General features: G+C 37.4%; 59 protein-coding genes (1 of these 59 running past the window's edge). 43 read left to right on the top strand and 16 right to left on the bottom strand.

Features of this window, described 5'->3' with window-relative positions; all coding sequences use genetic code 11:
* Positions 1-477: 477 nt before the first annotated feature.
* Positions 478-2,829, bottom strand: a complete 2,352-nt coding sequence (locus F598_RS0102060) for a S9 family peptidase (protein ID WP_019037355.1) — start codon at positions 2,827-2,829, stop codon at positions 478-480.
* A gap of 96 nt (positions 2,830-2,925) precedes the next feature.
* Between F598_RS0102060 and F598_RS0102055 the strand changes: the two genes are divergently transcribed.
* Complete coding sequence (locus tag F598_RS0102055) at positions 2,926-3,795, top strand: ChaN family lipoprotein (RefSeq protein ID WP_019037354.1); 870 nt, start codon at positions 2,926-2,928, stop codon at positions 3,793-3,795.
* A gap of 4 nt (positions 3,796-3,799) precedes the next feature.
* Entirely contained in the window at positions 3,800-4,576 is a 777-nt protein-coding gene (locus F598_RS0102050) for an amidohydrolase (protein ID WP_019037353.1), read from the top strand.
* Here F598_RS0102050 and F598_RS0102045 read toward each other — a convergent pair.
* A complete protein-coding gene (locus F598_RS0102045) occupies positions 4,563-6,173 on the bottom strand; it encodes an Ig-like domain-containing domain (RefSeq protein ID WP_026302460.1) in 1,611 nt (536 codons plus the stop codon). The two genes, F598_RS0102050 and F598_RS0102045, sit on opposite strands and share 14 nt — an antisense overlap.
* A 46-nt stretch (positions 6,174-6,219) precedes the next feature.
* Complete coding sequence (locus F598_RS0102040; protein ID WP_019037351.1) at positions 6,220-6,900, bottom strand: ComF family protein; 681 nt, start codon at positions 6,898-6,900, stop codon at positions 6,220-6,222.
* A gap of 132 nt (positions 6,901-7,032) precedes the next feature.
* Here F598_RS0102040 and F598_RS0102035 point away from each other — a divergent pair, with 132 nt between their 5' ends.
* The 4 genes from F598_RS0102035 (at position 7,033) to F598_RS0102020 (ending at position 9,673) form a co-directional block, all read left to right on the top strand.
* Positions 7,033-8,571, top strand: coding sequence for a glycine--tRNA ligase (locus F598_RS0102035; protein ID WP_019037350.1), 1,539 nt, complete (start codon positions 7,033-7,035; stop codon positions 8,569-8,571).
* A 125-nt stretch (positions 8,572-8,696) separates the two neighbouring features.
* Entirely contained in the window at positions 8,697-9,041 is a 345-nt protein-coding gene (locus tag F598_RS0102030; protein WP_019037349.1) for a YtxH domain-containing protein, read from the top strand.
* Positions 9,042-9,056: 15 nt separating this feature from the next.
* On the top strand, positions 9,057-9,461 hold the full coding sequence (locus tag F598_RS0102025; protein WP_019037348.1) for a hypothetical protein: 405 nt from the start codon (positions 9,057-9,059) through the stop codon (positions 9,459-9,461).
* Positions 9,458-9,673, top strand: coding sequence for a DUF6327 family protein (locus F598_RS0102020; protein ID WP_019037347.1), 216 nt, complete (start codon positions 9,458-9,460; stop codon positions 9,671-9,673). The genes F598_RS0102025 and F598_RS0102020 overlap by 4 nt, the downstream gene beginning before the upstream one ends.
* Positions 9,674-9,747: 74 nt before the next feature.
* Here the strand turns inward: F598_RS0102020 and F598_RS0102015 are convergent, their stop codons facing one another.
* Both F598_RS0102015 and gltX read right to left on the bottom strand, forming a co-directional pair.
* Entirely contained in the window at positions 9,748-10,692 is a 945-nt protein-coding gene (locus tag F598_RS0102015) for an SPFH domain-containing protein (protein ID WP_019037346.1), read from the bottom strand.
* Positions 10,693-10,762: 70 nt separating this feature from the next.
* Entirely contained in the window at positions 10,763-12,280 is a 1,518-nt protein-coding gene (gene gltX / locus F598_RS0102010; RefSeq protein WP_019037345.1) for a glutamate--tRNA ligase, read from the bottom strand.
* Positions 12,281-12,545: 265 nt separating this feature from the next.
* Here gltX and F598_RS0102005 point away from each other — a divergent pair, with 265 nt between their 5' ends.
* The 4 genes from F598_RS0102005 to F598_RS0101990 all read left to right on the top strand — a co-directional run bounded on the left by F598_RS0102005 (position 12,546) and on the right by F598_RS0101990 (position 15,072).
* On the top strand, positions 12,546-12,812 hold the full coding sequence (locus F598_RS0102005) for a hypothetical protein (protein ID WP_019037344.1): 267 nt from the start codon (positions 12,546-12,548) through the stop codon (positions 12,810-12,812).
* An 88-nt stretch (positions 12,813-12,900) separates the two neighbouring features.
* A complete protein-coding gene (locus tag F598_RS0102000) occupies positions 12,901-13,758 on the top strand; it encodes a restriction endonuclease (protein ID WP_019037343.1) in 858 nt (285 codons plus the stop codon).
* A gap of 123 nt (positions 13,759-13,881) precedes the next feature.
* A complete protein-coding gene (locus F598_RS14270) occupies positions 13,882-14,340 on the top strand; it encodes an outer membrane beta-barrel protein (RefSeq protein ID WP_019037342.1) in 459 nt (152 codons plus the stop codon).
* 153 nt (positions 14,341-14,493) lie between these two features.
* Complete coding sequence (locus F598_RS0101990) at positions 14,494-15,072, top strand: hypothetical protein (RefSeq protein ID WP_019037341.1); 579 nt, start codon at positions 14,494-14,496, stop codon at positions 15,070-15,072.
* An 8-nt stretch (positions 15,073-15,080) separates the two neighbouring features.
* Here the strand turns inward: F598_RS0101990 and F598_RS15230 are convergent, their stop codons facing one another.
* Positions 15,081-15,248: a hypothetical protein gene (locus tag F598_RS15230; protein ID WP_019037340.1), complete on the bottom strand. Its 168-nt coding sequence runs from the start codon at positions 15,246-15,248 to the stop codon at positions 15,081-15,083.
* Between the two features lie 181 nt (positions 15,249-15,429).
* Between F598_RS15230 and F598_RS0101980 the strand changes: the two genes are divergently transcribed.
* From F598_RS0101980 to F598_RS0101950, 7 genes are all read left to right on the top strand, one after another.
* Positions 15,430-18,816: a DUF4175 family protein gene (locus F598_RS0101980; RefSeq protein ID WP_019037339.1), complete on the top strand. Its 3,387-nt coding sequence runs from the start codon at positions 15,430-15,432 to the stop codon at positions 18,814-18,816.
* Complete coding sequence (gene ybeY / locus F598_RS0101975; RefSeq protein ID WP_033408315.1) at positions 18,800-19,231, top strand: rRNA maturation RNase YbeY; 432 nt, start codon at positions 18,800-18,802, stop codon at positions 19,229-19,231. Before F598_RS0101980 ends, ybeY begins: the two co-directional genes overlap by 17 nt.
* A gap of 5 nt (positions 19,232-19,236) precedes the next feature.
* On the top strand, positions 19,237-21,108 hold the full coding sequence (gene mnmG, locus F598_RS0101970) for a tRNA uridine-5-carboxymethylaminomethyl(34) synthesis enzyme MnmG (protein WP_019037337.1): 1,872 nt from the start codon (positions 19,237-19,239) through the stop codon (positions 21,106-21,108).
* 22 nt (positions 21,109-21,130) lie between these two features.
* Positions 21,131-21,946 carry a class I SAM-dependent methyltransferase gene (locus tag F598_RS0101965; protein WP_245539736.1) on the top strand — a complete coding sequence of 272 codons (816 nt, stop codon included), beginning with the start codon at positions 21,131-21,133 and terminating at the stop codon, positions 21,944-21,946.
* Between the two features lie 176 nt (positions 21,947-22,122).
* Positions 22,123-23,076 carry a T9SS type A sorting domain-containing protein gene (locus F598_RS0101960; protein WP_019037335.1) on the top strand — a complete coding sequence of 318 codons (954 nt, stop codon included), beginning with the start codon at positions 22,123-22,125 and terminating at the stop codon, positions 23,074-23,076.
* A 370-nt stretch (positions 23,077-23,446) separates the two neighbouring features.
* Complete coding sequence (locus tag F598_RS0101955) at positions 23,447-24,079, top strand: T9SS type A sorting domain-containing protein (RefSeq protein WP_019037334.1); 633 nt, start codon at positions 23,447-23,449, stop codon at positions 24,077-24,079.
* A gap of 260 nt (positions 24,080-24,339) precedes the next feature.
* Positions 24,340-24,888, top strand: coding sequence for an OmpH/Skp family outer membrane protein (locus tag F598_RS0101950; protein ID WP_019037333.1), 549 nt, complete (start codon positions 24,340-24,342; stop codon positions 24,886-24,888).
* A gap of 49 nt (positions 24,889-24,937) precedes the next feature.
* On the opposite strand, the gene F598_RS0101945 is transcribed toward F598_RS0101950, so the two are convergent.
* Entirely contained in the window at positions 24,938-26,077 is a 1,140-nt protein-coding gene (locus F598_RS0101945) for a DNA polymerase III subunit (RefSeq protein ID WP_019037332.1), read from the bottom strand.
* An 80-nt stretch (positions 26,078-26,157) separates the two neighbouring features.
* Here F598_RS0101945 and F598_RS0101940 point away from each other — a divergent pair, with 80 nt between their 5' ends.
* The 3 genes from F598_RS0101940 (at position 26,158) to F598_RS0101930 (ending at position 29,379) form a co-directional block, all read left to right on the top strand.
* Positions 26,158-27,339: a phosphoglycerate kinase gene (locus F598_RS0101940; protein WP_019037331.1), complete on the top strand. Its 1,182-nt coding sequence runs from the start codon at positions 26,158-26,160 to the stop codon at positions 27,337-27,339.
* A 64-nt stretch (positions 27,340-27,403) separates the two neighbouring features.
* Positions 27,404-27,760, top strand: coding sequence for a ribonuclease P protein component (gene rnpA, locus F598_RS0101935; RefSeq protein ID WP_019037330.1), 357 nt, complete (start codon positions 27,404-27,406; stop codon positions 27,758-27,760).
* A complete protein-coding gene (locus tag F598_RS0101930; protein ID WP_019037329.1) occupies positions 27,757-29,379 on the top strand; it encodes a S41 family peptidase in 1,623 nt (540 codons plus the stop codon). Before rnpA ends, F598_RS0101930 begins: the two co-directional genes overlap by 4 nt.
* Here F598_RS0101930 and F598_RS0101925 read toward each other — a convergent pair.
* The 5 genes from F598_RS0101925 to F598_RS15225 form a co-directional block, all read right to left on the bottom strand.
* Entirely contained in the window at positions 29,376-29,825 is a 450-nt protein-coding gene (locus tag F598_RS0101925; protein ID WP_026302459.1) for a GNAT family N-acetyltransferase, read from the bottom strand. The genes F598_RS0101930 and F598_RS0101925 overlap by 4 nt on opposite strands.
* Positions 29,825-30,712, bottom strand: a complete 888-nt coding sequence (locus F598_RS0101920) for a cation diffusion facilitator family transporter (RefSeq protein WP_019037327.1) — start codon at positions 30,710-30,712, stop codon at positions 29,825-29,827. Before F598_RS0101920 ends, F598_RS0101925 begins: the two co-directional genes overlap by 1 nt.
* 15 nt (positions 30,713-30,727) lie before the next feature.
* A complete protein-coding gene (gene rpiB, locus F598_RS0101915; RefSeq protein WP_019037326.1) occupies positions 30,728-31,159 on the bottom strand; it encodes a ribose 5-phosphate isomerase B in 432 nt (143 codons plus the stop codon).
* A gap of 951 nt (positions 31,160-32,110) precedes the next feature.
* Positions 32,111-32,350: a hypothetical protein gene (locus F598_RS0101910; protein ID WP_019037325.1), complete on the bottom strand. Its 240-nt coding sequence runs from the start codon at positions 32,348-32,350 to the stop codon at positions 32,111-32,113.
* A 65-nt stretch (positions 32,351-32,415) separates the two neighbouring features.
* Positions 32,416-32,574 (bottom strand): hypothetical protein, encoded by a 159-nt coding sequence (locus F598_RS15225; RefSeq protein WP_019037324.1) that lies wholly within the window; start codon positions 32,572-32,574, stop codon positions 32,416-32,418.
* A gap of 186 nt (positions 32,575-32,760) precedes the next feature.
* On the opposite strand from F598_RS15225, the gene rnr reads away from it, so the two are divergent.
* The 13 genes from rnr to F598_RS0101835 all read left to right on the top strand — a co-directional run bounded on the left by rnr (position 32,761) and on the right by F598_RS0101835 (position 46,565).
* Positions 32,761-34,986 (top strand): ribonuclease R, encoded by a 2,226-nt coding sequence (gene rnr, locus F598_RS0101900; RefSeq protein ID WP_019037323.1) that lies wholly within the window; start codon positions 32,761-32,763, stop codon positions 34,984-34,986.
* 902 nt (positions 34,987-35,888) lie between these two features.
* Positions 35,889-37,235 carry a hypothetical protein gene (locus F598_RS0101890; protein WP_019037321.1) on the top strand — a complete coding sequence of 449 codons (1,347 nt, stop codon included), beginning with the start codon at positions 35,889-35,891 and terminating at the stop codon, positions 37,233-37,235.
* A gap of 159 nt (positions 37,236-37,394) precedes the next feature.
* The gene (locus tag F598_RS0101885; protein ID WP_019037320.1) at positions 37,395-38,144 is read left to right on the top strand and encodes a DUF1835 domain-containing protein; all 750 of its coding nucleotides are present in this window, start codon (positions 37,395-37,397) and stop codon (positions 38,142-38,144) included.
* Positions 38,145-38,254: 110 nt separating this feature from the next.
* Complete coding sequence (locus tag F598_RS0101880; RefSeq protein ID WP_019037319.1) at positions 38,255-38,866, top strand: GNAT family N-acetyltransferase; 612 nt, start codon at positions 38,255-38,257, stop codon at positions 38,864-38,866.
* Between the two features lie 73 nt (positions 38,867-38,939).
* Positions 38,940-39,296 (top strand): SdpI family protein, encoded by a 357-nt coding sequence (locus tag F598_RS15695; protein WP_083925432.1) that lies wholly within the window; start codon positions 38,940-38,942, stop codon positions 39,294-39,296.
* Between the two features lie 222 nt (positions 39,297-39,518).
* Entirely contained in the window at positions 39,519-40,565 is a 1,047-nt protein-coding gene (locus tag F598_RS0101870; protein ID WP_083925430.1) for a DUF4198 domain-containing protein, read from the top strand.
* Entirely contained in the window at positions 40,565-41,245 is a 681-nt protein-coding gene (locus tag F598_RS0101865; protein WP_019037316.1) for a HupE/UreJ family protein, read from the top strand. Before F598_RS0101870 ends, F598_RS0101865 begins: the two co-directional genes overlap by 1 nt.
* Positions 41,246-41,342: 97 nt before the next feature.
* The gene (locus F598_RS0101860; protein ID WP_019037315.1) at positions 41,343-41,756 is read left to right on the top strand and encodes a DUF2059 domain-containing protein; all 414 of its coding nucleotides are present in this window, start codon (positions 41,343-41,345) and stop codon (positions 41,754-41,756) included.
* A 98-nt stretch (positions 41,757-41,854) separates the two neighbouring features.
* Positions 41,855-42,337, top strand: a complete 483-nt coding sequence (locus tag F598_RS0101855; RefSeq protein ID WP_026302456.1) for a YciI family protein — start codon at positions 41,855-41,857, stop codon at positions 42,335-42,337.
* 216 nt (positions 42,338-42,553) lie between these two features.
* Positions 42,554-43,675 carry a DUF6920 family protein gene (locus tag F598_RS0101850; RefSeq protein ID WP_019037313.1) on the top strand — a complete coding sequence of 374 codons (1,122 nt, stop codon included), beginning with the start codon at positions 42,554-42,556 and terminating at the stop codon, positions 43,673-43,675.
* A 414-nt stretch (positions 43,676-44,089) separates the two neighbouring features.
* Positions 44,090-44,611 (top strand): hypothetical protein, encoded by a 522-nt coding sequence (locus F598_RS0101845; protein WP_019037312.1) that lies wholly within the window; start codon positions 44,090-44,092, stop codon positions 44,609-44,611.
* 145 nt (positions 44,612-44,756) lie between these two features.
* A complete protein-coding gene (locus tag F598_RS0101840) occupies positions 44,757-45,257 on the top strand; it encodes a GNAT family N-acetyltransferase (RefSeq protein WP_019037311.1) in 501 nt (166 codons plus the stop codon).
* Between the two features lie 168 nt (positions 45,258-45,425).
* Positions 45,426-46,565, top strand: coding sequence for a porin (locus F598_RS0101835; protein WP_033408308.1), 1,140 nt, complete (start codon positions 45,426-45,428; stop codon positions 46,563-46,565).
* Positions 46,566-46,610: 45 nt separating this feature from the next.
* On the opposite strand, the gene F598_RS0101830 is transcribed toward F598_RS0101835, so the two are convergent.
* The gene (locus F598_RS0101830) at positions 46,611-47,060 is read right to left on the bottom strand and encodes a hypothetical protein (protein ID WP_019037309.1); all 450 of its coding nucleotides are present in this window, start codon (positions 47,058-47,060) and stop codon (positions 46,611-46,613) included.
* Positions 47,061-47,215: 155 nt separating this feature from the next.
* Here F598_RS0101830 and F598_RS0101825 point away from each other — a divergent pair, with 155 nt between their 5' ends.
* The 5 genes from F598_RS0101825 (at position 47,216) to F598_RS15220 (ending at position 50,871) form a co-directional block, all read left to right on the top strand.
* Positions 47,216-48,388 (top strand): MFS transporter, encoded by a 1,173-nt coding sequence (locus F598_RS0101825; RefSeq protein ID WP_033408216.1) that lies wholly within the window; start codon positions 47,216-47,218, stop codon positions 48,386-48,388.
* A 345-nt stretch (positions 48,389-48,733) separates the two neighbouring features.
* On the top strand, positions 48,734-49,480 hold the full coding sequence (locus F598_RS0101820; protein WP_157594930.1) for a T9SS type A sorting domain-containing protein: 747 nt from the start codon (positions 48,734-48,736) through the stop codon (positions 49,478-49,480).
* Between the two features lie 27 nt (positions 49,481-49,507).
* A complete protein-coding gene (locus tag F598_RS0101815) occupies positions 49,508-50,071 on the top strand; it encodes an IPT/TIG domain-containing protein (RefSeq protein ID WP_019037306.1) in 564 nt (187 codons plus the stop codon).
* A 150-nt stretch (positions 50,072-50,221) separates the two neighbouring features.
* A complete protein-coding gene (locus tag F598_RS0101810) occupies positions 50,222-50,536 on the top strand; it encodes a hypothetical protein (RefSeq protein ID WP_019037305.1) in 315 nt (104 codons plus the stop codon).
* A 158-nt stretch (positions 50,537-50,694) separates the two neighbouring features.
* Entirely contained in the window at positions 50,695-50,871 is a 177-nt protein-coding gene (locus F598_RS15220; RefSeq protein WP_019037304.1) for a hypothetical protein, read from the top strand.
* Positions 50,872-51,217: 346 nt separating this feature from the next.
* Here F598_RS15220 and F598_RS0101800 read toward each other — a convergent pair whose 3' ends face one another.
* Positions 51,218-51,856 (bottom strand): NAD(P)-dependent oxidoreductase, encoded by a 639-nt coding sequence (locus tag F598_RS0101800; RefSeq protein WP_157594929.1) that lies wholly within the window; start codon positions 51,854-51,856, stop codon positions 51,218-51,220.
* Complete coding sequence (locus F598_RS0101795; RefSeq protein WP_033408307.1) at positions 51,849-52,484, bottom strand: DsbA family protein; 636 nt, start codon at positions 52,482-52,484, stop codon at positions 51,849-51,851. Before F598_RS0101795 ends, F598_RS0101800 begins: the two co-directional genes overlap by 8 nt.
* Positions 52,485-52,583: 99 nt before the next feature.
* Between F598_RS0101795 and F598_RS0101790 the strand changes: the two genes are divergently transcribed.
* From F598_RS0101790 to F598_RS0101770, 5 genes are all read left to right on the top strand, one after another.
* On the top strand, positions 52,584-52,922 hold the full coding sequence (locus F598_RS0101790; protein WP_019037301.1) for a winged helix-turn-helix transcriptional regulator: 339 nt from the start codon (positions 52,584-52,586) through the stop codon (positions 52,920-52,922).
* Between the two features lie 10 nt (positions 52,923-52,932).
* Positions 52,933-53,799, top strand: a complete 867-nt coding sequence (locus F598_RS0101785; protein WP_033408303.1) for an NmrA family NAD(P)-binding protein — start codon at positions 52,933-52,935, stop codon at positions 53,797-53,799.
* A 90-nt stretch (positions 53,800-53,889) separates the two neighbouring features.
* On the top strand, positions 53,890-55,107 hold the full coding sequence (locus tag F598_RS0101780; protein WP_019037299.1) for a S41 family peptidase: 1,218 nt from the start codon (positions 53,890-53,892) through the stop codon (positions 55,105-55,107).
* Positions 55,108-55,275, top strand: coding sequence for a hypothetical protein (locus tag F598_RS15215; protein WP_019037298.1), 168 nt, complete (start codon positions 55,108-55,110; stop codon positions 55,273-55,275).
* A complete protein-coding gene (locus tag F598_RS0101770; RefSeq protein ID WP_019037297.1) occupies positions 55,272-55,568 on the top strand; it encodes a hypothetical protein in 297 nt (98 codons plus the stop codon). Before F598_RS15215 ends, F598_RS0101770 begins: the two co-directional genes overlap by 4 nt.
* Here F598_RS0101770 and ovoA read toward each other — a convergent pair.
* On the bottom strand, positions 55,565-57,499 hold the 3' portion of the coding sequence (gene ovoA / locus F598_RS0101765; protein ID WP_019037296.1) for a 5-histidylcysteine sulfoxide synthase. 174 nt of this gene lie beyond the right edge of the window; the window shows 1,935 of its 2,109 coding nt (coding positions 175-2,109); its start codon lies beyond the right edge, outside the window; the stop codon is at positions 55,565-55,567. The two genes, F598_RS0101770 and ovoA, sit on opposite strands and share 4 nt — an antisense overlap.

The raw sequence follows: 57,499 nt of genomic DNA, 5'->3' as shown, positions 1-57,499 counted from the left end.
GCTTTTATTTTTGTCATTAACTATTTTAGAATCTGTAATTGGAGTTTATTTATTTTTGGAGTTGAGTAAAAAAGAAACAACTATGGCAATCTTAATAAGTATTTAAATGATAATGTCTTCAATTGGTTTAATAATTGATTTAAATAAAAGATCTGATAAAGCCAAATTTTAAAACTTATACTTTAAACCGCCTCCCACCAAGGCGGTTTTCTTTTATAAAGTCCACGCCAATAAAAATTCTAACTTTATTCTAACTTTCTTACTACATTACACCCATCTCAATCTTCCCTCAAGAGAAGAAGATGGATTTATTTTCCCTATTGTAACTGATTAGCAAAGCGAAAGGAATGCGTGAGGCCATTGGCATTGTGCATTCAAAATTTGAAATTCCTGTGATTTATAAGTTTTGTTTCGTGGTTCCAAAAATCATGATTCCCTGTTTCTTATGTCTTAAGTCTTGCATCTAATATCTTATCTCTACTTCCCAATCGTCTCTTCAAACAGCTTCAAAATTCGTCGGTACTCATCGGTCCAGCTACTAGGCTGCGTAAAGCCGTGTCCTTCGATAGGATACAAGGCCATTTCCCAATTCTCTTTTTCGAGCTCAATCAAACGTTGAGAAAGCCTTACGACATCCTGAAAATGCACATTGGTATCAATCACCCCGTGAGCTATCAGCAAGTTACCTTCCAGCCCTTCAGCAAAGTAAATTGGAGAAGAACGTCTGTAAGCTACGGGGTCGAGATGAGGTTCATTTAAAATATTGGAGGTATACCCATGGTTATAATGCGCCCAATCGGTCACCGATCTTAAGGCAGCTCCTGCTGCAAAGGTATCGGCTTCATTGAACATGGCCATTAAAGTGATAAAGCCTCCGTAGCTTCCGCCGTAGATGCCTATCTTCTCTGGATTCACACCGTGATTTTCGATTAGGTATTTTGCACCATCCACTTGGTCCGATAAGTCTTTACCACCCATGTGTCTGTAAATACCAGTTCTCCAGTCTCTACCGTAGCCGGCACTTCCTCTATAGTCGATATCTAAAACCGTGTATCCTAAATCAGTTAGCAGATTATGAAACATATATTCTCTAAAATAGCTCGACCACCATTTGTGTGCATTCTGCAAATACCCGGCACCGTGAACAAAAATCACCGCAGCCTTGTTATTAACACTTTCCTCTGGCTTATATAATCTCGCATAAGGTTGAGCTCCATCTTCAGCTTCAAATTGAATCAATTCTGGGAATCTCCAGTTGTATGCACTAAAGTCATCCGATTGCCCACTCGTTAACTGTTGGGGTATAGCCTTAGCTTTGGCTTTCTTTAGGTATAATTCCTCAGGCGTATTGGAGCTTGAAAATAGAATCGCCATCTGCTTCTCGTCTGGAGAAAGAAATACAGTGTTCTTACCTGCCATGGAGGTGAGTTGTATTGCCTTTCCGCCCATGACAGGCATTTTGTAAAAATGACGCTCTCCAGGATGGACTTCAGAAGACGTAAAATACCAAGACTTTTGATCGTTGGACAACTGTGGATTAAAGACTTCGTAAGCCCCTTCGGTGAGTTGCTTTTGAGTATTGCTTTCTACATCGTGCAGGTATAAATGCGAATAGCCGGTGGCTTCAGACTGATAAAAAACATGCTTATCATCTGGTAACCATCCTAAAGTGCCACCACCATAATAACTGCCTATACCAGGTCCGGCAATCCAGGCATCGTCGTGTTGCCGGTCCAAAGTGCTGAGGCTTCCTGTGTTTAAATCGATAAGCGCTATCCAACGATCCTTATTGTCCTGAGCTCGAATTGAAACCACTGCCTTCTGATCCTGCGAAGAAAACTGTACGTCGGAGAAACTTACGGCCCTTTTTTGCTCTTCCCACTCACGATCAGGATAATGTTCTGTATAGGATGGTAAGTCTGTAATGCCAGGCAAAGTAGACACATCTACTTTGAAAACTGTGTCCTTCATGATATGGTAGAGGTAAAGATCTCGCTGTGCAGTTTGGTCGCCCACTTTACTTCTGGTATTCAAAGGTTCAGTGTAACCAGAGGCATCTACATAATTTGGCACCATGGTGTTATCTGGGGATTCTGGAGTATAGGTCTGGAAGGTTAGAAAGTTTCCTGTGTTACTAATATTGAAATTAAACGCTCTTTCCTTACCCAAATAATGTGTATAGGAATTATCACTTAACAGATCCTGATTTTGTTCTCTCAATTCTGAATTTTCTTTTTGGACTCTCACCTCTTGAAGTAAATCCAGATTTTCATCTTCTAGCCATTGATTTTTTTCAGATTTCTGTGAACTCCTGTCGTTTGCACTTCCTGTTTGTATATTGGTTTTCTTCTGAATTTGCCCTTTCTTTTTATTATAGACAAAAAAGTTATTATTACTGATAAACCCATATTCATCATCAGTTATAAACCGAGGGGATTGAATGCGATCACTTAAGTCTAAGACCAGCTGGGTGGTATTAGTCTTGATATTATGAAGGTAAAGATCCCCAGATTGAGTAAACAGTTTATGTGTTCGTTTCTCATTATAGTCCCCATAACGCGAAACCTTGGTCTTTCTTTCCTCCAGACTTACTTTTGAAATTTCAGATGTATTGGATAACCGGATTTTATATAAAGAATCTGATACATTTTGTTCTGGATTATAATCAAAATAAATCGTACTAGACTGTTCGTCCCATTCTACACCAGACGGAAAAGTCCCCATCCAATTGGGATCTTGCATAATCTTTTGAACTGATAAATCAGATTGGGCGTAGCTTAAAGTGCTTACGACTAGAGCGAAAAATAAAAATCTAAATGATAAGGTCATGAAATAAGAAATTTAGAATAGTCATCAAATATAAAAGGTTCTCACCTAAAGCTTAGTGTTGAATTCTTACTAACTTTAAGTTTTTAAATCGAAAGTATGACACGCTTATCACATATTGGTTTAATTGTAATATGCTTTTTGGGAGTTTTGAGAAGTCAGGCACAGCATAAACAAACTTATGCGCTCTTCGATGAACAAGGAAATACCATCACATATTCTGCGCTTATAGACAGTATTTCCAAAACAGATATCGTCTTATTTGGTGAGTTTCATAACAACCCTATTTCTCATTGGCTTCAGTATGAAATGATCGCTGACTTAAAAAAAGACAGCATCAATTTGAGTATTGGAGCCGAAATGTTTGAATCCGATACGCAAAGCGCTATTGATCTTTATTTTAGAGATAGTTTAGCAGAAGATAAGTTCAGAACAAAAGCCAGAGTGTGGAGCAATTATACTACCGACTATAGACCTATTCTAGAATTTGCTAAATTGACTTCAACGCCCTTTATAGCCACCAATATCCCCAGACCTTACGCTACTAAAGTATATAAAAATGGAGGCTTTTCTGCTCTGGATTCATTAGCCGATGACGCCTATAAATTGATAGCTCCACTGCCAATCCCCTTTGATATTGAGCTATCTTCTTATCAAAATATGCTGGATATGATGGGTGGCCACGGTGGAGAAGATTTGGTTAAAGCTCAGGCCATCAAAGATGCGACTATGGCTCATTTTATATTGAAAAACCTGTTGCCCAATCAGGTGTTTTTTCACCTCAACGGCAGTTACCATTCCAACGATTTTGAAGGGATTTACTGGTATCTAAAGCAGTACAATCCCCAAGTCAACGTACTGACGATATCCACTATAGAACAACAAAATGTAAAGACTTTGGAAGAGCAACACCAAAATAAAGCTAATTTCATTATCGCTGTGGATCAAAACATGACCAAAACCTATTGAAACTATGAGCAATTCTCTAAACATTACTTATATTCAAACCCAACTGTCCTGGGAAGATCCGAATGCCAACAGGCAGCATTTTGAAAAAAAATTGGCTGAGTGTCCTTCAAAAACAGATGTAATCATTTTACCGGAAATGTTTACCACTGGATTTTCTATGAATGCTGAAGCCAATGCCGAAGAAGCTGAAGTGGTTTTAAGCTGGATGCAGGAGCAAGCTGATGCTTTTGATGTAGCACTCACAGGAAGTGCTATGGTTAAAGACCAGGGCAAGTTTTATAACCGGATGTTTTTTGTACAGCCAAATGGGACGTTCTTCACCTACAATAAAAAACATTTGTTTACTCTGGCTGGCGAGCATAAGATTTATGAACAGGGATCAGAAAGGTGCATTGTCGAGTATAAGGAATGGAAACTCTGTTTGCAGGTGTGTTATGACCTTAGATTTCCGGTGTGGGCAAGAAATCAAGACGATTACCATGCCCTGATTTATGTGGCTAACTGGCCTAAAAAACGAGTGGCAGCCTGGGACATTTTGCTTCAAGCCAGAGCAGTAGAAAACATGAGCTACTGCATCGGTCTTAATATTATTGGGATAGATGGAAACGATTTTCCATACGTTGGGCACTCTTCCGCCTATGATGCACTAGGCAAGCGCCTGAGCCAGCATCACCCAGAAGAAGAAGCTATAGAGACCGTCGTTTTGGATAAAGCTTCCCTCTACGAACTAAGAAATCAATTAGGCTTTTTGAGGGATAGAGATGAATTTAATATAAAGTGATCGTCAGCACTTCATCTCTAAAAGGCCTAAATTCTACTGGCCTGGAATCATAAAGTACTGGTTCTGGTTTTAAGCCCTTCAAAAAATCTCCAGTGTCCCATCTACCATTGGCGTTAAGGTCATATATTAATCTAATGAAGTAGACTCCTGGCCGAATTAGTTTGAAATTAACTGTGTTGCTTTCGGTTTCATAGACCGAGGATTCTACTTTACCATCTTCGTCGACAAGTTCTACGATAATTGGAAATGTATCCACGTTGGTGATTGTTAATTGCAGATTGGCAAAGTCCTCTATGGATTTTGTGTTGTACTTAAAATTTAAACTATCATTCGTAGCGTCAAAAAAATCAGTTATTGCCCCAGGCAAAAGGTCGATTTTATAAGATTCTAAGGGTTGTTTTTCAAATTTAAAAACCAAATGATTGTAAAGGCTATCCAGTTCAAGATAAAAATCCACCGGAACAGAATCCTTATTCATCATTCGAATAGAATCTTTTTCAATTCTCGAAATAGGCGTGTTAGCTCTGAGTTTAAAATCTGCTAATAATTTGTTCTTTTCGGTTTTAACTTCTGAAATTTTCAAAGAATCTTGCTCTATCTCTTTAGGGCGTATTTCCACCGTATCTATTCTCTCCTGGTTTTTGAAGGCAAAGAGTAAGCTATCATTTTGTAGATAGGGTTTGTACCAATAGTGTAAGGTATCGGTCTCTTCATCTTTGAAATACCTGGCTTCAAAGGGCTCTTCTGTATCTGAAATAAGGTCGATCCTGAAATCTTTCAATCTCCCTTTAAACCCAAATTCGAAATGGTTTCTAGAAACTTGTTTAGGACGCGAAGCCTTGAAATCCAACTCTTCCTTAAAAACCAAGATATCGTAAAGTTGATCTGTAGGTATTGAAATGGCTTCCTCTACAAATCCGATTTTATCTTGTGCGGGGTCGAATTTATAATTGTTGTTTTTATCAGAGATTGCAACCATTTTATAGTCTCCTGGCTTCAAATTGTCTAAACTAAAAAGAGACGTGGAATCTCTCACAAAGGAAACATAACGTGGCGTATCTCTATAAACAACAGAATCGGAATAAGTCGAATCTAAAGGGTAAAGCATCACTGACACATTTTCATCTGATATTCGCTCATAAGCATCAAATACGTTTCCTTCTACCTGAAGAGAGTCAACATAGTCGCCTGTTGAGAATACATACTTAAAATAGGGAAGCGCATTGCCCTCATTATTGTCTTCTATGCTTTTACCAAAATTAACCGTGTAAGTTGTATTGGGATCTAAAGAATCTCTGTCTATAGAAAGTCTAACGTATCGACTGGCTATACCGGAAGGGTAAATATTTGGCCTTGGTTCTATGGGAGGAGAAAAGAAGATTTGTTGCCTTGGGTCATCTAATTTGACGTACTCATCAAAATTGATAGTTATTTCTTCGCGCTTGTAATTGGTCGAATAATTTTCTGGAGTAGAACTCACGAACTCGGGCGGCTCCACATCTTTAGGCCCTCCATCCGGCCTTCCTCTCTGAGCACAGGAAGACATTAAGAAGGTAAACATGAGTGCGAAAAGAAGACTTGAAAAATGTATGTTCATGTGTAGCGCTTAGTTTATGCAAATAAACAACAAAATAAAGATTTTATTATTTGGTGATGGCTATTGTTGCAATGCTTATATGTTCTATATCTGCTGTTTTTAAGGCTAAGTAACAAGCTTCTAAGGTTGCTCCTGTGGTCACTAAATCATCTACTAAAAGAACATGTTCTCCAGAAAGACTGTTATTTCCAACGACATAAAAATGATTTTTAACCACTTCGGTTCTGGCTAGTCTATTTTTGAAAACCTGGGTGGCAGAAGTGGATCTTCGCTTGAGACAGACATCATTGTAGGGCACAGATAATTCTTTAGCGATGGCTTTCCCAAAACCTTCTACCTGATTATAACCGCGTTCTCGAAGTCTTTTCTTATGCAGAGGAACTGGAATAACCAGGTCTATAGAGTTATGCCAGCCTGCCTCCAAAAGCAATTCACCCAGCCACTCGCCAAGGTGAAAACTTAATTCTTCATTGCCTTTATATTTCAAATCATGGATAAGGTTTTGTATGATGCTCTTCTTTTCAAAATAAAATAAGCAAGCCGCATGTTGGAGTGGAACTCTACCATAGAGGATTTTATGCAAATCATGATCACCGTCGAAAAAGTTAGGGTAAAGCGGTAATTCGTTTCTGCAGAAGGTACACAGCAGTGGTTCATATTTCAATAACACTGCATCACAACACGCGCAGAGTTTTGGGAACAAGAAATTTTTAAAATCCTGAAACATCTGAAAATAAATTGGTTACCTAAAGATAATCAAAAAACAAAGGGTAGAAAATTTTCCTTTATATCGTGAGATTTATTTAATTATTTACCGGCGAATCCTCTAATTAAAGCCTTGTTTTTTTACTTTTGCGGCATGGCAAAAGAACAAGACAAATTCAAACAGGTAATATCCCACGCTAAGGAGTATGGGTATATTTTCTCTTCCAGCGAAATTTATGATGGATTAAGCGCTGTATACGATTATGGGCAAAATGGCGTAGAGCTGAAAAATAACATTAAAGCCTACTGGTGGAAAAGTATGGTCCAGCTACACGAAGAAATAGTAGGGCTAGATGCTGCAATCTTAATGCATCCCAATACCTGGAAAGCTTCTGGACACGTAGACGCCTTCAACGATCCTATGATCGACAATAAAGATTCTAAAAAGCGATACAGAGCAGATGTTTTAGTAGAAGACTATGTAGAAAAACTAGAGCAGAAAGCACAGAAAGAAATCGCTAAAGCCAAAAAACGCTTCGGAGAAGATTTTGACGAAGAACAATTTGTAAACACCCACCCCAGAGTGGTGAAATACAGAACACAGTCCAAAGAGATTTTATCTCGATTAGCAACATCGCTCACCGAAGAAAATCTGGAGGATGTCAAAGCACTTATAGAAGAATTGGGCATTGCCTGCCCGGTAAGTGGCTCAAAAAACTGGACCAACGTTAAACAATTCAACTTAATGTTTGGAACAAAGATGGGAGCTTCCGCAGAATCAGCTTCCGACTTATACCTAAGACCAGAAACAGCTCAGGGCATTTTTGTGAATTTCTCCAACGTTCAAAAAACCGGCCGGATGAAAATTCCTTTTGGAATTGCTCAAATCGGAAAAGCCTTTAGGAATGAAATTGTAGCCAGACAATTCATCTTTAGGCAACGAGAGTTTGAACAGATGGAAATGCAGTATTTTGTTCGCCCTGGGGATGAGCTGAAATGGTTTGAACACTGGAAAGAAATTAGAAGTAACTGGCATCGTTCACTTGGTCTTGGAGAAGAAAACTATAGATTTCATGATCATGAGAAAATGGCGCATTACGCCAATGCTGCGACCGATATTGAATTTAATTTCCCTTTTGGATTCAAAGAACTGGAAGGGATTCACTCCAGGACAGATTTCGATCTAAAAGCTCATGAAGATTTATCGGGGAAGAAGCTTCAGTTTTACGATCCAGAGTTAGAAAAAAGCTACGTACCCTATGTGATTGAGACTTCCATTGGATTGGATAGAATGTTCTTAGCTGTGTTTTCCAGCTCCCTAAAAGAAGAAACTCTGGAAGACGGAAGTAGCAGAACTGTCCTTAAAATACCTTCAGTATTGGCCCCGGTTAAAGCTGCGGTTTTCCCATTACTCAAAAAAGACGGTTTACCAGAAATAGCTCAGGATATATTGAAAGATCTCCAATGGGATTTCAATGTGATATATGATGAAAAAGATGCAGTAGGCAGACGTTACAGAAGACAAGATGCAGCGGGAACGCCATTCTGTATCACTGTAGATCATGATACTAAAGAAGACCATTGCGTCACTATACGTCACAGAGATACTATGGAACAAAAACGGGTACCAATTTCAGAAGTTAAATCTATCATTCAAAAAGACATCGATTTTAAAGCCTGGCTTAAGTCTTAAAATATTGAATAGATTTTACCTTTTTTTGTTATTGCGACTGTGTAATTCATTTATTAACCGGTTTTTAACAGCGAAATCGTCTAAATAACTCTAATTTAGCCTTAAACCAATAAACAATTATTAAAATGGCAAATCACACTGGAAATACAATTTTAGCATTATTAACTGGTACAGCTGTAGGTGTTGGATTAGGATTACTTTATGCTCCACAAAGCGGTGAAAAAACACGTAAGCAATTGAGAGATGAAGCAGATCACTTACAGGATAGTTTAAACAAAAAATACAACGAAACTTCTTCTCAATTATCTAGTTTCGCGTCTGAAGCTAAAAAGAATATAGAAGAAAAATTAGAAAAAACCTTTTCAAATGTCAATAACAAGGCAGATGATATGCTGAATAAGCTTGAAGGAGAACTTGGTGAACTTAGAAAAAAGAATGCTGAGCTTCAAAAAGAGCTTAAAAAGAAATAGTAGAATTTTTCCTTTATGGGCAAAAAATTAAGTGATCACTTAGATAACTTATCTAAAGACTCCAAAGATGTCTTATTAAATTCTATTGAATATTATAAACTTGACCTCTTTAAGAAACTAGCTTTAAGTTTAGTTTCAGGAGGTCATTTTGTTTTAAAAGTAGGAATATTAGTACTTATACTCTTTTTTGTCTCACTAGGCTTTTCATTCCTGATAGGGAATCAACTGGGATCTATTTCTTACGGATTTTTTATTGTAGGGGGATTTTATATCTTTCTTTTTCTGGTCATCAGCCTCTTTGGAAAACGTATGCTCGAGAGACCAGTATTGTCCTTTCTACATAAGATATTAAATTCTGAGAAAGATTTGGAAAAAGAACTGAAAGAAGAGATAGAGCAAAGTGAAAATTCAGACTTATGAAAAAGTATTCTACTTTCAAAGAAATCGACAAGGACCTTAAAATATTAAAGTTACAGGCCGATATTAGTAAGCAGAAAGCGTCCATAGATGTGGCTTACATCAAGAGAGCTTTCTCCTTTACCAATGTGGTAGCAGAATTGATTTCTTACCTTGGACAAAAAGCAATTTATGCGAGGATTGGGAGTCAAATCCTGAGAAAGTTTGGTTTATAAAACTGATTGTTATATATACAAAACCCCAGCAATATTGTACTGCTGGGGTTTTTTATTTCCTAATCAACTCCATCTTAGTTTTCGTCTTCTTCTGAATTCGCTTTACGTTCATTTTGTTTTTTCATCTCTTCCCCAATCTGACTGGACGCTGTAAATGACGCGATCATATCATTCAACATATTACTTCCGGCTTCTGGAGAATTAGGTAACAGAATCAAGTTAGAATTGGTTTGACTTCCTACCGACTGTAAAGTATCGTAGTGTTGGGTGACCACAATCAAAGCAGAAGCTTCCTGAGAGTTGATTCCTACATTATTTAACACCTCTACACTTTCTTCTAAACCTCGAGCAATCTCTCTACGTTGGTCCGCAATACCCTGCCCTTGTAAACGCTTGCTTTCTGCTTCTGCTCTAGCAACAGCAACGATTTTGATACGCTCGGCTTCGCCTTCAAACTCAGCAGCTACTTTTTCACGCTCTGAGGCGTTAATTCTGTTCATAGAGTCCTTTACCTTATCGTCCGGATCAATATCGGTGACAAGCGTTCTTATGATGTCGTAACCGTAATCCAACATAGCATCATTAAGTTCAAGCTTTACCGCATTAGCGATATCATCTTTACGTTCGAACACGTCATCCAGTTTCATTTTTGGCACTTCAGCACGAACCACATCAAACACATAGGAGGTAATCTGAGCGCTTGGGCTTTCCAACTTATAAAAAGCATCGTAAATTTTTGCTCGAGTCACCTGGTACTGGACCGAAACTTTGAGTTGAACGAACACATCATCCTTGGTTTTGGTTTCGATGATCACATCCAATTGTTGAATTTTCAAATTGATTCTTCCTGATATTTTATCAACGATCGGTATTTTGAAGTGGAGTCCAGAATTTCTGATGCTCAGAAATCTTCCGAAACGTTCTACAATAGCAGCAGTTTGCTGTTTAACGGTAAAAATACCGCTGATGATGATGAAAAAGACAATCACCACCAAAAAAATACTTAAATATGATCCCATAATTATTGGTTTAAATTCCTATAAAAATAGTCTAATTATGGGATTTATTTAGTGTTCCGTAATCGAAAATTTAAGATAATTTCTCCATCGCAAAGTGTAACCTGGAAAGTGTTTCCGCTTTGCCAATAGAAGCGGCGATGTGAAATACATCTGGACCCCGCATAGCACCAACTAAAGACAGTCGAAGGGGCTGCATGATTTTACCAAAGCCTAAGCCCTGGGTATTGATCCAGTCTTTCACCTCGGCCTGCACCTTATCTTTAGAAAAGTCTTCGAGGCTTTCCAGCTTTCCAATCAAAGCACGCATCCATTCTTCAGAATCGTTTTTCCAGGCTTTTTTAGCCGATTTGGCATCAAACTCTGTGGGGGCTACAAAATAGAAGAACGATAATTCCCAGAAATCTGATACAAAGGTCGCTCGTTCTTTGATGGTAGCCACAACCTCTTTGACGTAAGTTTTTTCGGGATAAACATCATTAGATGCCAGGATAGGAAGAAACTGATCTACCAAATCTTCGACGGGCTGCTCTTGCAGGTAATGGTGCTGAAACCATTCTGTTTTTTCAGGATCAAACTTTGCTCCTGACTTATGAACTCTGGACAACTCAAATTTTTCTACCATTTCTTCCAGAGAGAAAAACTCCTGATCGGTGCCATCGTTCCAGCCTAAAAGCGCCAGCATGTTGGTTAAGGTTTCTGGTAAGTAACCTTCCTCGCGGTAACCTGCAGAAACAGCGCCTGAAGCGGGGTCTATCCATTCTATAGGAAACACGGGGAAACCAAGTTGATCTCCATCACGCTTGCTCAGTTTACCTTTACCACTTGGTTTTAAAATCAAGGGTAAGTGCGCAAATTTTGGCGCCTCCCAGCCAAATGCCTGGTATAAGGACACATGTAGCGGGAGTGATGGTAACCATTCTTCACCTCGAATCACATGGGTAATTTTCATCAGATGGTCATCCACGATATTGGCCAGATGGTAAGTGGGCATGCCATCGCTTTTAAATAGAATTTTATCGTCCAGTACCTCGGTATCCACTTCGATATAGCCGCGAATTTCATCATGAAGTTCCAGGGTTTTATGCGCTTCGGTTTTGAAACGAATCACGTAGGCCTCTTCATTTTCTAGCCTGACTTTTAATTCTTCGGCAGAGAGGTGTAAAGAGTTGTTGAGATCGTCTCTGTTTTTAGGCCCGTAACTAAATTTGGTGCCCTGCTGTTCCGCTTCTTTTCGTTTGGCATCGAGTTCTTCAGCTGTATCAAAGGCGTAATAAGCACGGCCATTACCTATTAGCTGGTCGACATACTCAGCGTATAAATCTTTACGCTCGCTCTGGCGGTAAGGACCACAATCACCGGGTTGCTCTGGTCCTTCGTCATAAGAGATCCCACACCAGTCCAGGCTTTCTTTGATGTAAGTCTCGGCGCCTTCTACAAAACGGGTTTGGTCGGTATCTTCGATTCTTAATAAAAAATCACCGCCGTGTTTTTTGGCGAACAGGTAATTATATAAAGCCGTTCTAACCCCACCAATATGAAGTGGTCCTGTAGGACTTGGGGCAAATCTTACTCTTATGTGCTGATTCATGGTCTCTTTTTTGACAAAGATAAAATTTATTGAGGTTCACCACGAATGAAATCCAGGGGAAGGTCGTTGCAAGTTTGAGGATTTATCCTATCAATTAATTGTCTATATTTATCAGATTGAAATTATGATACTCTGATCCTTAATATCTTACACTATGAAGTCCCTTAAATCAATTTCCTTCAGCTTCTTATGCTTGATGATGAGTCTTTTATCCAATTCTGAAGCCTCAGCACAGGTCGAATTTGAGCTTTAGCCCTCGCAAAGCATGGCCATCACCGGTAAAGGACCAGGTCAGGATGCCGCTATTAACCCTTATGAAGGCCAGGATTGTCTGGTCCTGATCGAAAACATTGGTGCTGTAAGCTTTAGCGCCAGAATTCAGCAAAAAGGCCAAAAAGACCTCAGCTCCAAAAACATAGCCCCAGGTACTTCCCAAACCTTGAGCTTGCCAAAAGACTACGAACTGTACCTGGACACCACCGATGAGGGAACCGGAAAGGCAAGACTGCTTTTTAAACCAAAAGAAGAATAAGTCCAGCAGGAGTTGATCAATTAACTGATTTTATTCTAAAAAGTTATATATCTTTGAGGATATATGCTAGTTGGTAGCCATTTGAAAAATGAACTGGAAAAAATACGAAAAGGAAATATTTGAAATTTTCAGAAATGAATATCCAGACGCCGAAATAACTCTCGATGCGAAAATTGTTGGCAGATATTCCAAAAGAAGCAGACAAATTGATATTCTAATTGAACAATATGTTGCGGGAAATAGATTGAGAATTGCAATAGACGCAAAGTTTTTTAATAAAAAAATAGATGTAAAAACCGTTGAAAACTACATCTCTATGTTAAATGACATAGAAGCACATAAAGGACTTTTGATTACGAATGTTGGATATTCACAGACTGCTTTAAATCGAGCTTATTATGACCCGACTGACATAGAACTTGATATTTTGAATTTTGACCAGTTAAAGGAATTTCAAACAGAATATGCTCTGCCATTTGCTGGAAATAATGCTGTTGACCTATTCGCACCATTCGGTTGGATTATAGATGCTAGAAGTTGTCCGAATTGGTTAGCTACACTTTATCAAAGAGGTGCTGAGTTTGATGTTGAAATGGAAGAATGGATGTATGTAAACTTTTGGAACAGAAAAAAAAATAATGTCACCGTTGATGACTTATTAAAAATTCAAAAAGACGGATTTGAACAAGGTAATTATGAGGTTGAAATTGAGTATTTAAATACAATAAAAAGAAAAGACTCTAAAGTTGTTTTGAGAAAGGTTAAATACAAGAAACACCCAATTCCTGAATATACTGGATTCGTGGAATTTGAGGATTTCATATTTTATATTGTTATGTTTTCACCTGTCGAACTATCTAACAAAAATATAAGGAAAATGGAAAATATTCTGACTACTATAACACCTAGGAGAATTGAAATAAAAACTGGTGGCAACAATGTATAACCGCAATTACGGCGGATTCGACTACGTCCGAATCCACTCGGAATTGCGAGCGTCAGTGCTAAACCGAAAATTATCGCTAATTTAGCCGTAACTGACGGTTATACGGGACCGTTGTAGGTAAATTTGACCCGTCCAGAATTAGGCTACGCTGTGGCTGATAATTTACTGCTCGGTTTAGGAGCTTCGTATAATTACAATAAATCTGAGTTTGACTCTTCATTTGATTATCGAACAACTGAAACAAATTCATTTGGTTTTACACCTTATATTGAAAAATTCTTCCCACTCAATTCTGATTTTGCTCTAAGTGTAAGAGGAGAAGTAAGGTATTTATTTGGAAATTCAACTTTTGGAAACAATTCCAATGCAAGTGAATCTGATACGAATTCTTTTTTTATAGGATTCCGACCTGGTATCAATTACTTCGTTTCAGAACGTGTGTTTTTGCAAGCTAATTTTGGTGCTTTAGAATATGATAGCATCAAAAATGAAGATGATTTTGTTAATGTTAATAAATCGAATGGGTTTGGACTCAACCTTAATACATCTAGTTTATTTTTTGGGATTAATATTCTGCTTTGAGCATTTCTCTATAAATGATATTGTCAGATAGCCTTTCAAACTCTGGAAGGCTATTTTAATATATATATATAATAATACTTCCTTATATCCTTATATTTACTTAGTAGTTTTTAAACATGTCAAGCAACATTATCTGTGAAAAAAATACGTCTAATGTTATGGATTGTTATCCTCTGTTCCTCCATATTGGTTTCTTCTCAAACCACCAATTATGAGGAGGGTTTTGTAGTGACCAAAAAAGGAGATACCCTTTTCGGTCAAATTAGAGACAGAAGCGATGAACCTTTTGGGAAACTTTTCAAAAAAATTAAATTCAAAACTAAAGGAAGTTGGTTGACAAAGCGATTTTCGCCATCCGACCTTCAGTTCTATAAAAAAGGAAATCGTTGCTTTGAAAGCAAATGGCTAAAAGAGGGCTTTGAGTTCTTCAACATCAATTATATGTCCAGAAAAGGACAGGGAGATGAGGTGTTTTTAAAAGTTGTTCTTCAAGGAAAACTAACTTACTATGAGTTGGAGTGGAGAGATCCAGATTCTGGTTATTATCGGGAAATTCCTTTATTTCAAAAAAGAGGCAGCTCAGAATTGGTTCGAGTGACTCAAGGGCTTTTTGGCCTAAGGAGAAAAGCTGTAGCCAGTTACCTGCAGGATGATTCAGCATTAGCTCAGCGTATTTTATCTGGAGAACAACTTTCTGTACTGCAGATCGCAAAACTTTACAACAAAAATTAGTTCTGAATTTAGGATGGAGTATTGTTTTTCTTTTCGTCCTGTTTTTCTTTATACTCAATTATAGCAAGTAGGATGTTGATTAGAATGAGGTAGCTTAATCCCAGTGTTTGGTCTATAAAAAACAATCCTACACTTGGAAGAATAAAAAGCAATCTTCTTTTAAATTTAAAACTCATCAGACTAGTTGATATGCAAGGTATATGATTATAATATAATGAATTGAATCAACCTACGCAAAACATCTTGTTTTTTTAGCTTACAGGAATCCTTTCATAGCGTTAAAAATACTCAAGTCTTTAGGACTAAGCCAGTTAATTGGTAACTTAGCAGGTTATATCAGGTATTGAAAAGAAATTTATGCAGCATTATAAAATCATAGAACAAAAGCTGGAGCGTTTTATCAAAAAATTCTATGTCAATCTCTTGATTAAAGGTGCTTTACTTTTTTTGGGCTTAAGCTTATTACTGTTTATTTTTGGGGCGGCCTTAGAATATTTTTTATGGTTTGATGCCAGCTTTAGAACGGTACTGTTCTGGTCCATCATTGCTCTGGAATTAGTCTTTTTTTCAAAATGGATTCTGCTTCCTTTAAGTCAGTTATTTAAACTTTCAAAAGGTATAAATTATGATGAGGCTTCCTCTCAAATTGGCGCTCATTTTCCTGAGGTAAGCGATAAGCTTAAAAATATTTTACAATTGAAAGCTCAGGGCGCCGAAGATGAGCTTATTCTGGCCAGTATTGAACAAAAATCAAAAGACTTAAAGCCTATCCCTTTCCAAATGGCGATTGACTTTAAGCAGAACCTTAAGTATTCTCGATTTCTAGCAGTTCCTGTTTTGGTGCTGGCAGCCATTTGGATATCCGGATTTGGTGAATCCTTTTCTTACAGTTATAAACGAATAGTGAATTATTCGACAGAATATGAAGCGCCTGCTCCTTTCCAATTTTCCATATTGAATCCAGAACTTCAGGCTAAAAAAGGCCAAAGCTTTCAGCTGAAGGTCACGACAACCGGAGAAGTAAAGCCAGAAGATGTGTTTTTGGAACTCGATGGAGAGTCGGTAAGGCTTTCTGAAAATAATGGAGTTTTCACTTACAATTTTAAGTCTATCAACAACGCTATTGATTTTCAACTAAGTGCAAATCAGGTGTATTCTAAAAATTTCACGATCAATGTTCTTGAAATCCCTGTGATTAAGGACATGCTGATGAATCTCACTTATCCAGTTTATACTCAAAAAAAAAATACGAGTTTATCGGGAACAGGGAATGTCTCTGTACCAGAAGGAACCTCTATAGAGTGGGTGATCAAGACAGAGTCAACAGATCAGGTTGACTTTTACAATGATACGGATACTGTAAATTTTGAAGTGGATGAGGATAGGTTTATTTTGAATCAGGTTCAGAATAAGAGTAAGAACTACAGCATAGCTACCTCCAATTCTAATTTTAGAAATTTTGAGGTCTTATCGTATTCAATTAATGTGATTAAAGATGAGTTTCCCAAAATTAAGCTGGAACAAAAACAGGATAGTTTGCTTCAGGACCAATCCTATTTTTTTGGTAAACTAACCGACGATTATGGACTGACACAACTCAATTTGGTGTATTATACAACTAATAATCAGGGTGATAAAACCACAAAGAAGATTTATATACCTCAGGGAAATTATGCTGAATTTTCATATGCATTTCCCAACGCCGAATTAGAATTACAAGGAGGGAAGGAGTACACCTACTATTTTGAAGTTTTCGATAACGATGGGGTCAACGGCCAGAAGTCATCTCGCTCTAGCGTATTTACCTACCGTAAAAAAACTCAGCTTGAAGAAACTTCTGAAAATCTAAAACGCCAAAACACATCGGTAGAAAAACTATCTGAAGAATTACAGGATCGACGGAAAAATAAAAAAGATTTTAAAGAATTATTGAATAAGCAAAAAAAAGAAAACACACTCAATTATTCTGAAAAACAAAAACTAGATAATTTCATCCAGCGGCAAAAGCAGCAGATGCAAATGATGAAAAATTATAGTGAACGCCTTAAGGAAGACTTCAATAATTTGAACCCTGAAGCTCAGGATAAAGCTAAAGAAAATCTGGAAGAACGATTAGAAAAAAACCAAAAGCAAATAGAAAAAAATCAAAAGTTGCTTGAAGAATTGGAGCGTCTCAAAGAGCAAATCAACCAGGAAGAGCTCAATGAAAAGCTTGAAAATTACGATCGTGAATCGAGTAAACAAGAGAAGAATTTAGAACAACTCCTGGAATTGACAAAGCGCTTTTACGTAGAAAAGAAAGCAGAAAAACTAGCGGAAGAATTACAGAATTTAGCTAAAGAACAGGAGGAATTATCAGATTCTGAAAATAATTCATCTCAGGAACAAGAGCAACTTAATAAAGAGTTTGACGAATTAAAAAAAGAGCTAGAGGAATTAGATAAAAAGAATAAAGAGTTGAAGGCGCCGATGCAACTTGGAAATGATGAAGCTATCAGTGAGGAAATTGATCAGCAACAGGAAGAGGCCAAAGAAGATTTGAAATCTTCAGAAGCGAAAGATAAGGGTGAAGAGCAGCAGAAATCCAGTAAAACCTCTGGGCAGCAGAAGCAAAAAAAGGCCGCAGAACAAATGGAAGCCCTGTCCCAAAAAATGAAAAATTCGATGGCATCTTCTTCGATGGAACAGGCTTCTGAGGACGCAGTGATGTTGAGGCAGATCTTAAGTAATCTCATTATTTTTTCTCAAGAACAGGAATCTTTAATGGACGATTTCAAAGGCATGTCCAATGCGAATCCTGTTTATGCTTCCAAGTTGAGAAGGCAAGCAGAACTCAGAGAGAATTTTACACATGTGGATGATAGTTTATATGCTTTGGCTATGCGTACACCAATGATTAAGGAGACTGTCAATAATAAACTTTCGGATATTAATTTCAATATCAAAAAATCATTAGAACGGCTCGCAGAAAATGATGTGCACATGGGAACCACCAGCCAGCAATACACCATGATGTACGCCAACGAACTTTCTAATTTACTGGATGAGGCGCTGGACCAGATGCAAAATCAAATGAAAGGGGCAGGGCAGCCTAAACCTGGAAGCGGAAAACCAGGCGAACAATTGTCGGATATTATAAAATCCCATGAGGAGTTAAAACAGCAAATGCAAAAAGGTCAGCAAAAAGGACAAGGCAAAGAGGGCCAATCTTCAGAATCGGGTGAAGAGTCAAAAGCTGGTGAGCGAAAAGAACAGGGCGAAGCTAAATCTCAGGGAGAGCAGGGGAATAAACCAGGCGGAAATCAAAAGGGAAAACAACAGCAGGGGGAACAGATGAGTGGTGAGATCTATCAAATATATAAGCAGCAGCAACAACTTAGGGATGAATTAGAGCAAAGAATTGAGCAGCTTGGACTCAAAGGCAATACTGATAATTTAAACAAGAGCCTGGACAAGCTGGAACAAGAATTGTTGATGAAAGGCTTTAGCAGTGATTTATTAAAACAAATGGAAGAGGTGAATCACCAGCTGCTTAAATTAGAAAAAGCTGCAAATCAACAAGGTCAGGATGAAGACAGAGAAGCAGAAACTCGGAAAAACAATTCGAAATCTAACAGTAAAAACTGGGAGGAAAAGGCTAAAGAATATTTTAACACAATTGAGATTTTAAATAGACAACAATTACCTTTGCAGCCTGAATATAAAAAGCTGATTAATATCTACTTTGATGGAAAGTCAAATTAATTTTTACTCCAAAGGCGATTTCGTTTTGAAACAAGATTTGCTGCACAAAGAGTGGTTAAAATCGGTGTTGCTTTCAGAAGAAAAAAAGAGAGGAGACCTCAGCTTTATTTTTTGTAGTGATCAGGATTTGTTAGAAATTAATCAGAAGTATTTAAACCACGATACCTATACAGATATAATCACTTTTGATTATTCTGAAGGTGATTTTATTTCAGCTGAAATATACATCAGTACGGATCGGGTTAAAGATAATGCAGAGAATTTTGAGGTTCCCTTTGAAGATGAATTGAAGAGAGTTATGGTTCACGGTGTATTACATTGCTGTGGTTATGACGACTCTACTGAAGAATTGAAAGCCCAAATGAGGGCTTTAGAAACTAAAAAAATGAAATTGTTCCACGTGGAACAAAAATAGAAGCTATGTTTAAGGATAAGTATGATGTGATTGTAGTAGGAGCTGGTCACGCTGGAAGCGAGGCTGCAGCAGCTGCAGCGAACATGGGAAGCAGCACCTTGCTGGTGACCATGAATTTGCAGAACATTGCACAAATGTCTTGTAATCCTGCTATGGGAGGAATTGCCAAGGGGCAAATACTGAGAGAAATCGATGCTCTTGGAGGCTACAGTGGTTTAGTGTCGGATACCAGTGCCATTCAATTTAAAATGCTAAACAAATCGAAAGGGCCTGCCATGTGGAGTCCTCGTGTGCAAAGTGATCGAATGTTGTTTTCACAGCACTGGAGAGAACGTCTGGAGAAAACAGAGAATCTTGATTTTTATCAGGAAATGGTTTCTGGCTTAATCGTAAAAAACAATAAACTTGTGGGAGTAAAAACCTCTCTCGGTTTAGAAATTAAAGCAAAAACAGTTATCCTAACTAATGGAACCTTTTTAAATGGTTTAATTCATATTGGAGATAAAAACTTTGGTGGAGGAAGAGCAGGAGAGCGGGCTTCTTTTGGAATTACTAAAGAACTAGAGGATCTTGGATTTGAAGCAGGACGGATGAAAACCGGAACACCTCCACGAGTGGATGGGAGATCCTTAGATTTTTCTAAAATGATCGAACAACCAGGCGATGAAGAACCTTGGAAATTTTCATACTTAAACGAAACGCAACCGCTACAAAAACAAAGAAGTTGCTGGATGAGTTATACTTCTAATGAAGTTCATGAACTTTTAAAAGAGGGCTTTGACAGGTCACCGATGTTTAATGGTGCTATTAAAAGTACCGGACCTAGATATTGCCCAAGTATAGAAGATAAAATTCACCGATTCGCCGATAAAGACAGACACCAAATGTTCGTAGAACCTGAAGGATGGAATACGGTTGAATATTACGTTAATGGATTTTCTACTTCATTACCAGAAGACATTCAATACAAAGCATTGAAACGCTGCGCTGGATTTGAAAATGTAAAATTCTTTAGACCAGGTTATGCGATAGAATACGATTATTTTCCACCCACTCAATTAAGACATACGCTTGAAACTAAATTAGTGGATGGGCTATACTTCGCAGGACAAATCAACGGCACCACTGGATATGAAGAAGCCGCTTCTCAAGGAATGATAGCTGGAATTAATGCAGCCTTAAAAGTTCAGAAAAAAGAAGAGTTTACTTTATCCAGAAGCGAAGCTTACATTGGAGTGCTTATAGATGATTTGATCACGAAAGGCACAGAAGAGCCTTATCGAATGTTTACGTCAAGGGCAGAGTATAGAACCTTACTGAGACAGGATAATGCAGATTTTAGATTAACTGCAAAATCATATGAACTTGGATTAGCAGGCGAAGAACGCATGAGGTTAATGGAAGAAAAACAAAACAAGTCTGAGGCTTTTGTCAAGTTTTTCGAAAACCAGAGCGTCACTACTTCTGAAATTAATCCTATACTGGAAGCCAAAAATTCTTCAAAAGTTGATCAGCAAGGAAAACTCTTTAAAATATTTGCACGTCCAAACATCACGATGCAAGATATGCGACAACTAGAAAGCGTTGAACAATTCATTCAAGAAAATGACATCGATAACGAGGTGCTAGAACAAGTAGAAGTTCAGGTGAAATATGCAGGCTACATTGAAAAAGAAAAACAAAATGCTGACAAACTCAATCGTCTAGAAAATGTAAAAATTCCAGAACACTTTGATTATTCGCTTCTAAAATCAATGTCATATGAAGCCAGAGAAAAATTAAGTAAAATCAAACCAAGGACAGTATCTCAAGCTTCAAGAGTAAGCGGCGTCAATCCAAGTGATGTATCGGTCCTTTTAGTTCATATGGGAAGATAATGTTCCACGTGGAACAATGCGAATGGATATTACAAAATTGAAAATTAAGGACGAAGCCTACACAGGGGATGAATTTGAACTAAGAAAAGATTCAAATCAGGTCTTATACACATATCCTAAACCGTTAACATTATCTGAATACTATAATTTTGGAGATTATATTTCTCATCAGTCTGAAAAAAAATCAATAATTAATAAAGTTTATAATCTGGTGAAAAAAAGAATGTTCCAGACTAAACTCAAAAGGATTAAAGATTATACAACTAAACTCAATACTGTTTTAGATTACGGATGTGGTACTGGTGATTTTGTTGAATTTCTAAACCACAAGCAAATCAGTGCCGAAGGATTTGAACCTACACCCCTAGCTTACCAAAAAGCATTATCTAGAAATATACCTGTGTATAATAAGAAAGAGCAGTTGGGCTCAGGTTATGATGTCATCACATTGTTTCACGTTTTAGAGCATGTTGAAGATTATCAAGCCACCATAGCACAATTAAAAGAAATACTGAAACCTGAGGGGAATTTGGTGATTGCCGTACCAAACTATAATTCTTACGATGCAAAATATTACAGAGAGAAATGGGCGGCCTGGGACGTGCCAAGACATCTTTGGCACTTTAGCAAACAAAACATCAAACATATTGCACAGCAAAATGAATTAGAAGTAGTGGATATCTTACCCATGCCTTTTGATGCCTATTATATTTCTATGATTTCAGAATCTTATAAAGGAAATCCAAAAGTCTTGGGCTTATGGAGAGGTTGGCTTTCTAACCTGAAAGCAAAATCGACTAAAGAGTATTCTTCTAACATGTTTATTCTCAGACGATAGTATCAATAAATGCTGTTTATTGGCAAAAAAATGGGTCTTGCTAAATGGCATTATAGTAATTAGTCTTATTTAAATAAAACAGTGCTACTCAGCATTTTTAGTGATGTATTTGACTATTTAATTTTTTTATTAGGATTAAATTGTTTAAAATTGATCTCTTAATTAAATATACTTTTATGAAAAAAATTACATTGACCGTTGCGTTATTCGCAATCAGTTTCGGGTACGCCCAAGAATTTAAAAAATCAATTAATGATGCACCGAGTGAAAACAGAGATTTCAATAATTCTCAATACGCTCAACAAACATTATCACACTCGGAAAGTGATATAGTGCTTAGTGGTGGAGTAGCATGTTTATCGGATCCAACAGATGGTCAACCTGGCAGTGGTGATGAGTTTATATCTGATAATATTTTCTACAGAGCTTATACTCCTTCAGAGTTTGGTTATTCAGGTGATTTTCAAGCACAAGGGATAAGTTTTTATGCAAGATTTGTTGATATTGGGGGAACAAATCCAACTATCATAAACACTGTAAGGTTGTATACTTCAAGTGATGTCTTTCCAGCGGGTACGCTAACAGAGATTGCTTCTAAAGACTTTGAAGTTTCGGCTGCTGATAATAATCAACTACTTGAAATTATATTTGATGAAGCTGTTATCGTGGATGCATCGACTGAGCTAATTGTTGCTGTTGATATATCAGAAGGGAGACCAGCTCCAAATAATTATGACTTTAGAATTGGTGTGAATGATTTAGGAGAAAGTGCTCCAAGTTATTTATCATCTACTGCATGTGGATTAACAACACCAAGTACTTTTGCTAGTATTGGTTTTCCAGATAACCATATTATATTAAATCTATTAGGAGATACCTTTTTGAATTCAAGTGAATTTTTAGCGAATAGTGTTTCTATATTTCCTAATCCAGCTAAGGATATTATTAATCTTGAAATTCCATCAAGCATTGAATTCACGTCAGGGACACTATATGATTTAACTGGAAAAGATACTGGATTAAGAATTCAGAGTAAATCGATAAATGTATCTAGCCTCTCGTCTGGAGTATATTTATTAAAAATTCAAACTACAGAAGGATCTGTTTCCAAAAAAGTCATTATCCAATAAATCAAATAAATCAAGAAAACAGCCCGCTTAGTATGAGTACTAATGCGGGTTTTTTTATCTATACGTATGAAGAAAATTATAATAAGCCTGATATTTTTATTGTTGGATAGGCCATGCGCAACAGTTAAACTCAGAAACATATAAGAATCAATATGAAATCTCTAAAAAAGAGAAATCAACTTACATACAGCAAACCTTATCGCATTCATTAAGTCAGGAGTATGATAATGGAAGTCTTGGTTGTTACGATGACTAGGAAGGAACAAATTTGAAGAATGAAGATAATATTTATTACAGAGCCTAAATACCGTCGGATTTTGGGTTTAATGGTGCTTTTAATGCAATAGGCATAGGATTTATAGCTACATTTTTGGATATCAATAATCCAAATACTTCTGTTGTAAATACAGTTCGTTTATATACTTCATCTGAAAAATTTCCTAATGGGCAATTAACTGAACTAGCTTCTAAAGAATTTGAAGTAATTAGAAATAGTGGTCCTTCACTTTATGAAGTTGTTTTTGATGAATCTGTAATTGTAGATGCCTCTACTGAATTGATTGTAGCTTTAGATATAAAAGCGAGTCCTGAACCGCCAAACAATTATGTATTTGAGATAGGACGAAACTCTCATGGACAAACAGATTTTGGCTATATCTCATCAGATTTTTGTGAAATTTTTTCTCCTTCTAGTTTTGAAAGTTTTGGCTTTGATGATAATCATATCATTTTAAACTTGATTGGCGATTCATTTTTGGATACTGAAGAGTCAGATTTATCGGATATAGTGATATTTCCAAATCCTGCTAGTGAAATAATTTATTTAAGATTACCTTTCAATACGGACTTTAAAAAGATAGCCTTATTTAATGCAGATGGTAAAGAAGTTAAAATAAAGGTTATTAATAACTCAATAGACATATCAAAATTATCTGCTGGACTTTATTTCTTAAATCTTTCAACTTCTAATAATAGTGTTACAAGAAAAATAATTATCGAGTGATTTAATTTGAGTAATACTGAAACTTATAAGTATTGATAAAACATGTTTATTCTTCGAAATAAGCGTATATAAGCGTTTTTTTGACTGAAGTGATGGATTAGTATGAATTAATTAAAATAATGGCTTAAATTAAAAATATTGGGGTCCTATTCAATAATATTAAGTTATTACTATTATTAATTCTATTAGATTTTATAATAGAGTAAAATCCCTTTTATCTTTAGCATCTTTTTATACATTTGTCAAAATTCAAAATTACCATGAAGAAAATTATTTTAAGCTTAGCGACCATTGCCACTTTGATGTCTTGTACTCAAGATAAAACTGCTTATGTGGATAATACTGTTCTTATTCAGGATTATTATAAAATGAAGTCAACAGAGGCGAGATTTGAAAAAAAGAGTAAAGCCTTATCCGAAGAATTAGATTCCGTAGCCGCCAGATTTCAAGAAGAAGTACAGGAGTTTCAGGAAGGCATGAACAGAATGTCTACTCAAGATAGAGAACGAAGACAAGGTGAGCTTATGCAAAAGCAGCAAATGCTTCAGCAAAGACAACAGCAAAAAAGCCAAATGCTTAGACAGGAAAGTGACCAAGCAATAGATTCACTAATTACGGAAGTGAAAGACTTTGTTGCTGACTACGGTGAAGAAAGAGGTTATGCTTACATTTTTGGTTCTAACGAGTCTGCTAATATCATGTATGCCAAAGAAGGTTTAGACATTACTCAAGATGTGCTGGATGAGTTAAATGCAGCTGATGAATCTGCGTCAGAAGACTCTATGGATGATGAGAAAAGCGAAGATTAATGCTCATTCTTTATAAAACTAATAAAGCCATTCTGAAATTAGAATGGCTTTATTTTTTATGTAGTAATCTTGTCAATTGAAAAGATAAATCAGAAAAAATCATTTTGGCGTTTCCATTTCGCTCAATATGGTAGGAAGCCTCCTCTAAAACTTTAAATATGGATTCGATGTTATGTCCAGAGATAAACTGGGAAAACTTATCGAATTTGAAATTTGAATCGTAAGGCTCGATAAAAACTAAAGGCTTTACGTGATAGTGATTGAGAAGGGCCTGTCTAAAAAATTGAATGCAATAGTTCAAAAAACGCTTTTGCGTTTCCCGTGTTTCAGAAGCCAGTGCCTCAGACCAGTTTAGTAAATCGGATACCACGTGTTTATTTCCTTTGGCTTTAAAGGCACTACGCACCCAGGTGATGAACCATTGTTCAAATTTCTCGTCATCAGAATTATGTTCAGCAAGATGTAAGGCTTTAGAAAAACTCCCATCGGCTTGCTGAGCGATTTTTATGGCCTCATTTTTTGTCATATCGAACTTAGCCAATAAACCCTTAACCAAATCGGCCTCTCCAAGGGGCGGAAAATCTAAACGCTGACATCGAGAACGTATGGTTTGCAAAATATCCTCTGGTGAATCGGTAATGAGTATAAAATAGGTGTTCTGCGGAGGCTCCTCTATGAGTTTAAGAAGCTTATTAGAGGCTGATGTATTGAGTTTATCGGCGCACCACATAATCATGATCTTTGGACCGCCTTCGTAAGATTTTAAAGAAAGTGATTTGACCACATCAGCAGCTTCATCTACATTGATAGAGCCTTGTTTCTTTTCGATACCAATGTGCATATACCAATCGTAAAGGGTCTGGTAAGGGTTAGACAATACGAATCGCCTCCAGTCCTTAATGAAGTCTTTAGACACAGGTTTTTTGGGGGAAGAGGCTGTTTTATTAATCGGATAGACAAAATGTAAATCGGGATGTGTCAATTGATCCATAAAACTAACAAGACTACTGTGTCGTTCTGATTGCGAGCGCTCAAGCATTAATAATCTGGCAAAAGCAATAGCCATAGGTAAAGTGCCAGAGCCAGTTGAACCTACAAATATTTGCGCATGTGGCACACGTTGATTCTCAATACTGGTTATCAAATGCTTTTTAAGATGGTCTAAGCCTAGGATATCATCAAATGTCATGCGGCTAAAATAACAAAGCTATACCCCTCTAGAAAAAATATTTCAGTAAATTTGAAATTCATTCACAAAATGAAAATTGCATGAAAACCATTAACGATTACAACTTCAAAGATAAAAGAGCGCTGATAAGGGTAGATTTTAATGTCCCCCTTACTAAGGACTTTGAGGTTGCTGATAGAAGCAGAATAGAAGGTGCAAAGCCAAGCATTATTAAAGTGCTGGAAGATGGTGGAAGTGCAGTATTAATGTCACACCTCGGTAGACCAGAAGGAAAAGAAGAAAAATACTCTTTAAATCACATCGTCAATGCGGTGTCTGATGTGTTGGGAGTCAAGGTGAAATTTGTTGAAGATTGTGTGGGTAAAGATGCCGAGGCAGCGGCTTCTGAAATACATCCCGGAGAGATTCTTCTTTTAGAAAACCTACGCTATTATTCTGAAGAGAAAAAAGGGGACGATGCTTTTGCTGAAAAACTTTCTAAACTAGGAGACATCTACGTGAATGATGCGTTTGGTACAGCCCATAGAGCACATGCCTCAACTACTGTAGTTGCTAAATATTTTGAGGATAAAGCCATGGGACTCTTACTTCAAAAAGAAATAGAAAGTCTGGATAAAGTTCTTAATTCTACCGAAAAGCCTGTGACAGCAGTTTTGGGGGGTGCCAAAGTATCCTCAAAAATTACCGTGATAGAAAACATTCTACCCAAAGTAGATCATCTGATCATTGGTGGGGGAATGGCCTTTACGTTTATTAAAGCTCAGGGGGGTAAAATTGGAGAATCTTTAGTGGAAGATGATCTACAAAATCTCGCACTGGATATTTTGAAAAAGGCTGAAGCTCAGAATGTGAAAGTACATCTACCAGTAGATAGTGTAGTGACTCAACAATTTGATAATGAGGCTGAGACTAAAATTGAACCGATCAACGCTATCTCCGACGGTTGGATGGGCTTAGATGCTGGTCCACAATCCAGAGAGAATTTCGCCAAAGTCATCGGCGGCTCAAAAATTATCCTGTGGAACGGACCGCTTGGGGTATTCGAAATGGATACCTTTTCTAAAGGGACGGTCGCCCTGGGTGAAGAGATCACTAAGGCCACAGAACAGGGAGCTTTTTCATTAGTGGGTGGAGGTGATAGTGTCTCTGCCGCTAAACAATTTGGATTCGATAGCAAAGTGAGCTACGTGTCTACCGGTGGCGGTGCCATGCTGGAAATGTTAGAAGGCAAAAGTCTACCTGGTATTGATGCTTTAAAGTAGTAACACCTCCTATATATGATAAAGCAATACCTTCATTACAGGTATTGCTTTTTAGTTAACAAGCATGAAATTGAAGTCATTTACGTATCCGGAACGAGAGAAACTCAAATCTAAAAAACAGATTAAACGAGTTTTTGAAGAAGGGTCCTCAATAAAATCTTATCCACTGCTTATCCGTTACGTCAGGATTGAGGAAGAGGATAATAAAGTAGGCGTAAGTGTTTCTAAGCGAAATTTCAGAAAGGCTGTAGATCGCATTCGGATTAAAAGGCAGTTGAGAGAAGCTTATCGCTTACACAAGCATGAAATAGACGATTCATCGACTACTTTTGCGGTTATGCTTATATTTATAGGGAAAACTCAGGAGACTTCTGCGAGGATTCATGAAAAGGTAAAATCACTTTTAAAACAGATGAAATGAAAAGATTGAAGGTATTGCTGCTAACTGTTGTTGTCGCGTTTGTGACTTTTGGATTTACGTCCTACAAAAATGATTTTTTTGAAATTGCCAAGCAGATTGAAATTTTTACTAACCTTTATAAAGAGGTGAATATGAATTATGTAGATGAAGTGAATCCCTCTGCATTGATGAACACCGCCATAGAAGCCATGCTAGAGGATTTAGATCCTTATACGGTCTATTGGGATGAACAACAGATACAAAATGCAAGAATCCGTAATTCTGGATCTTATACGGGAATTGGAGCAAATATCATCACCACACCAGAATCTATCATCATTAAGAACCTGGTGAAAGGCTCACCAGCAGATAAAGCGGGACTCCAAATTGGTGATGAGATCATCAAAATTGGAGATATTCAAGTTAAAGATTATAATAAAGATGCTGGAGAATTACTGAAAGGAGCGCCAAATACAGAAATAGACTTAACTCTTAAGCGAAACTCTGGCTTGGAAACTTTAAAGCTAAAAAGAGGAGTGGTAAAAGAAAAAGCAGTGCCTTTTCAAAGGCTTTTAGACGACAATACAGGTTATATTGTACTATCTCAATTTTCCAGAACAGCATCTTCAGAAGTTATTGAAGCGGTACAGGAGCTTAAAAATAAAGGAGCTACTCAATTGATTTTAGATCTTAGAAATAATCCAGGAGGATTGCTCTCAGAAGCGGTGAATGTAAGTAATGTATTTATCGAAAAAGGAACGACCATTACCTTTACTAAATCGGCCATCGATAAATATAACCAGACCTACGCCACTCAAAATAAAGCCATCGATACCGAAATCCCGGTAGCAGTATTGATCAATGAAAATTCAGCCTCTGCTAGTGAAATTGTGTCAGGAAGTTTACAGGATTTAGATCGTGGAGTCGTGATTGGAAGCAGAAGCTTTGGCAAAGGCTTAGTTCAACGACCAAAGAAGTTGAATTATGGTACTCAGGCTAAAATCACCATATCCAGGTATTACACCCCAAGTGGAAGATGTATCCAAGCCCTGGATTATAAGGATGGTAAAAGCATCAGAAAAGACAAGACAGAATACAGTGAATTTAAGACCAAAAACGGCAGAAGTGTATATGATGGAGGAGGCGTAAGACCAGACATTGAACTAGCCATCGAAAAGGAAAATCAGTATGTGAAGGCATTAAAAGCGGAAAATCTCATCTTCGATTTCAGTGTGAATTACGTCAATCAACACCCTGAACTGAATTTATCTAATTTCAATTTTAAGAAAGATATCCTGGAAGAGTTTAGAGCTTACATCAATAAAAGTGGATTTAAATATGAAACTGCTACAGATCAGCAGCTTGCAGAGCTGAGAAAAGTAGCCGATACTGAAGATTATTTAGAATCCATAAAGTCTACACTTCAGGAGCTGCAAGAACAGCTTCAGCAGGAAAAAATTAAAGCTTTTAATAAGGAAAAAGAGACTATCCAAAAGCTCATAACCGAATCTATCATCAGAAAACTGGGCTATGATGAAGCGGTTTACACTTACTATACGATGGAAGATGAAGTAATTGAAAAAGCAATAGAAGTACTATCCAATACCAAAGAATACACTGGAATTTTAGGCTATAACTAAGCTAAAGTATGAAGTTTCATCCCGATGTGAGGAATCCCATCTTCGAGGTAGCCTTCACCGAAGATGATAAAACCTAAGCTTTCGTAAAAGTTGATTAAATACTGCTGGGCTGATATCTTGATGACTGAATTGGGGTGCAATTCTAAAGCGTAATCGATGGTGGATTTCATCAATTGTAGTCCTAATTGTTTTCGACGGTGACTTTGTTTCACGATAACTCTCCCAATGCTCAGCTCATCAAAATAAGCCCCGGGTGGTAAAATACGTGTGTAGGCAATCAAGAGATCTTCTTCGTAAAACATCACATGATAGGCTTTATCATCATGACCATCGATATCCTGATACACACAATCCTGTTCCACCACAAAGACTTCAGATCTGAGTTGGAGCATATCGTAAATTTGATGTGGTGTAAGCTCTGAAAAAGAAAGGAAATGTGTAGTCATTAGTCCTGAACAATTATGTTTTTATTATCTGATTTTTTAAATTCTGGCTGAATGGTAATGTGGTTGATTCCAAATTCGTTGAGAAGTAACTCTTCAATCTCTTCCAGAACAGCTTCAAAGGTAGATAAAGAAATATCTTCCTTAAAATCAATTTCTGCTTCCAGGTGCAATTCATTTTCGTTCAATTGCCAGATGTGGAGGTGATGAATATTTTTGACGAGATCGATTTGATTAACTCTTGAAATAACGTCATCTACATTAATATGCTTAGGAGTAAACTGCATCAGTATGGTGAATGAACCTTTAAATAGCTGGATACCGACATAAATCAAATACAGAGCAATAGCAAAAGTCAATACACTATCCAGCCAATAGATGCCATAGTACTTCATGAGAATACCACCCACAAGGACGGCGACAGATGCCAGCATATCGGTGAGCAGGTGGAAATAAGCGGAAGCAATATTGAGATTCTGTTTTCTATCCTTCAGCAGTAGGAGGACACTGGCCCCGTTAAAAACAATAGCTAAAGCAGAAAGCCAAATCACTAAGGTAGAATTGATAGCCTGTGGATCCAGAAAGCGCTCCACAGCTTCAACGATGAGAATCACTGCAATGATGATTAGACTGGCAGAATTGACAAAAGCAGCAATGATTTCTGCCCGTTTGTAGCCAAACGTCTTGTTGTAGGTTGCACTTTTATGGGCAAATTTAGAAGCCACATAACTGATCACCAAAGACACCACATCGGTAAAGTTATGAAGCGCATCGGAAAGTAAAGCTAAACTCCCACTCAGCAAACCACCAATAATTTGAGCAAGGGTAATGCCTACATTAAGAATAATGGATAGAAAAAGATTCTTTTCAGACCTTTGGTGTGAGTGCATAAAACTTAAAGCAAATTATTGGCAGGCGATTTTAGCCACGCGATTTTGATGACGTCCGCCTTCAAAATCAGTGTCTAGAAAGACCTTTACAAAATCTAAAGCTTCCTCCTGAGAGACAAATCGAGCGGGAATACTCAATACGTTAGCATCATTATGCTGTCTGGCTAAAGCCACGAGTTCTGTGTTCCAGCATAGGGCCGATCTCACGCCCTGATGCTTATTAGCAGTCATATTAGCTCCGTTTCCACTACCACATATAATGATACCAAAGTCTGAAGTCCCTTTTTCAACATCCTCTGCCACTGGATGTACAAAATCTGGATAATCTACAGAATCTTCAGAGTCGGTGCCGTGGTTAATCACTTTTAAAGATTGTGAGGTCAGGTATTCGGTGATAGCGTTTTTGTAAGCCGGGCCTGCGTGATCGTTTCCTAAAGATATAGTCATGGGTATTGGATTTATATAGGTTTAAATTAGACTTGCAAGTTGAACATTAGTGACTGAATTTCTGTTTCTAAAGTTAAGTCTATAACAAAAAGACTGAGACAAAGTTAGTATTAAAATTAGGAACCTAGTACTGCTAAACTGATGGTATGTAAATCCTTGATTTTCATTATAGTATCATGTATACCTAAGCGCTGTCCACAATTGTGGAAAACTCAAAAGTAAATCAGCTTTTAGGGACTTCAACTTTTTAAAACATGTGGAAAACTCGTATAGAAAAAAGGAACTAAAAATTTGGATTATCAAATTTAAAAACTAGATAAGTAAAGATTTTATTTAACAAAATTTTTAGGAAGCAAATTTCAAAAAAGTTTTGCAAGTCCTTTTAAAAGTTTTCCACAGCAAATTCAAAAATACTTATTCAACAAAACATGTGAAAAGCAGATGTCCAATTGTGGATAACTTTTAGAAATACATTTGAAAATAAGAACGTTGGGGAAATTTTAAAAGCTTAAAAAATGTGGATAAAGTCAAAATTTGAAAAATCAAAATAGATGAGGTAAAAGTTTTCCAGTTATTAACGCACAATAATCATCATCATTATTAATTTTAAATTTTAAAAAAAAAGAAGAATAGTATTATAGATTGTGGATAAGTGGAAAACGAAACTAATTTCAGATCTAAAATATCTATCAAAAAGAATTGAAAATTCCCATGTGCATTTTGAATTGAAATAGATATCATAATGTCAGTTCGAGACTGCCCAACGAAGTCATTCAGGCGGGTGATTTTTTGATACAAAATTGTACCAGCCATCCGACAGGTCGAGAACCCATTCACATCTAAAAATTCTTATTCTCGATACAAATTTCCCTCATTTCAATTGTGAAATTCACTCGAATTGACAGAATTTTTCAAAAAGCGCAATGGGTAGAAAAAATAAAAGAACTGTCTTTAAACGATCCTCAGGTGATTTTCAAAATTATAATCTTCCAGGATGCTTTTAGCCGCTTCGAAATCCTCAGGATGTACTTTTAAGAAAATTCCACCCAAAGCATTAGAATAAAAGGGAATCACCCCAATGACGGTTTCATTTTGAAAGAAAAAACGAATATCTTCTTTTTCCAAAAGCAATTTAAGCACGGTGTATTCGTGAGGATAGGTAAATACAGCAAGCTTAATAAAATCGTTCATTTTTATTTTAAAATTAAGTAATTAATTTTAAACACCTTAAGCTGAGGAAATAGTTTATGTTTTAATTAAAGGAAACCGAGCAAAGCCCCTACAGGCTCTTTCAACTCCTGGCTGGTAGTAGTGAGTTGTTGATTCAAAAATAATTTAATGTAGAGATAAATCCCTGCAAATCCAACCAAAAAAATGAGAAGGAAGATGATGTATATTTTGGTTGTTTTTGACATTAAGATTAGTTAGGAATCAAATTTAGGTATTATTTAACAATATGTAAATATTTAAAGCAAAGAAATTGAAACTTTAACATCATTAAATGGTTAACTGTCACAGTTCTAGACTTAACAAAGATTTAGTTTAAGAATCTTTTTATCCGTCTTTATTGTACTACATTAGCAAATGTTATTTACATATGTATGAGTAAGAAAAAGAAAAAAGGTAAAAAGCCTTTCCACTCTTCGCCTGGTCAGGATGGAGGATTATCAAAAAAAATATTAAACATTTTTAAAAGTCAGCCAGAAAAGAGCTTCGACTTTAAAGTTATTTTAGATAAGCTGAAGATTGAAGACACCAAAACCAGAAATAAGGTAATTCGTCTTTTGGGTCAGCTCACAGCCAAAGGCCAATTAAAACAAGTGGACGATAAGAAATTTCAATTTGACGCTTTAGAGGATTTCCATACCGGGATCATCGACATGACCTCCAGAGGTGATGCCTATGTGATCGTGGAAGATCTGGAGAATGACATTTATATTTCCAATAAAAACCTCAACCACGCTTTAGATGGCGACGAAGTGAAAATTTACGTTTTCAAAAAGCGCGAGAAAGCAAAATCTGAAGGTGAAGTCGTATCGATTTTAACCCGAAATAAAACCGACTTTGTTGGGGTTTTACACAAGCAGGAAAAGTTTGGCTTTGTGGTAGTTGCCAATTCCAAGATGTACACCGATATTTTTGTGCCAAACGACAAAATGCACGATGCCGAAGATGGCTTGTTGGTAAAAGTTCGAATTTTACAGTGGAAAGACAAGGACGATTCGCCTAAAGGAGAAATTACTGAGGTGCTTGGCGTTCCTGGCGAACACAATACCGAGATGCATGCGATTCTGGCTGGCTACGGTCTGCCAGAGCAGTTCCCACCCGAGGTGGAAGAATTTGCCAATAATATAGATACTAAAATTCATCCCTCTGAAATCAAGAAACGACGTGATCTAAGAGATACGCTAACTTTTACCATAGATCCTGCCGACGCCAAAGATTTTGACGATGCCTTGAGCTTCAAAACAATGGACAATGGCAATTACGAAATAGGTATTCACATTGCCGATGTGTCTCACTATCTGCAACCAGGTACTGTTCTGGATGACGAGGCCTACAACCGAGCCACTTCCATCTACCTGGTAGACCGTGTGGTACCGATGTTGCCAGAAATTTTATCCAACGGCGCCTGTTCCCTGCGTCCGAATGAAGAAAAATATACCTTTTCGGCCTTGTTCGAAATTACTAAAGACGGTAAGGTCAAAAGTGAATGGTTTGGACGTACCGTGACCTATTCTGATGCAAGATTTGCTTACGAAGAAGCACAGTACCTCATCGATTCTGAAGATAAACACATTCCTGCAGAGCTCTCTTTGACCAAAAAAGCTTACGACGTCCAGCCAGAGATTCTGGAAGCGGTGACCACTTTGAATACCCTGGCCAAAACCATGCGTAAAAAGCGGATGCAAAAAGGGGCTATTTCTTTTGATAAGGTGGAAGTAAAATTCCACTTGGATGAAGATAACAATCCGCAGGGCGTTTACGTGAAGTCCAGCAAGGATGCCAATAAACTCATCGAAGAATTTATGCTGCTGGCCAATAGAAAAGTCTCTGAGTTTATCGGTAAACGCAAGCCACCCAAAACCTTTGTGTACCGTTGTCACGACGAACCTAAAGACGACCGACTGGAAGCTTTGAATACTGTTATTTCTAAATTTGGCTATAACATCAACATCCAAAACCGAAAAAACCTGGCCAACGCCCTTAACAATTTGTTGGAAGATGTGTCGGGCAAAAAGGAACAAAACCTGGTCGATACCCTCACCATACGTACCATGAGTAAGGCCTACTATTCTACCGAAAACATTGGGCACTATGGACTGGCGTTCGATTATTATTCCCACTTTACCTCGCCGATACGACGTTATCCCGATGTGATGGCTCACCGCCTATTACAGCGCTATCTGGATAACAAACCCAGTGCTAGCGAAACCGAATACGAAGACAAATGCAAGCATTCTAGCGAGATGGAAAAACTGGCCACCAATGCCGAGCGGGATTCCATCAAGTACATGCAAGTGAAGTACATCCAAGAGCATTCCGAAACCGAATTTAAAGGCGTTATTTCCGGGGTGACCGACTTTGGTATTTTTATCGAGATCATCGAGAACAAGTGCGAAGGTATGACCCGCCTCAAAGACATCCCAGACGACCACTACGACTTTAACGAGGAGCATTATGCCGTCATCGGTCGTCGCACCAAGAAAATGTATCAGCTCGGCGACGAGGTGTACGTTCGGGTGAAGAAAGCCGACTTAGTGAAACGTACCATCGATTTTGAATTGCTGGGCGCCGTAGATGAGGTGGAGATCGATAAGGAGTAAATCAAATTAGTTCATAACCTTCAGCTTTGTCATTTCGAGCCAGCCTGATGACAAACACAGGCGCAGTCGAGAAATCTAGGCTATTGACTTATAAGTGATTTTGAATGGACTTCATATGCTATTCCTTCTAAGGTCGAGTTTCTAAACTATATCTAAATATGAACTACAAAGCCATGTATTGAAGCCACCACTTTTATAGATGGCTTTTTTTAGTTTGAATCTGCCTTAGTTAGCTTTTATCATGAGCGATACATTGCTTAAGGCCTTCGTTATCTTTAAGATCCATCTGAGTGAAGATGAGGTCTGAAGGGGATGAAATAACTTTAAGTATATCGTATTCACGGGATAAACTTTATAAAAACATGCGTTTATCCCGTAACTGTTTCCAATAAAGGTGTATTTTTATAAACATATAACTAGTTGTGTGTAATTTTATAAAAAACATTGGCATCTTGAATAATTGACAAAAAATTGAAAGATTATATAATGGTTTTTATGAACCTAAAAAAAATAAAAAAAGTTGGTGCTTTTATAGATGTAATTAATGGTAGCTTTATAATCACACTGTCAATTTTACTATTTGGAATTTTAGCTTACGGTATTGGCGTGAAAATTAAGCCCTTAATTAACTACTTAATAATAAGTTTAATTTATGTTTTAGGAATCTATACGTCGAGAAATTCTTTAATGTCTGCGAAAAAAATGTCTTTCAAAAATAGATTTTTAACAAACATTCTTCTTGTTCTATTAACCACTTTATTTCAATTTTTAGTTCTAAACTATACAGGATATTGGTTTTTAGCGGACTTTACTCATTTGATTTTAATTAATATCATATTCGTATTTGTCCTTGGTACAATTTTTCATTATTCATTAAGATTACTATCAAAATCAAAGTCCGTATGATCAAACCAAAAGTTGTTTTATCTTCAATACTTTTGACAGTATTAGTAGTAATAACAATAATAACCAAGAATGAATCTGAACACGCTGAGCGATATATCGTATTAAATGATGTTGGATCTCTTACTTTCAAAGATTTTTTTGGAGTACCTGATCTTTTAAGTGATTATAATGCATCAATAGCAACAACAATTAAAATCAAGAAAATAAAAGACTCAATCTACGCAGAAACCATTTTTGATAGATATCAATCATGGGTTGATTTTGGAATCCTTGAATCTGATGATTTGTTAGTTCATGAACATTATCACGCTCATATTACAGATTATGGAACGAATGCTTTGAATAATTTAATACTTAAAAAAGGTCTTTCATTTTCAGAAGCTAAATATGCAAGAGACTCTTTACTATCTGTTGTAAATCTACTTCAATCAAATTACGATAAAGAAACTAAACATAACTTAGATAGAGAAAGTCAAATTTATTGGGAATATAAAATTGATTCTTTAAATCAAGTTGCAAAAAGAAATCAAAATGAAGAATTGAGTTTTGATGGTGCTGAAGTATTTTTTTCATCGTTGCCAACTCATGAATTTCATTTATATCCAGACATGATCAATTCCTCTTTGTATACTTCTCAAAATAACATTCGACTTGAAATCATTACAATTTATGACTATGTGTACAGTACAAATGCTAATGACTATGAAAACCCTAATAATGAATCAAATATTAATGTAATTAAAATTGATTCATTATTGATTGATGGTCTTAAAGCTTTAAAAATTACTTCAATAGACAGTACAGAATCAAAAGAAAGTGTTGATGTATTTATTCCTAACAATGATCGTACATATCAAATTATAACATCATATCCTAAAAATGATGTTTACAGAAAGATTTCTGAAAACTTCATTAAATCATTCAAAATTGATTCAGACTTAAAATTCTGGATAAATTATTATGAAAGTGAAATTAATAAAGATCCTTGGATAGCGAATCCAGATAATAGCAATAATAAAAATGAAATATTGCATTTTACTAAGAATACAGAGTCAGATTACGCTGTAATCTATTCAAAGGCATTTGAATATGATAAAAAATTATTAATTCCCTTTAAGCCTTTGAGACACGAAAAAGAAGACATAATGCAAATCTTAGCCATTGTAAATGGGGAAATTAAAATTAGTAATGAAATTGATTCACTCTATCAAATGATTCCAATAGAGCTTTCTAAATTAAAAAAGGGTTCAAATCATATTCAAATAGGTTATATTCCAAAGGAAAAAGACTCAATACGAGACTTTAACCATTTTTATAGCACTCATATCTATTATGATAAATAAAAACTCCACACAACATCTATTATAGCCAATAGCTTTTATGTGCTAAACCCAAAGTTTTGGTAAATTTAGAAAGTTAAAAGATAAACTGAAAATTAAGCTAGTATTTGCTCGCTACTGGCCATACTAGAGAACCGTTAGCGGTTATTAAAAATGAGACCAATGAAAAATGTATATCACATTCTAAATGGAGATTCCCTGAAAGAGAGTTTTCCTAATGAAATTGACGGAGAGATAATTGTTGCCCGTGAATGCTTGGTTGATGGAGATGTAAGTAGTGATACTTTAGAAGATTTATTTAAGAAACGTGCAACGTTTATTTCCAAAGTTTATGGAGACTATTCAATAGAGGATTATTATGCGGATTCTGTTTCTGAATTTGAGAAGATTCAAAATTTACCTAATAAAGCGGAAATTAACCTGTGGTTCGAAGATGACCTATTTTGCCAAGTGAATTTTTGGTTTACCGTTAAGCTGATAGTTAATTATTTAAAACCTAATAAAGTTTTCCTAATAAGACCAGTAATCCATACGCAATATGGGTTTGGTGGACTAAACGAATTGGAGTTAATCAACGCTTATAAGCAAAAGGCTCAAATTAATGAATTGGATGGAATAGCAAGTCTGTGGAATTTATATCAGAATAATGATATTGAGGAAATGGTCGAGGTAGCTAAAAAGTTAGGGCTAAAATATCCTTTCATTCAGAACGCTGTTGAGGCTCACATTGATAGAATTCCCAATGAAAATAGTCCAGGACGACCTACAGCAACTTTATTAGACATAATGAATGTTTTAGGAACAGATTCGTTTGGAGCTGTATTTAAAGAATTCAACAAACGTGAAAGTATTTATGGTTTTGGTGATTTACAGGTAAAAAGACTCTTTGATGAAATAAAAAACAACAGCTAACAAAGAACTGAGGTAAAAAACAACTCTTTTCTTCATTAATTTTAGACATTATTATTCTAGGCTCACAGATTTCTCTAATGGATGCTTTGAACTTTTTTTAAAAAGAGGAAATGCAAAAGAAAAAACTGACCCATTGTGAAAACCAGAGACTCAATAACCACTACTTTGATGAATCCCCAGCATTAGAAAGTCAGAGATTGCTTTTAAGACAGTTAAAGTTATCAGACGCCCAAGACGTCCAGAGCATTCGTTCTGACGAACGGGTGATGCTGTATATGGACCAGGAACGGCACCAAAGGGTTCAACAGTCGGAAGCATTTATTTCAGAAAAATTAAAAAAGTATCAGGAGAAGACGGGTATCCTCTGGGCTCTTATAGAGAAATCCACCGGGACCTTTATCGGTGATTTTGCATTTTTCAACCTCGACCACAAAAACGACAGAGCAGAGATTGGCTATACCTTGAAGCCAGAGTTTTGGAAACAGGGCTTGATGAAAGAAGCGATGCGGTCTGTGTTCAATTTTGGGTTTAAAGATCTTTATCTGCATAGTTTAGAGGCCAACATCAACCCTGCCAATGAGAATTCCCGCGGACTCTTGTTGAGGATGGGATTTCAAAAAGAAGCTTATTTTCGAGAGAATTATTTTTATAATGGCGAGTATCTGGATAGTGAAATTTATTCCTTACTGAAATCTGATTTTGAAAAGGATGGCAAAACTTAAGCATAAACCCTGAAACTCATCTACTCAACAGATAAAACCGTGTTGTTGATCAACAAACCGCAGATCATCACCAATGCTCACCTTTAATGTTTTAATTTTCCTTTCTTGTGTGGTCACGGGACTATTGGGTTTAATCGCTGGATATTATTTAAAAAAATACCCGCCTAAACACATCAATTGTTTTTATGGCTACAGGACCCGGCGCTCTATGAAAAATCAGAAACACTGGGATCTAGCTCAGCAACTTGTGGCTATGAATATGATTACCTATTCCAGCATCCCATTACTAAGCGCTTTATTAGGGTTCATCATCGAAGAAAAGCAGATCCTGTTAAGTTTAGGCATTGTTTTAGGAAGTACGCTGTCCTGGGCCTTTTTTAGTATCTACAAGACAGAGCGGCAACTGAAATCCAGGCTAGATGATGAGTAAAGCCCTCTTAAAACTTATAATAAAGCTTTAGCATTTAGCTTACAAAGCTGAAAATATATAACTGAAAAAATTCAATTTGTCTTAGACACTTAACTGTGAAAATGTATTTTTACCGCCCAAATAGTTTTTGATAAGTGTTCTTAAGTTTTAGTTCCTTATTTGCAATAAGGGGCCATGAGCATGATCAAGTTAAATCCAAACCCTACTCAATAAGACTTAAAAATGAGATTAGCTAACAAAACCCTTTCACTTCAAACATTGAAACCTTTACTTTTCTTATTAGCTGTTATACTTTTATGCAGCCATGATCTGTATTTAAAAATGGATACTTATATCTTGCAGCCTAATCAGAAAGCGACCCTAAGCCTTTACAACGGTACGTTTGAAAAAAGCGAAAATACAATCTCAAGAGATCGTATTTTGGATGCTTCAGTTGTTGCTCTAGGCCAAAGAGCGGCTATTCAACCCGATCAATGGAAAGACCAGGATAGTACCATCACCCATTTTAACTTCACTGCAGAAGATCCAGGAACGTATTTGGCGGGGGTTTCTACCAAAGCCAGAAACATAAAACTCACCAGTGATAAATTCAATAGCTACCTCAAACACGACGGAGTTTTGGATATGCTTGAGCAACGGACTCAAAATGGGGAATTAAATCAGGACGCCGTCGAGAGTTATCAAAAACATGTCAAAGCTATTTACCAGGTAGGTGGTGTTAAAACAGAGGATTGGAAAACTGTACTTGGTTATCCTATTGAATTTGTTCCACTAGCCAACCCCTATCAAAAATATAGCGGAGACACCTTAGCGGTAAAACTATTGCTAGATGGAAAACCGCTCCCCAATCAACTGGTTTATGCTAATTCTATTCAAAGTGCTCATTCTCATGGTACTAAAGAACACAGTCATGATCAGGGGGCGAAAGAGCACTCACATCCGCATGAATCAGACTCAGATGAAGAGCATACCCATACCAGCGGACAAGAATTAAGAACCGACGAGGAGGGAATTGTTTTTGTCGACCTCCCCGAAGATGGAATTTACTACTTAAGAACCATTCACATGGTAAAAGTAATGGATGACAGCGACTTAACCCATCAATCCAAATGGGCTACACTTACTTTTGAAGTGAGCCACAAACACGATGAAAGCACACATACCCACGATGATACAGATCATGAAGGAAGTCTTCCTTCCTGGGTATTTATAATAGGAAGCTTATTTTTTATAGGGTTGCTGTACCTGATCTTCAGAAAAAAGAAGTAATGAAATTCATAAATCTAAAACAAGCAGGCTTCCTGTTCTTGTTTTTTATGCCACTTCTAGGATTTGCTCATGAAGTGACCAATGCGGACCAGGAACTTTTACGTACTGGTAGTTTGTGGACTTACATTCAGGTAGGAGCAACACATATGCTGACAGGCTACGATCATTTACTTTTTTTAGCTGGTGTAATTTTCTATTTAAGGAGCTTTAAAGACATCTTAAAGTTTATTACTGTGTTTACCATAGGTCATTGTATAACTTTAATAGGAGCGACTTATACTGGGATCACCGCCAATGAACATTTGGTTGATGCAGTGATAGCACTTAGCGTTTTATACAAAGGCTTTGAGAATTTAAATGGGTTTGAAAAGCTGAAGGTAAAATCACCAGATTTGCTGTGGATGGTCGGTCTTTTTGGGTTGATTCATGGCTTTGGATTGTCTACCCGATTACAGTCTTTCGACATGGGAGACCAACAGCTTCTCGCAAAAATATTAAGCTTTAATCTGGGAGTGGAATTAGGACAGGTGTTGGCACTCATTCCTATTGTTTTCATCATCAAGTTTTCGCGGAAACACAAGCAATTTACAGCGTTTTATAAAGCAGTCAACTGGTATTTGGTCCTAGCAGGACTGTATTTGTTCATATATCAACTATACGGCTATTTCAATGGACATTGATCCGTCGGAAATCTTAGCATTCAGCTTCCAAAACATTTCTATTTGAAAACATCTCAAAATAGCGTAATATTATAGGATAATTTAAAACCGTAATCCGATGAAAAAATCAATCTTAATCATAGCCTTACTTATAGGCTCAACGTTTACTCTTCAGGCTCAGAACAACGAGGCCTTTAAACAAGATGCGATCCAGCTGGCCAAGATGGGCTCCAAAGCAGCTGAAGCTTCTTTAGATCAGGTTTACAAAATGATTCCCGAAGATAAAGTAGGGGCTTTTAAAAAAGAACTTGAACCGATCATGCAGAACTTTTATAGAAAATTAGGTGAAAAAAGCATGGAATTTTATACTCATGAGCAAGTAAAAGAAATTTTAAAGTTTTACAACAGCGATATCGGTCAAAAGCATTTGGAAGCGCAGGAGAAATTAACCAAGATCAGCGTGGGAACGATGGCGCAGGAACTTCAAATGGAATTGATGCCGGTAATGCAAAAGTACATGACAGGGAATTAATCTATTTCGCTAATAACAGATTTTAGAAAATTCTCTCTTCTAGGAATTACATTCATGGGTATAGTCAGTTCAACGGCTATACCCTAAATTTTATAGGTATGAAACTAAGTTTAAGTCTTTTTCTCTTTATGGCGTTGAGCTGGGTATATGGCCAGTCGACTCCTGCCAAAGATTCGGTGAATTCAAATCCCAATTACAACCCGACCCTTGCTCAAGAACTGGGTGCCGATGCCTACGGTATGAAAAGCTATTTTCTTGTCATTTTGAAAACGGGACCTAATACCACTCAGGACCAGGAGCTCATCAGCAAAAGTTTTAAAGGGCATATGGAGAATATGAATCAGCTGATGGAAAATAAAAAACTCATCGTTGCTGGTCCAATTGGCAAAAACGACAACAACTACCGGGGTATTTTTATCTTGCAGGGCTTAGAAAATAAGGCTGAAGCCGAAGACTTATTACAAACCGATTTAGCGATTAAGAATGACCTGCTGGACTACGACCTTTACGACTGGTATGGTTCAGCGGCGCTGCCAGTCTATTTGAAAACTGCCGATCAGATCTGGACCAAGAAGCCTTAATTAAGGAGGCTTTTCTCTTGTTTCGTTTGCTTTGGGCTAGCCTGCCTGCGATCCTTGGAAGGCAGGCAAAGTAAATAAGGAGGAGAATAAAATAACCTTCCAGAAATGAAAAATTTATAATGCTAAGCTAGGATTAACTATTGTCAATTGGAATAAGAAAATTAAGGAGAGATTGCAATTCTATATCGATAGCTTCATTAACCTTAAATTTATATAATGATGCGAATAGCTTTACTTATTTTAATAGTAATTCACGGAATAATTCATCTGTTTGGATTTTTTAAAGCCTTTGGTATAAGTGAATTTAATGCGATTACACACTCGATTTCAAAATCCTACGGCGTAGTTTGGTTGCTGGTATTTTTTCTTTTTGGACTCACTGTTATTTTAAACCTGATTCAATCCGACTATTGGTGGTTAAGTGGTTTTTTAGCGGTGATTTTATCTCAACTCTTAATAATTAATTACTGGTCTAATGCCAAATTTGGTACTTTGGTCAACCTTATAATTCTGATGGCAGTGCTCATTGGATATTCGAGCTTTAGCTTTAGGCAAAAAATTCAAGAAGAGCGAATCCATATGTTTGCCAATACACTAACTCAAAACCGAGAGGTGGTTACTGAGCAAGCGCTGAGAGACTTACCGGCAATTGTTCAAAAATGGATGAGGGCTAATGGAATATTAGGAAAAGAAGTAATAACGAATGTGCATCTAACTCAGGAAGTACAGCTTAAAATGAAACCTGAACAGTCGACCTGGAATCCGGGTACAGCAAAACAGTATTTTACAATCCATCCACCGGCATTTCATTGGGCTATCAATACCGAAATGAATTCAATCCTGAGTGTGGTGGGGAGAGACCAATTTAAAGAAGGTAAAGGTGAGATGCTGATTAAATTATGGTCCCTTATTCCTGTTGCTGATGCAAAACATGAGGAGAAAGTCAATCAAGCTACCTTACAGCGCTTTTTAGCTGAAATAGTTTGGTTCCCGACGGCGGCTTTAAGTCCTTATCTAACATGGGAGCGCATCGATGACCATTCTGCCAGAGCAGTCATGGATTATAAAGGGACTAAAGGATCTGGCGTATTTCACTTTAATAAAGACGGAGGTTTTGAAAAGTTTGTCGCTATGCGTTTTCAAAATTCCAGTGATAGCAAACCCACCCAATGGACGGTTAAGGCTACCAAAACTGAAATCAGAAATGGAATACTAATTCCTGTTGAATGTGAAGCCAGCTGGAAGTTGGAAAACGGCGAATGGACCTGGCTAAAGTTGAAAATAAGAGACATTCAATACGATGTCAAAGACATGCCAGAGGCTGTTAAAGAGCAGTAGATCTCATTCTATTGAAATAATTCAAGGAATCATCTCTTTTTGGATGACTCTTTACTGCTTAACGCCATTACCAAATCATGATGGATTCATAGACAAATGTTGAAACCTGAGTAAAGAAGGAGCATGACTCAAATCGTTTGAATGATTTTCAATAAAAGTAAGTTCCTTAAATGTATATTTATTCTTTAATTATAAAAATGCACCTTAACTTATCTCCCATTCCAACGACCGAATGAGACAAATTACAATTCGTTAAAGGGAATTACCCGAACCCACTCAAAATTCACTTCAACTATTAAATAGAATATAAAATCAGTGTTTTTTCTATTAAAAACCTCTTATCAACCCTTTAACATTATATCATATTTTATAAAAATATAATTAGATTATGATTAAACGATAAATAGAAAAACCATGAAAAATCAATTAACTAAAAACATAATGCTGTGTGCAGTGAGCTTATTCGCTCTTGTTTTGATCGGTTGTAACAATAGCGCGGTTGAAACTGATGAGTATAAAGCCATGCTAGCTGAACATAAGGAAATCGTGGACAACCATGAGTTCATGCAGGAAACCTATGAAAAAATGGATGAAATGCGTGAAGAACTCAAACAGGAATCAAGTCAGTTTTCAGAAACATCAGAGATGGACAGCTTACATTCAGAATTTAGAGAAAAACATAAAAACATTCAAGAAGAGCATTATAAAACCATTCAGATGCACGAGAATTTATTGCAGAAGCATCAAAACATGATCGATAAACATGCTGAAGAGAATGTAGATCCTAAAACTCTGGAATATGAATTGAACACTATGAAAGAGGAACATGAAACTATGAAAAAAGAGCATCAACAATTGATCGACGACCATAAAATGCTAAGGAGTGAGCATGAACAGATGATGAAAGCACATGCTTCCGCCCAGAATGAAATGTAAGTAGTGGATCCTTTTAACATTATTAAATTAAGGCATGTGCAAGCATGCCTTTTTCATTTACGTTAAGGTTATATTTGTTTACAAATTTGTCTTTATATGAAATTTTGACTTTAATTTTAAAGACTTAAAAGGCTTACCTATAGAAATGCAACTTAACTTCTCTCCAATTCCTCCTACAGATTTAGATCAGGTCATCAACATGTTTCAGGCCGCGGCCAAAAAAATCAATCGTCTGCAAGTCGACCACTGGCAGTACTGGAACGATCCGCCTGAAGATAAAATCCAATGGGTCAAAGAAGGTCTCGCTAATGCTGAGTATAATTACGTCAAAAATAAAGAAGGCGTTACCATCGGCATGCTACGTATCTTAGACCAGGACTTGATGTATTGGGGTGAACAGGATGAAAAGGCCAAATACGTGCATTCACTGGTGGTGAAAGAAGCTTATAACGGCCAGGGTTTGGGTCAACAGATTTTAGAGCAGGTCGCCGAGCTGGCCAGACAAGACCAGTGTCGCTATTTGCGGCTGGACGCCGACTCCAAAAACCCAAAGCTATGCCAGTACTACGAAAATATGGGCTTTAAACAGGTGGGCAGCACTAAACAGCGGATTTCAACCTATAACCTCTATCAAAAAGAGGTGTAACAAGTTGACTATTGCCTACGGGATCGCTGAAAATTATTCCAGACGAGTTTTCCGTCATTAATTTTTTTTAACTTGATGTGGTAAAACCAATCAATACTCTAACTATTTATGCCTTCCAGCGTTTTCAATTGGTCGTCAACAGCCATTAACTTCAATAAATATCACTTCATGCTGTTAATAGCATGGTTTATTGTCATTCCCAAAGGATTTTCACAGGCCAACGACAGCCTGGCCGAGCCGCTTATTAAGATTAATAAAGGCAAATTTTTTAAAGATCTAAACATAGGTTTTGACATGCGAACCGAGTTTCAGGCCTATCGCTTTAGCGGCGGAGATGAATTTCCCAGAGGCATGCTGTTCGAAAATGGTTTTACGGCCCTGAGAATATCTGGCCGACTGCACGAGCGAGTCGATTTTACCTTTAGAAACCGCTTTAACCGTACTACAGCCGTTCAGTCTTTGGACAACCTCAGCAGCGATATCGAGTTTGCCTATCTTAAGATTAAGGCCTCAGAACGACTGGACCTGTATATCGGAAAAATGTTTGCCTTTTACGGTGGCTATGAGTATGAATACAGTCCCTTATACATTTTGGAGTTCAACGATATCTATTCCAATGCTCTTGCATTTGTCACTGGGGCAGGCTTGTCTTATCAGGCCTTTGATCAGCATCAGTTTAGATTTCAGGTGCTTAACTCCAGAACTTTGCGCTACGAAGACCTCTACGGGGATGTGGTTTCGGAAAACATTCAGGAGCCTATCTGGCCAGTCAACTTTGTAGGAAATTGGCGTGGCCAGTTTTTCGATGGTCAATTTGAGACCAATTACAGTGCCAGCTATAGTAACGAGGTTAGAGATCGAGGCACTTATTTTATTACCTTAGGCCATAAGTACAAGTCCAAGGATTTAAGTATTATGTATGATTTTCAGTATAGCAAAGAAGATATCGATACCAAAGGCATCGTGAGTACACTTTTAGACGATGAATTGGCAGAAGATGTTCTCTATGTAGAAAACTGGTTGAGGGCAGAATATCGGTTTAGCCGTAAATTTCAAGGCTTGATCACCTTGATGACCAGTACGGCTTACGATAATTTCTCAACCTCCAGAGAGCTAATTCGAACGAGTTATGGAGCCATCCCTACTTTGTATTATAATCCCTTTAAAAAGATTGACATACGCTTCTTTATGGCCTACATCGGTCGTTATTACGACTACTCCAACTATGCCAAGCAGAATCTTGGCGTGGAAAGCTTCAATAAAAATGAATTAAGAATCGGTATTCTAGCGCCACTTAATTTGCTCTGATGGTCTGGAAGATTTATATTCTAAAAAAATCAGAAAATCAGAGGTTTAGAGAATAGCTTCAATGACAAACGATTCTCCGTTAAAGGTTACTTCATCTTTTTCAATTTTTCCCATCAGAAGCTGACCTATAGGTGTTTCAGGGGAAATTGCATAGTAGGTTTTACCATCAAGCTCTAAAGGCCCCAGGCTGGCGGCGATATAATAATTGGCCCTGGAAGTAAACACCAGGCTTCCTAAGCCAACGTGAGTGTGGGCCGTTTTTGGATCGATTTTGGATAACACAAGCCTAACCTTATTGATTTCTGCCAGCTGATGTCCGGCTTTTTCGCGTTCCAACTGCACCATGGCTCTGCCGGTTTCATGCTTATCGCCCGCACTGCTTTTGGTCTCGGAGCTGAGACTCTGCTGTAAATCAGCAATCTGCTTTTGAATCACCTGATACCGGCTATCGACCAGCTGTTGACACTGGCTGTATAAATTCTGTTTGAGAGACATTGAGTACAGGTGTTTTTGAAAGATTCTGCTGTAAAGATAAGTTTCTCTCCTAAAGATAAGGAGCGGAGACTTTCAACTTCACGATAATTTATAACTCTCTTCTTTTTTTGTGCTGAAACTAAAGGGCTTTAATTGCATTTAAATATCTTCACCCCGTGAAGATCTCCAATTCTATTTTACCACTAATTGTAATAGCACAGTTTTGCTGCACTTCGTTGTGGTTTGCCGGTAATGCGGTGATGCCGCAACTGGTCCACCAATTTGATCTGTTGCCGGGAGCTTTAGGGCATTTAACCTCAGCAGTGCAATTAGGCTTTATTCTAGGCACTTTAATCTTTGCCATTCTGAGTTTTGCCGACCGGTATTCACCTTCCAAAGTGTTTTTTATTTCGGCTCTGCTGGGAGGTGCTTTTAATCTAGCTATAATCTGGGGGGAACATACGCTCTTAAGCTTAGTTGGATGCCGCGTACTCACCGGCGTTTTTCTAGCTGGAATTTATCCGGTAGGCTTGAAAATCGCTGCCGATTATTACCAGAAAGGACTGGGAAAATCCCTTGGGTTTTTAGTAGGCGCCCTGGTGCTTGGCACCGCCTTCCCACATTTACTCAGCGATCTGACTACCAGCCTGGCCTGGGAAACGGTATTGATGCTGACCTCTGCCCTGGCGGTCATCGGCGGGATACTCATTTTGAGCTTTGTGCCCGATGGTCCCTACCGTAAAGCCAGCTTTCAATTGGATCTATCGGGGTTTTGGACGGTGTTCAAAGTCAAATCCTTCCGTAAAGCTGCTTTTGGATATTTCGGTCATATGTGGGAATTGTACGTCTTTTGGGCTTTTGTTCCGGTGATTTTTACGACCTATCAGCAGTTCCATCCCGATACTGACTTTAATGTGGCTTTGCTGTCGTTTTTGATTATCGCCGTGGGAAGTTTATCCTGCGTGGCTGCCGGCTACCTTTCTCAGCGTTTTGGCGCACCACGCATTGCTGCTTTAGCTCTGGCGATCTCCGGAAGCTGTTGCCTGATCTCTCCCTGGATGTTTGGTCTACAAAATGAATACCTATTTATTGGCTTTCTACTGGTCTGGGGACTGGCGGTGATTGCCGATTCACCCTTGCTGTCTTCCCTGGTGGCTCAACACGCCCCTGCTTCTCAAAAAGGGACGGCTCTTACCATTGTCAACTGTGTTGGTTTTGCGATCACCATTTTGAGTATTCAACTTATAAGCTGGTTAAGTGTTGAAATAGACCTCAGAAATTTATTTATAATTTTAGCGACAGGTCCACTATTAGGCCTCTTGGCGTTATGCTTAAAAACAAAATCATAATGTAGATGGCGAAATCTGCTTCTCGATAAACTAAAACCAATACATAGATTTGAAAAAAATTGAATTATAATTGGTACTCTTTCTTCTTTTAATATGATAAGACGTCGTTATATCAAAAAACCAAGTCGTAAAGCAATTGAATTTTTATCAAAGGCGTTAGTATTTAATTGATTTTTAATCAGATAGACTTAAGTAGCAAAAAAAATTGATTTTAATCAATTTAAAATATATAAGTTAATTGTTTTTTAGATTACTTTTGACTCAATCTTGTCTAAGAAAGACAGAAACTAATCAAAATAATTAATCCTTAAAAACACTTCTTATAAAAAACAATTACTTATTCTATTGGTATGCTTCGCAACGTTTAATCTTTTTGCACAAGACAATTTAGTTCCTAATGGAGACATGGAAAATTGGAATGAAGCTAATACTACACCTAATGATTGGTCTGGTTTTATTATTCCATCATGGCAAAAAAACTCGGATGCACAAAATGGTTTCTCAAGTCTTCAGCTAGGCTTGCTCTCAAATGGTGGAGCCAGCAATTTTATTAGCTCACCGAATTTTCAATTCATAGAAGGAACTACTTACATTTGCACTTTTTATTTTAAGATATTGTCAGGAGTTTTTTCGAAAATAGAATTTAATATTAGAGATGCTTCAACTGATTTTCCTGAGGATATATCAGTTAATGAATTTACTGAATTATCTAATGAAACATGGATAAAAGGTGAATTTGAATTTACCGCAAATACAACACAAACCATTCAAGCTTGGATTTGGATTTACGGTGAGCCAGGTTCTCAAATGTTGATAGATAATGTTTCCATTTTTGATGAATCTACACTTTCAACTCAAAATTTCTCTAGAAAAGAAAACAGGCTTAGTGTTTACCCCAATCCTTCCAATGCCAATATCCAGGTGGTTGGTTTAGAAACGACTCAGCTGTACAGCATCTACGATATGAACGGAAGGGAAGTTAGTCAGGGGAAAGCCACTCCAAATACCGATATTGATGTAAGTACTCTAAATTCAGATGTATATGTTATTAAAACTGAACAAGGAGCCGTTTCAAAATTTGTAAAAAACTAAATTTCACTCTCTTCTTAAACTTCTATTATGAAAAAAATCCTTAAACCATTTTCATTGGTAATACTCGTAATTTTTTGTGGGTCTTGTGCATCAGACGATACTGAGGATATCACTGGTCAAAATCCACCAATCACTCCAGAAGCCGCCACAATTGACTCCTACTTCAAAAATTTCGGCTACAGTGGAGACACTATCGTCATTTCTAGGACTAATTTCACAACCGATGTTAACGACGTTGAAGTTTCATTCGACAATGTGATAGCTGAAATCAATTCTGTAAATGAGCAGGAGATCAGTTTGATATTACCAGAAACAGAGTCAAACATTCCAGAACTAAAGGTTGCTGTTGCAAACAGGATAATTACAAACACTGTAGAAAATGACTATAGAGGTAATATAGGAGTTTTAGCCAGCGCTTTAAACCAATGGCATAGTATGGATTATAATGGGATTATAAATTCTAATCGACCTTTTAGTTATGTTCATAAATCCCAATCTATAGGAAAAGATAAGTTCTACTTTTCACACGATGATTCTTTTGGTAATGGCGTATACAGAACAATAGACGGTGGTATCAAATGGAAAAATTAGGGGAGAAGTGGATTCGATGGTTCTTTTTACGTCACTGTTAATGATGAAGGCTGGACTCAAACTTCATTTGCGGTTAACAAAGTTCCAATTGGCGGAAGTATTGGCTTAAATGATGACGTCCACCCAGATTCTAATTTAATAGGCTTATACGTGAGTGATGATTTAAATAATGGGTTTTTGATAAGTCAATGGAAATATGTGTATCAAACCACAGATGGAATCACTTTCAATGAGGTTTACAACAATAATCTTCCAAGAAGTGAGGACAATTACGGAACCTATAGTGCTGTGGATGCATTTTCAGAATTTGATGAAAATCACATTTGGGCAGGAGGCTACATTGATATTGATCCAAACCTGGGTCACACTATTACCAATTATTCTTTTGCACCACTTATACTATTCGTAGATAACGGTAATTGGGTAGAAGTCACAATTGAAGGAATTGAAACATCCTTCAAGTAAAACAGCTACAATTCATAACCGAACATACGGGATACGCATTAATTAATAGAAAAAATAGCGCTACACTCATAAATCAAGTCTATAAATCGACGGACGGTGGTTACAACTGGGAACTTATTTTTGATGCGGGAGACGAAGCCATCACTTCCTTTGCTTTTATGGATGAAACGACAGGGTGGTACTGTAGTGGCAATACTATTTATAAAACTACAGATGGAGGAATTTCTTGGTCGGTAGATTATACTTCTGATAGTGATATAAGTAACATTTCTTATGGAGAAGGAGTGGTTTGGGCTATTACTAAAGATGAAGTACTAAAATATTTCACAAAATAATCCTGTCTACTGTATTTTAGAGTCACCATGTAAAAAATAGCCTACATCAGTAATGTCTAATTTACTGATGTAGGTTTTTTTATGGATTGATTCTCCTTTTTACCCCACCATAATTTTACTACAATTGCTCTGGATAGCATCTATGGTTAATAAGTTTAAGCTTAGAATATATCTTAATCTATAGAATAAGGCTAAACTTTTATTTATTGTCCCAAAAGCAGTAGTCCACACAATAAGCCATCAAAGACTATAAACTCACCTTTTTAAGCTCTATTATCTTGGCTCCTGTATCTAAAAGTCTTGTCTGGTGTGGTATTGAAAAATAGTCAACTCATCTTATATACGCTTAACCACTCACAAAAGGCATCTGGTAGCTATAAGTTTCGTCTTTGATTTGATTCAAAATAAAGTCTGCTAAATCTGCTCTGGAGATCTTTGTGCTGGCGTTCTCCCCAACCCATCCTACACGATAAAAGCCCTGCCTCTTGGCGTTGGTAAGCCGGGGAGCTCTTACGATGGTCCAAATGGTATTGCTCTCGGCCAGGACTTCATGATGGTGTTTTGCATCTTCCAATATGTGAGGCACCAAAAGCTTCATGATACTGCGAATCAACTTATCTGCCAGTTTAGGCTGGTCCTTTTCAGGATAAGGAAGACCTCCGCCCGATAAAGAGATAATTCTTTTCACCTTGCAGGTTTTCATCGCCTCTACGATATGGCGTGTTCCGTCGGTTTGAAGCCATTTGGGAGAGCCTTTTACGTGACCAAATAAACTCACAACAAGATCTGTTCCAGAAACGGTCTCCTCCACATCACGTCGGTTTAAGACATCGCCTTTCAAAACTGAAAGTTGAGAGTGAGATACGTTCAATTTAGCTGGATTTCTAACTAGGGCTTTCACACTGAAGCCTGCTTCTAAAGCAATATTCAAAAAATGTTGGCCTGTTCGCCCTGTTGCGCCAAACAAAGCTATAGTTTTAACCATATCCATTCTTTTTAAGAGTTAATAAATTGTTTCTGAGATCTTTATATGAAAGATAACCTCTACATACTTCTGAATAATCTTCATCTTGCTTTACAAACACCGTTGGAAACCCCTTAACCCCTAGATCTACAGATCTTTTGAAATCTTCCTTAGCCATTTGATTGTAAACAGGATCTTGCATTTTTTCAATAAAGAATTGAGCATCTATACCATAATCTGAAGCTAAGGCAGCGTAAGCTTCTAGGTCATCTGGCGAAATTCCTGTATGGTAAATTGCCTTCTGAAGTGCTGTCGCGAAGGATAGGCTATGGTCTGGCTTAAGATGCTTTATAATCGATAGGGCGATGGCAGGAGGTACCGATGTAAATACGGCTTTCCCATCAGCTAGAGTATGATTCAAAAAACCCTCACCAAACTTCACATCACATCTGGCTTCCACGGTTTTATAAGCCGATTTGATATAAGAGGTGACTTCGCCTATAGGCCCTATTCTGGAACCAGTAATCATCCCACCAGAAATCACCTCAATGGTTAGAGCTGGTTTGTATTCTTCCTGAAGTTTCATGATGACAGGTGAAAACCCGTAACACCAACCACATAAGGCATCATAGACGTAAACTATAGTCATCACTTTCAATTAAAATCAATATTTTTAAACGGTATCGAATCAAATATATTTACTTTTATAGTACCTAAATTGAAATATAGTACTAACCTTTTTGTAAGTATGGAAAACAAAGAACTTAAAGTCACCGCTAGGTGTCCTATTCGGACCACCTCAGATCTACTAAGTGGAAAATGGAAGCTTCTGATTCTGTATCAACTCGCTCCTAAAGCTCTAAGGCCTTCACAATTAAAACGATTGATACCCGACATCAGCGAAAAAATGTTGAACCAGGAACTCAAAACGCTTTGCGACTCAGGTTTGGTTGTTCGTTATAATTATGGTGAAGTTCCGCCTAAAGTTCACTACGAGTTATCTGCCATTGGGTATAAAACCATGCCAATCATTGCTGAAATGCAGTCGTTTGCGATGGCTTATGAAGAGGAAATCAAAACCAATTGATTCTTCAGTAATGACAAAAGCTTTAATTACAGGGCCTGCAGGCACTGTCGGAAAATCTGTTCTTGAAAACTTATCAGAGAGAGAACACGAGCTGGAGATTTTTGCAGGAGTAAGGAATAAGAAGAAGTCTTCAGAATTATTGAAGACCTTTAGAGCTAAGCCTGTCCAATTTGATTTTACCGATAGCAAGACATTTATGCCTGCTCTAGAAAAGATGGACTATTTATTCTTACTTCGTCCACCTCAAATTTCTGATGTTGAGCAGTATTTTGCACCATTGCTTCAAGCTGTTAAACAAGCAAAAATCAGTCATATCGTTTTTCTATCAGTACAAGGAGTTGAAAAAAGTAAATGGATTCCGCATCATCAAATCGAAACATTGATTAAGAACAGTGGTGTGGATTATACCTTTCTTCGTCCAGCCTATTTTATGCAGAATTTTTTAACTACACTACATTCAGATTTAGTTCAGCATCAGCGCATTTATTTACCGGCAGGAAAGGCTAAATTTACCTTGATAGACGTTAAAGACCTGGGAGCTGTAGCCGCTCATATTCTTGCAGCACCACAACAGCATATCGGTAAGGCTTACGACATAACCAACAATGAGCTTTTGACCTTTGGTGACATGGCCGAACAATTAAGTAAAGGTTTAGGTAAAAATATTTGTTTCAAGTCCCCTACCCTCCTCTCCTTTTTCATCACTAAAAAGAAAGAAGGTCTATCTGTAGGCTATATTCTTGTTTTAATCATGTTACATTATTTACCTAGATTTCAAAAGACCCCTCCAACTACCAATTGGGTGAAGGAAATCACAGGTAAAACTCCAAATACGTTCAATGATTTTATAGCAAGACATAAAAACTCCTTAGCCTAACTAAAACACAGAAATTGATGAAAACTAGCAGGAGATTTGGATATGTCGGTTAAGGATAAACGTGTATATTTATCACTCCAATTTCATTTTATGAATTCCCAAACTTTATTAATACTCTTCTATTCATTTGTTTTAAGTACGAGTTGTTATGCTTTCCAGACCATTGGAGAAAACGAAGAAAAGAAAAATCTTAAAGAGTTTGATCAGTTTATATCAGCTATAGAAGAGGACTATATCTATCTGGAAGATAAACGTGACATTTTTGACTGCATAAAGACCAGTTACAGAGAACAGGCGAAAAGTATTTCTACTATTGGAGATCACGTTAAGTTTTATGAATATCTATTGAATGAATTTTACGATAGTCATGTTCATTTGAACACTAATACTCAGGAATCTTATCGGCTTAGTGCTCCTATTTATGTCAAAACAGACAAGGACAAAACAATAATATCCAATGTTTGGCAAACCCAGCTAGAAGACACTTTGAACATTAATATTATAGGAGCGGATATCCTCAGGTTTAACGGAGAGGACTTTAAATCTAAAATTGACAATTTTCCCACCCGTTGTCATAACAAAAACGATCCAGAGATAAGGAAATGGATTTCAAATAAGATTATAGCTGGTAAACGAAATGAACCACGAGTTTTAAGCTTACATCTTAAATCGGAAGATACCGTTGATTTTGATCTGGATAAATTAAAATTAAGAACAGATAAATTTATTCTGATTCCAAAAATAATTCAGGACAATATTGGCTACATACGAATAAACAATACCCTGGGGCAGTGCATGCTTGTGGATGAAATCGACCGAGTGATGAAAGATCTTTTCGACACAAAAGCTATGATTTTAGATCTGCGTAATACGGTAGACGGAGGAGCATCACACATCGCAAATCCTATGGGGAGATTTATAACTGAAAAACGACCCTATCAACAGTATGAAGATCAGGAAGAGAGTTATTTTGGATACGTAGAACCTAAAAAGCCAATTTATACAAAACCTCTTTATGTATTAGTCAACAGATGGACTGGCAGCATGGGTGAGGGTATGGCTATTGGGTTGGATGGTATGCAAAGAGCGACAATAGTTGGAACTGAGAAGGAGAGGCTTGCAGGAGGCATGAAAACCATAGATTTCAAGTATTATGATTATGGATTCGACATCTCTTTTGAAAAAACGTTACGCATTGATGGAAGTCCACGTGATGAGTTTGTTCCTGAAGAATATGTCAAACAAACTGAAGTCCGAGAGGATGAAGTTTTAAATCATGCACTCCAACTAATTAATAAACTTAACTAAATGAATACGCTACAAAATGTAATTTTAGGAGTTTGTATCACAGCATTAGGACTACTCATAAGAACTTATGAAATCGTAGAATCTAATTTTCTCAGTGGTGCTATTATTGGTTTTGGTATATCTGTTATTTTTTTATCGAAATTCCTCTTTAAGAACAAACAGCCATGAGTTTTGGAGCAGGGCACATGCAAGACATGAACAATCGGTTGAAACAAAACCGGGCGCAGCGCCCTTCTCAGCGAAAAAAATTCAAAGAAAACAATCGGGAAGGCATTCATTCTAAAGAAAAGGCTTCAAAGGCAACATCCCTAAAAACCTTTACAGCTCAAGAAATTGAAATGTCAAAACTGCAAGTTAGAAAAAAGGCATTAGCCCAGCGCAAGAAGCTACAGGTCTTTTATGCAGTCAGCTTAGTCTTTACCGTCCTTGTGTTTATAGCCCTCTACCTGCTTCTTAATTAAGACGTCTTCCTCCAGACACTTACCTCAGACGTTTTCACCTCAAAGCGTCTGCTCGACTGTCGGATCGGATAGGTCAGTTGTACAGGTTCGGCTTCTAAGCTAAAGTGTTCCTCAAGAATAGCAGAGATACCGTCAATCGACTTTACCGGCTCTCCATCCTTCTTAAAGCCTCCAGGCCAGTGTTCCACCTCGCTAGTGCTGGATTCCCAATCGTAGGTTGATCCTAAAATCAACATTCCGCCAGCGTTTAAGCGTTCGTGGATCCTGCTCAACACTGCTTTGGGCTGTCGAATCTCTTCCAGCAGATTCATCGCGACGATAACATCATAACCGCTGTAGCGCTCCTTGAGTTTCATCACATCATCCTGCATAAATTGAAGATGATCCAGAGTCTTGTCTAGTTTCAAATCTTTGAGCACAACATCTTTAAACACAGATAATTCGCCTTCATCCTTAATCACATACCTCAGCAGACCATTCTTTTGCAATTCGATGGCCGGACGAATAAAACGGGCCGAAGCATCTATGGCCGTCACTTCTTTAAAATGACGCGTAGCTTCAAACGCCAGACGACCAGTGTCGCAGTTAAGGTCCAGAAGGCTTTTATCTTCTGGCTTCTCTACCTGTTGTTTCAGCACTTCCAAAACCTGAAGTGGTAATTTGGTCATGCCCAAATAATCATCTCCATAATTCTGTTCGCAGGAGATCGCAACTTCTTCATCGGTTTCGTAACTATCCACTCGAATGTCTGGCTCAAACTCAGATTCGACGTATCGAAAGCCAGCATGCTGGTAGAAATGTCGTCTAAAGGCATAACGAGCGTTTAGCGTTGCTTCATTTCCGGTAGAAATCCAAGAACCTCCCTTGATGATGTTGTGCTTTCCATCAAAAGTCGGCGTCGAAAAATCGTCGTATAAGGGGTGTACTTTAAATCCTGGATAACCTGTAATTGGGGTTTCGGTCCACTGCCAGACGTTCCCCATAAGATCGTAGAAATCTCCAAAGGTAAAACGATCGACCGGACAGGAAGAACTGTAATGTTCCAAATTGATGTTACCCGGTGCAACCTCCCACTCGATAGCGTCTTTTACCTGGCTCACCTCGATTAACTTATACCATTCGGCTTCTGTAGGCAGACGGAGTTTTTTGCCGGTCTTATTGGATTTCCAGTTGCAAAAGGCCTTGGCTTCCAGATAATTGATTTCTGCGGGGAAGCTCCATTTCATGGGAACCACCTGGGTCATTAATCTCAATTTGTAGTTATCGTTTTCCTTGATCCAAAATTGAGGATGTTCGGCTTTTTTATAAGTACACCAGGACCAGCCTTCTTCGGTCCACCACTGTTTGTCCTGATAGCCTCCAGCTTCGATAAATTCTAAAAATTCAGCATTAGAAACCAGGTATTTTGAGGCCTTAAAGTCTTGTATGCGCTCTTCAAAATTACCGTATTCCAAATCCCAACCGTAAAGCGGATGGTTTTGTTTTTTTCCTAATTCAATTGTAGACCCATCAACTGAAATCAATTCATTGGCAACCACTCCATGGTCGTCTTCGCAGATGTTGGTAAAGATTCCGGTTTGTAACTTCTCAACTGGGAGTTGACGGATGAGTACCGATGAGGTTTCGATATGAATGTTTTGGTGTTCAATTCCCATGATGATTGGCCAGAAAGCGTTTTCCCAGGTGATAGGCAACTCCAGTGGCAATGTTTGGATGAGTTTGGTAATCTCAGCTTTAACGGTTTTTCGATACTCCCGAACTTCGGCTACTGAAGGCCAGTCGTAATTTTCTTCGTTGAGGTCGTCCCAGGACATTTCATCCACACCAATAGCAAAAATGGATTCAAAATGCGGATTGATATGCTCAGGCAATAGTCCGGCCAGGACCAGCTTGTTCACAAAAAATACACTGGTATGCCCATAGTAAAAGAT

The sequence above is a fragment of the Psychroflexus tropicus DSM 15496 genome (genome assembly GCF_000378765.1).
Classification (GTDB): Bacteria; Bacteroidota; Bacteroidia; order Flavobacteriales; family Flavobacteriaceae; genus Psychroflexus; species Psychroflexus tropicus.
The sequence above is the reverse complement of the archived record's forward strand: the minus strand, read 5'-3'. Positions and strand labels throughout refer to the sequence as shown.

What these genes read in the sequence shown, in the direction of transcription:
- F598_RS0102060 (WP_019037355.1), bottom strand. Translation starts at nt 2,829, where the DNA reads ATGACCTTATCATTTAGATTTTTATTTTTCGCTCTAGTCGTAAGCACT.
- F598_RS0102055 (WP_019037354.1), top strand. Translation starts at nt 2,926, where the DNA reads ATGACACGCTTATCACATATTGGTTTAATTGTAATATGCTTTTTGGGA.
- F598_RS0102050 (WP_019037353.1), top strand. Translation starts at nt 3,800, where the DNA reads ATGAGCAATTCTCTAAACATTACTTATATTCAAACCCAACTGTCCTGG.
- F598_RS0102045 (WP_026302460.1), bottom strand. Translation starts at nt 6,173, where the DNA reads ATGAACATACATTTTTCAAGTCTTCTTTTCGCACTCATGTTTACCTTC.
- F598_RS0102040 (WP_019037351.1), bottom strand. Translation starts at nt 6,900, where the DNA reads ATGTTTCAGGATTTTAAAAATTTCTTGTTCCCAAAACTCTGCGCGTGT.
- F598_RS0102035 (WP_019037350.1), top strand. Translation starts at nt 7,033, where the DNA reads ATGGCAAAAGAACAAGACAAATTCAAACAGGTAATATCCCACGCTAAG.
- F598_RS0102030 (WP_019037349.1), top strand. Translation starts at nt 8,697, where the DNA reads ATGGCAAATCACACTGGAAATACAATTTTAGCATTATTAACTGGTACA.
- F598_RS0102025 (WP_019037348.1), top strand. Translation starts at nt 9,057, where the DNA reads ATGGGCAAAAAATTAAGTGATCACTTAGATAACTTATCTAAAGACTCC.
- F598_RS0102020 (WP_019037347.1), top strand. Translation starts at nt 9,458, where the DNA reads ATGAAAAAGTATTCTACTTTCAAAGAAATCGACAAGGACCTTAAAATA.
- F598_RS0102015 (WP_019037346.1), bottom strand. Translation starts at nt 10,692, where the DNA reads ATGGGATCATATTTAAGTATTTTTTTGGTGGTGATTGTCTTTTTCATC.
- gltX (WP_019037345.1), bottom strand. Translation starts at nt 12,280, where the DNA reads ATGAATCAGCACATAAGAGTAAGATTTGCCCCAAGTCCTACAGGACCA.
- F598_RS0102005 (WP_019037344.1), top strand. Translation starts at nt 12,546, where the DNA reads ATGGCCATCACCGGTAAAGGACCAGGTCAGGATGCCGCTATTAACCCT.
- F598_RS0102000 (WP_019037343.1), top strand. Translation starts at nt 12,901, where the DNA reads ATGAACTGGAAAAAATACGAAAAGGAAATATTTGAAATTTTCAGAAAT.
- F598_RS0101990 (WP_019037341.1), top strand. Translation starts at nt 14,494, where the DNA reads ATGTTATGGATTGTTATCCTCTGTTCCTCCATATTGGTTTCTTCTCAA.
- F598_RS15230 (WP_019037340.1), bottom strand. Translation starts at nt 15,248, where the DNA reads ATGAGTTTTAAATTTAAAAGAAGATTGCTTTTTATTCTTCCAAGTGTA.
- F598_RS0101980 (WP_019037339.1), top strand. Translation starts at nt 15,430, where the DNA reads ATGCAGCATTATAAAATCATAGAACAAAAGCTGGAGCGTTTTATCAAA.
- ybeY (WP_033408315.1), top strand. Translation starts at nt 18,800, where the DNA reads ATGGAAAGTCAAATTAATTTTTACTCCAAAGGCGATTTCGTTTTGAAA.
- mnmG (WP_019037337.1), top strand. Translation starts at nt 19,237, where the DNA reads ATGTTTAAGGATAAGTATGATGTGATTGTAGTAGGAGCTGGTCACGCT.
- F598_RS0101965 (WP_245539736.1), top strand. Translation starts at nt 21,131, where the DNA reads ATGGATATTACAAAATTGAAAATTAAGGACGAAGCCTACACAGGGGAT.
- F598_RS0101960 (WP_019037335.1), top strand. Translation starts at nt 22,123, where the DNA reads ATGAAAAAAATTACATTGACCGTTGCGTTATTCGCAATCAGTTTCGGG.
- F598_RS0101950 (WP_019037333.1), top strand. Translation starts at nt 24,340, where the DNA reads ATGAAGAAAATTATTTTAAGCTTAGCGACCATTGCCACTTTGATGTCT.
- F598_RS0101945 (WP_019037332.1), bottom strand. Translation starts at nt 26,077, where the DNA reads ATGACATTTGATGATATCCTAGGCTTAGACCATCTTAAAAAGCATTTG.
- F598_RS0101940 (WP_019037331.1), top strand. Translation starts at nt 26,158, where the DNA reads ATGAAAACCATTAACGATTACAACTTCAAAGATAAAAGAGCGCTGATA.
- rnpA (WP_019037330.1), top strand. Translation starts at nt 27,404, where the DNA reads ATGAAATTGAAGTCATTTACGTATCCGGAACGAGAGAAACTCAAATCT.
- F598_RS0101930 (WP_019037329.1), top strand. Translation starts at nt 27,757, where the DNA reads ATGAAAAGATTGAAGGTATTGCTGCTAACTGTTGTTGTCGCGTTTGTG.
- F598_RS0101925 (WP_026302459.1), bottom strand. Translation starts at nt 29,825, where the DNA reads ATGACTACACATTTCCTTTCTTTTTCAGAGCTTACACCACATCAAATT.
- F598_RS0101920 (WP_019037327.1), bottom strand. Translation starts at nt 30,712, where the DNA reads ATGCACTCACACCAAAGGTCTGAAAAGAATCTTTTTCTATCCATTATT.
- rpiB (WP_019037326.1), bottom strand. Translation starts at nt 31,159, where the DNA reads ATGACTATATCTTTAGGAAACGATCACGCAGGCCCGGCTTACAAAAAC.
- F598_RS0101910 (WP_019037325.1), bottom strand. Translation starts at nt 32,350, where the DNA reads ATGAACGATTTTATTAAGCTTGCTGTATTTACCTATCCTCACGAATAC.
- F598_RS15225 (WP_019037324.1), bottom strand. Translation starts at nt 32,574, where the DNA reads ATGTCAAAAACAACCAAAATATACATCATCTTCCTTCTCATTTTTTTG.
- rnr (WP_019037323.1), top strand. Translation starts at nt 32,761, where the DNA reads ATGAGTAAGAAAAAGAAAAAAGGTAAAAAGCCTTTCCACTCTTCGCCT.
- F598_RS0101890 (WP_019037321.1), top strand. Translation starts at nt 35,889, where the DNA reads ATGATCAAACCAAAAGTTGTTTTATCTTCAATACTTTTGACAGTATTA.
- F598_RS0101885 (WP_019037320.1), top strand. Translation starts at nt 37,395, where the DNA reads ATGAAAAATGTATATCACATTCTAAATGGAGATTCCCTGAAAGAGAGT.
- F598_RS0101880 (WP_019037319.1), top strand. Translation starts at nt 38,255, where the DNA reads ATGCAAAAGAAAAAACTGACCCATTGTGAAAACCAGAGACTCAATAAC.
- F598_RS15695 (WP_083925432.1), top strand. Translation starts at nt 38,940, where the DNA reads ATGCTCACCTTTAATGTTTTAATTTTCCTTTCTTGTGTGGTCACGGGA.
- F598_RS0101870 (WP_083925430.1), top strand. Translation starts at nt 39,519, where the DNA reads ATGAGATTAGCTAACAAAACCCTTTCACTTCAAACATTGAAACCTTTA.
- F598_RS0101865 (WP_019037316.1), top strand. Translation starts at nt 40,565, where the DNA reads ATGAAATTCATAAATCTAAAACAAGCAGGCTTCCTGTTCTTGTTTTTT.
- F598_RS0101860 (WP_019037315.1), top strand. Translation starts at nt 41,343, where the DNA reads ATGAAAAAATCAATCTTAATCATAGCCTTACTTATAGGCTCAACGTTT.
- F598_RS0101855 (WP_026302456.1), top strand. Translation starts at nt 41,855, where the DNA reads ATGAAACTAAGTTTAAGTCTTTTTCTCTTTATGGCGTTGAGCTGGGTA.
- F598_RS0101850 (WP_019037313.1), top strand. Translation starts at nt 42,554, where the DNA reads ATGATGCGAATAGCTTTACTTATTTTAATAGTAATTCACGGAATAATT.
- F598_RS0101845 (WP_019037312.1), top strand. Translation starts at nt 44,090, where the DNA reads ATGAAAAATCAATTAACTAAAAACATAATGCTGTGTGCAGTGAGCTTA.
- F598_RS0101840 (WP_019037311.1), top strand. Translation starts at nt 44,757, where the DNA reads ATGCAACTTAACTTCTCTCCAATTCCTCCTACAGATTTAGATCAGGTC.
- F598_RS0101835 (WP_033408308.1), top strand. Translation starts at nt 45,426, where the DNA reads ATGCTGTTAATAGCATGGTTTATTGTCATTCCCAAAGGATTTTCACAG.
- F598_RS0101830 (WP_019037309.1), bottom strand. Translation starts at nt 47,060, where the DNA reads ATGTCTCTCAAACAGAATTTATACAGCCAGTGTCAACAGCTGGTCGAT.
- F598_RS0101815 (WP_019037306.1), top strand. Translation starts at nt 49,508, where the DNA reads ATGAAAAAAATCCTTAAACCATTTTCATTGGTAATACTCGTAATTTTT.
- F598_RS15220 (WP_019037304.1), top strand. Translation starts at nt 50,695, where the DNA reads ATGGATGAAACGACAGGGTGGTACTGTAGTGGCAATACTATTTATAAA.
- F598_RS0101800 (WP_157594929.1), bottom strand. Translation starts at nt 51,856, where the DNA reads ATGGTTAAAACTATAGCTTTGTTTGGCGCAACAGGGCGAACAGGCCAA.
- F598_RS0101795 (WP_033408307.1), bottom strand. Translation starts at nt 52,484, where the DNA reads ATGACTATAGTTTACGTCTATGATGCCTTATGTGGTTGGTGTTACGGG.
- F598_RS0101790 (WP_019037301.1), top strand. Translation starts at nt 52,584, where the DNA reads ATGGAAAACAAAGAACTTAAAGTCACCGCTAGGTGTCCTATTCGGACC.
- F598_RS0101785 (WP_033408303.1), top strand. Translation starts at nt 52,933, where the DNA reads ATGACAAAAGCTTTAATTACAGGGCCTGCAGGCACTGTCGGAAAATCT.
- F598_RS0101780 (WP_019037299.1), top strand. Translation starts at nt 53,890, where the DNA reads ATGAATTCCCAAACTTTATTAATACTCTTCTATTCATTTGTTTTAAGT.
- F598_RS15215 (WP_019037298.1), top strand. Translation starts at nt 55,108, where the DNA reads ATGAATACGCTACAAAATGTAATTTTAGGAGTTTGTATCACAGCATTA.
- F598_RS0101770 (WP_019037297.1), top strand. Translation starts at nt 55,272, where the DNA reads ATGAGTTTTGGAGCAGGGCACATGCAAGACATGAACAATCGGTTGAAA.